This window comes from Mycobacterium sp. IS-1590 (genome assembly GCF_001500025.1).
Classification (GTDB): Bacteria; Actinomycetota; Actinomycetes; order Mycobacteriales; family Mycobacteriaceae; genus Mycobacterium.
In genome coordinates, this window is the sequence record NZ_LQIW01000049.1 from 1 (window position 1) to 57671 (window position 57671).

Consider the following 57671-nt stretch of genomic DNA (forward strand, 5'->3'; position numbering starts at 1 on the left):
CCCGCCCCCGAGCCCGATCCCGTGCCGCAGTACGACGAGGCGCTGCCGCCCCCGCTGCCTCCGGCCGGTGACGTGGGCTCACACGCCCCCGAGCCCTCGATGATGGAGAAGGTGGTCAACAGCCCGGCATTCAAGAGCGCGATGCGCTCGGCGGGCACGGTGATCGGCCGCGAGATCACCCGCAGCATCTTCGGCACCGGCCGCAGGCGCAGCCGTCGCCGCCGTTAGTGACGACGAGTGATCGGCGCGGGCATTCAGCCGCCGCCGAGCTTCTTGTAGACGGCGCCGACGATCGGTGTCACGATCGCCCGCGGCGTGTAGCCCGCCGCAACCGACATCGCCTTCGACGTCACACCGGGGACGACGCGCATCTTGTTGCGCTCCAACGCATCCAACGACTGCCTGGCGGTGTACTGCGTCGAGATCCACAGGAAGTCGGGAATCACCTTCTCCACCAGCGACTGCTCGTCGGGATCCGGCAGTGCCTCACGGACGGGTCCGGGCGCCAACAACGTCACGTGCACCCCGTCCTTCTTGAGTTCGCCGCGCAGCGACTCGCTGAACGTGTTGACGAACGCCTTGCTCGCGGCATAGGTCGCGTTGTTGGGAATCGGTGAATTGCCCGCTGCGGAACCGGAAATGAGGATCCCGCCTGCCTTGCGCTGCACCATGCCCGGTACGACGGCGAGCACGAGATCGTGCACACCCAACACGTTGAGCTGAACCTGCGCCTTCTCGTCCGCAGGATCCAGTGAGGACACCGGGCCGAACGTCGCGGTGCCCGCGTTCGCGCACAGGATCGAGATGTTGCGTGTCGCCAGCTCGTCGCACAGCTTCGTGCGCTCGCTGGGGTCGGCCAGATCGACGGGACGCACCTCCACCGTCACGCCGTACTGCTGGACGAGGCGGTCGGCGAGCGCCCTCAGCACCTCTTCGCGGCGCGCGGTGATGATCAGATGATGTCCGCGGGCGGCGAGTTCGGTGGCCAGCGATTCGCCGATGTTCTGGGACGCGCCGGTGACCACCGCGCGGGCGTCGGCGCTGGGTGCGGGTACTGGCATGCGCCGGACTATATCGTGGGCGGACCATGAGCGACCCACCCGATTCCGGCACCCCAGCGGCGCGTCGCCAGGTCATCTCGTGGGCGTTGTGGGATTTCGGCGCGACCGGTTTGAACGCGGTGGTCGTGACCTTTGTGTTCTCGATCTACCTGACCAACAGCGTCGGCGACGATCTGCCCGGCGGCGTCAGCGCCACCAGTTGGCTGGGCTGGGCGCTGGGCGCGGCCGGCGTGGTCGTCGCACTGCTGGCGCCGGTGACGGGCGTGTGGGTCGACGCCCCGTGGCGGCGGCGCCGCGCGCTGGCCGCGCTCAGCGCGCTGGCGGTCGTTTTGATCGCCTCGATGAGTTCGGTCCGCGACGACTACCGCTACCTGGCGCTGGGTCTGGTGCTTCTGGGCTGCGCGTCGGCGTGCAATGAACTGGCCACCGTGCCCTACAACGCGATGCTGCGCCAACTGTCGACACCGCAGACCTCCGGCCAGATCTCCGGATACGGTCTCGGGTTGGGCTATCTCGGCAGCGTCACCCTGCTGTTGGTGGTGTACTTCGGGTTCATCTCCGGAGACGGCGGACTGCTCGGCTTACCGGTCGAGGACGGTGGAAACGTCAGGGCCGCCATGGTGTTCACGGCCATCTGGTTCGGGCTGTTCGCGCTGCCGGTGCTGATCGCGGTGCCCAGCGCCAAACCCGACCCGTTGGAACAGGGGCAGACCGTCGGATTCATCGGCGGGTACCGCAAGCTGTGGTCGGACATCAGAAGCGAATGGCGGCGTGATCACAACGTGGTGTACTACCTGCTGGCCAGTGCGGTGTTCCGCGACGGCCTGACGGGGATATTCGCGTTCGGGGCGGTATTGGGCGTTCGGGTCTACGGCGTCTCCGAGGCCGACGTGCTGTTGTTCGGGGTGTGCGCCAGCACGGTTGCCGCCGTGGGCGCCGTCGGCGGCGGATTTCTCGACGACCGGTTCGGCGCCAAACCCGTCATCGTCGTCGCGCTGAGCGGGATGATCACCGTCGGCCTCACCTTGATGTCGCTCAACGGGGTGCTGGCCTTCTGGATCTGCGGACTGCTGCTCTGCCTGTTCATCGGGCCGACGCTGTCGGCCGCGCGCACGCTGATGCTGCGCATGTCCGCCGAGGGCAAGGAGGGTGTCGCGTTCGGCCTCTACACCACCACGGGCCGCGCCGTTTCGTACCTTGCGCCCATGCTGTTCTCGGCTTTCATCGCCGTCTTCGGCACCGACCGTGCCGGGATGGGCGGATTGGTCGTGGTCCTCGCCGCCGGTTTGATCGCGATGCTCGCCGTGCGGGTTCCGCGGCGGGCGTCGGTCTAACCGCTGGCCGTGCAGATGGTCAGGCCCGCCCCTGTGCGCTTCTGCACCACCGAACCGTCGACGGAGATCGAACAGTTCACCTCGCGGCCGACGTTGATGATGCTGATACTCGCCGTCGCGGCCGCGGACTCGGACAACTCCACTTCCTTGCTCCAGGGCAGCATCACGTTGAACTCGGTCTGCAGCAGACCGCCGGTGTCGACGTAGGTGATGTTGATCGCGCGCCCGGAACCGCTCACGACGTAGACGACGCTCTGGGTGACGCCGGGGGTGGTCGTCGTGCCGGGCGCGCCGGGCGTGCTGGGGACGGTGGGGACCGCGGGCACGGTCGGCCGCGTCGTGCGGGGAACGGTCGGGCGCGGCACCGTGGTCGGGATCGGGGTGGTGAAGTCGGGCTCCTGCATCGGCGGCGGCGCGACGACCGTCTGCTGTTGCGAGCTGTTCACGACGACCAGCGCGATCACCAGGCCCAGCACCGTCAGCACCGCGACACCCGCGGCGACCCACAGCCAGCGGGGCGATTTCGGCTCCTCGGGCGGCGGGGGCGGATCGCCCGACGGGTAGGGCGCCCCGTACTGGCCGTAGGTCTCGTACCCGTAGGTGCCGTACGTCGGTAGGTGCTGCGTCGGAGCAGTTTGGGGCGGTGCCTGATAGGTGGGGCCGTACGCCTGGCTGGCGTACGCCGGATCGCTGTACCCGGCATGGCCGTAGCCCTGCGGTTGCTCCCCGCGGCCGAAGCCCGACTGCTCGTCGCGGCCGGGCTCTGGTGTACCGGTCATACCCACCTCATGCGTGCGAGGGTACCTGTGCGACCGCCCAACAGGCGCAGGTCGTCACTGGACTTGCCCGGGTAGGCACAATTGGTCCGGTGGGAGAGCAGGTTCGCAGAGTCTACGGCGCATCCATGTCGCCGGATGCCACCGCGTTCGCACATCTGGTCGACGACGGCGGCTTCCCGCGCGCGGTGCAGCGTTTCCTGCGCGGCTGGCGGGCAAGCTCGTCGCGCGACGTCGAGCTGCCGGTCGAAGGCCCGGTGACGCGCGTACTACATTCGGCCGACGGCCACTGGCTCGCATGCGAGGTCGCTCCCGAAGGCAGTACCCGAACCCAGATCTGGGTCGTGACAACCGATCCCGACGACCGCGACGCCCGCCGCATCGACTCGTGGGACCCCGGCGCGCCCGAGGGCACCGCCGAGCTCATCAACTGGGACGGCACCCTGGTCGCGGCCATCCTCACCGGCGAGGACGGCGTCGGTAGTTCGTGCCTCATCGACCCGGCCACCGGCCGCACCACCGTGCTGGACCGCCGCTCGGGCGGCCGTCTGGTCGACGCTTGGGCCGGCGCCGCGCTCGTGCGGGTCGGACCTCGCGGCTACCGGGATCTGATCATGCTGCGCGGACGCACCGAAACCGCGCTGCTGCCATACGATCCAGGGTCGACCACCGACACCGGCGTCATCCTCGACGACCACTACGCGCGTCGGCTGCGCGCGGGGCTGGAAGGCGAGCTCACCAAGCTGTACCAGCCGGCGAGCACCTACGACGAGGACAGCACCGAGGGCTATGTGCGGGCCCTGATCCGCAGCGAGAACGGCACCGAGCATGCGCGACTTCTCGAGGTGACGGTCACCGCCGACGGGGTGGCCTACCAGGTCATCGCCGAACGCCCGGGCTATGAACTCGACGAGTTCACCGTGAGCGACGACCTGTCGACCGTGGCGATCCTCTGGAACATCCACGGCGCCAGCGAGTTACAGATCATCGAACGCACCGACTACACCCTCCAACCGCCGATCCCGCTGCCCGGGATGGTGGCCAGCCAGCTGAGCATCAGCGCCGGCGGCTCGATGCTGGCCATGACCGTCGAAGGCCCGTCCACCCCGCCGACGGTCGAACTCGTCGACCCGCGGACGCGGGAGTGGGAGATCGTCGACCGCGAGCCCAGCTCCGGGCCGGTGGCGCCGGACCCGACGCTCGAGACGGTCACCGCACGCGACGGCCTGCAATTCACCGGGTGGCTCTTCCGTCCGCGCGACGGCGTCCCGGTGATCGGGGCGATGCTGTTCCTGCACGGCGGTCCGGAGGGCCAGGGCAGGCCCGGCTACAACGAGTTCTTCCCGGCCCTGCTCGAAGAGGGCATCAGCGTGTTCCTGCCCAACGTCCGTGGTTCGGGCGGGTTCGGCAGGAGCTTCATGCACGCCGACGACAAGGAGCGACGGTTCGCCGCGATCGACGACGTCGCCGACGCGGTCGCCTATCTGGTCGAGCGTGAGGTCGCGCCGGCCGACCGGGTCGCGTGTTGCGGATGGTCCTACGGTGGCTACCTGACCCAGGCGGCGCTCACCTTCCACCCCGACAAGTTCGCGGCGGGAATCAGCATCTGCGGGATGAGCGATCTGAACACCTGGTACCGCAACACCGAACCGTGGATCGCCGCGGCGGCGTATCCAAAGTACGGCCACCCGATCGGCGACCGCGAACTGCTCGAGCAGCTATCGCCGTTGCAGCGCGTCGACGCGATGACCGCGCCGTTGCTGTTGGTGCACGGCGCCAACGACACCAACGTGCCCCCCACCGAATCTCAGCAAATGTTTGAAGCGCTGCAATCACTTAACCGAAAAGTCGAATTGCTGATGTTCGATGACGACGGACACGAGATCGACCGGCGCGAGAACCGCGCCGTACTGGTCAAAGCCATGCGCGAGTGGCTGATTGCCGCTTTCCACGCGTATCCGGATTCGTAACCGAATCGTTCTCCGTTGCCACGTTTACCGAAATTGTCTGCCGGGTAAACGCTTCCCACGCGTCGATACGGCGCGACAAAGGAGGCGCAGCATGCGAGGTGGCGGATTTCTCGGCGTTTTGGTGCTCGTCTGGTTGCTGATCGGGGCGTTCGCCGCATACCAACGCGGCTATTTCGAAACCAGTGAAACCAATTGCGCGACAGCGGGAAGCATCGCTCTGACAGTGGTGGCCGGTCCGCTGAACTATGCCGGTGTCAACCCCAAGGTTGAGGCTTGCAACATCCCGGAACCCAGCCAGTGACAACTGGCACTTGCCAATTCGAAAGGAATGCTAATGATCATCCTCGGAGCGATTCTCCTCATCCTCGGACTGATCTTCGGAATCAACATCCTGTGGACCATCGGGATCGTACTCATGGTCATCGGAGCGGTGTTCTGGATTCTGGGGTCCATGGGCCGTCCCGTCGGCGGCAGGCGTGCCTGGTACTAACGGGTTGAGCGCCTAAACGTCCCGCGCGGCCGAGGTCAGCGCCGCGACCGTCATCGCTTTCAAGACGGATCGCGGCCTGGCCTCGGCCGTTTTCGTGGCCGTGGGCGGCAGGGCGTGTGGCGTGGAGTTCAGCAGCCCGAACGTCGCGTGGGCCATCAGCCGGGCATCGGCTTCCGCCAGCGAGCCATCCAGCCGCCGAAGCACATCGACCCAGATCTCGACGTACTGCCGCTGCGCCCGGCGCACCTGACGTTTGGCCGTGGGCGGCAGGTTGGCGAGATCGCGATCCTGGATGCGGATCAGGTCGGACTCGCCGAGGGCGAAGTCCAGATGGAAGTCGATCAGGCCGTCGAGCGCCGCGGCCGGATCGTCGGCGCGCGCGACGACCTCGGTGGCGCCGGCCAGTAGGCGGGTGCTGATACCGACCAGCAACTCGACCAGCAACGCCTCCTTGTTCGGGAAGTGCCGGTAGATCGCAGGCCCGCTGACACCTGCGGCGGCGCCGATGTCCTCCAGCCGCACCGCGAGGTAACCCCGCTCGGCAACCAGGCGTTCCGCCGCGGCGATCAACTGGGATCTCCGGTCCGACTTCGCCTTGCTGCGCCGAGTGGTCGCGGTCATTTCGGAGATCGGAGTTGAAGCCACCGCGCCTCCCACCCGCTGTAGACATCTGGAGTTAATCGTGACTAACATACCACCAGTTATTCGTCATTAACTCAAACGAACGGGCTTTTTCGATGGCACCGCGGCCTTCACATCGCGAGGAGCATCTTGCGCTGGTCGACGAATTGCGTTCCAAGCTCGCGGCGGCGGCTCTCGGCGGTCCCGAGCGGGCCCGCGAGCGCCACGTCAGCCGCGGCAAGCTCTTACCGCGCGACCGCGTCGACGGTCTGCTGGACCCGGGCAGCCCCTTCCTCGAGCTGTCGCCCCTTGCCGCCGACGGTATGTACGACGACGAGTGTCCGGGTGCGGGCATGATCACCGGGATCGGTCGCGTGTCGGGTCGGGAATGTGTGATCGTCGCCAACGACGCGACCGTCAAGGGCGGCACCTACTATCCGATCACGGTCAAAAAACACCTGCGGGCCCAGGAAGTCGCGGGCCAGAACCGGCTGCCGTGCATCTATCTCGTCGATTCCGGCGGCGCGTTCCTGCCCCGACAGGACGAGGTGTTCCCCGATCGCGATCATTTCGGCCGCATCTTCTACAACCAAGCCAATCTGAGCGCCCAGGGGATTGCGCAGATCGCCGCGGTGCTCGGATCCTGCACTGCCGGTGGCGCATACGTTCCCGCGATGAGCGACGAGGCCGTGATCGTGCGCAACCAGGGCACGATCTTCCTCGGGGGTCCGCCGCTGGTGAAGGCGGCGACGGGTGAGGTGGTCACCGCCGAGGAACTGGGCGGTGGTGACCTGCACTCGAAGACCTCAGGCGTGACAGACCATTTGGCGCACGACGACCGCGACGCGCTGCGCATCGTGCGGCGCATCGTCGCCACGCTCGGCCCCCGCGAGCCGCTGCCCTGGGACGTCCGGCCGACCGTGGATCCGGTGGCCGATCAGCACGAGCTCTACGACGTGGTGCCCGTCGACTCGCGCGTCCCTTACGACGTGCACGAGGTCGTCACCCGCATCGTCGACGGCGGCGAATTCGCCGAATTCAAGGCCGAATACGGCAGCACCCTGGTCACGGGGTTTGCCCGCATCCACGGCCATCCGGTCGGCATCATCGCCAACAACGGCGTCCTGTTCGGCGAATCGGCGCTCAAGGGAGCCCATTTCATCGAGCTCTGCGACAAGCGCAACACCCCGCTCGTGTTTCTGCAGAACATCTCCGGGTTCATGGTCGGGCGCGATTACGAGGCAGGCGGCATCGCCAAGCACGGCGCGAAGATGGTCACCGCGGTGGCATGCGCGCGGGTGCCGAAACTGACCGTGGTCATCGGCGGTTCGTACGGCGCGGGTAACTACTCCATGTGCGGGCGCGCGTATTCGCCGCGGTTCCTGTGGATGTGGCCCAATGCCCGCATCTCGGTGATGGGTGGCGAGCAGGCCGCGTCGGTGCTGGCGACCGTGCGCGGCGAGATGACCGCCGAGGAGGAGGAGAGTTTCAAGGCGCCGATCCGCGCGCAGTACGAGCACCAGGGCAATCCGTACTATTCGACGGCCCGGCTGTGGGATGACGGGGTGATCGACCCCGCCGACACCAGAACGGTTCTCGGACTGACGCTCTCGGCGGTGGGGCAGGCGCCGCTCGAGTCCATCTCCTACGGCGTTTTCCGGATGTGAGGACATGAACTTCGATACCGTCCTTGTCGCCAATCGAGGCGAGATCGCAGTCCGGGTCATCCGCACGCTGCGCGCCATCGGTATCCGATCGGTCGCGGTGTTCAGCGACGCCGACGCGGGCGCCCGTCATGTCGCGGAGGCCGACGTTGCGGTCCACATCGGACCGTCGGCGGCCAGGCAGAGCTACCTTGACATCGACGCCGTGGTCTCTGCGGCCCGGCGCACCGGCGCCCAGGCCGTGCATCCGGGTTACGGATTCCTCTCGGAGAACGCGCAATTCGCCGCGGCGCTTCAGGACGCGGGAATAGTGTTCATCGGCCCGCCGGTCGGCGCGATCCAGACCATGGGCGACAAGATCGCCGCGAAGGCGGCGGTGTCGGCGTTCGGGGTCCCCGTCGTGCCGGGTGTTTCGCGGCCCGGCCTGTCCGACGACGATCTGGTCGCCGGGGCCGACGAGGTCGGTTTCCCCGTGCTGGTGAAACCTTCGGCGGGCGGCGGCGGCAAGGGTATGCGCGTCGTGCACGAGCCGCGCGAGCTGCCGGCCGCGCTGGCCAGCGCGCGCAGGGAAGCGGCCGCCGCGTTCGGTGACGACACGCTGTTCTTGGAACGGTTCGTGTTGAATCCGCGTCACATCGAGGTGCAGGTGCTCGCCGACGGCTACGGCAATGTGGTGCATCTCGGCGAACGCGAATGCTCCCTGCAGCGCCGACACCAGAAGGTTGTCGAGGAGGCGCCGTCGCCGCTGCTGGACGAGGCGACGCGGACGAGAATCGGTGCGGCGGCGTGCGACACCGCGCGCAGCGTCGACTACACCGGTGCCGGGACGGTCGAGTTCATCGTGTCCGCCGACCGGCCCGACGAGTTCTTCTTCATGGAGATGAACACCCGTCTTCAGGTCGAGCATCCGGTCACCGAGATGGTCACCGGAATCGACCTGGTCGAGCAGCAGGTCAGAATCGCCGCGGGGGAGAAGCTGGCGATCACGCAGGACGACATCTCGATGACCGGGCACGCGATCGAGGCGAGGGTCTACGCCGAGGATCCCGGACGCGGGTTCCTGCCCACCGGTGGCCGCGTTCTGGGTCTCGCCGAGCCGGCGGGGCCGGGCATCCGGGTCGATTCGGGGTTGGCGCCGGGTTCGGTGATCGGCAGCGACTACGACCCCATGCTGTCGAAGGTCATCGCGCACGCCGCCGACCGCACGGCCGCCCTGCGGGCACTGGACCGGGCGCTCGCGCACACCGCGATCCTGGGACTCACCACCAACGTCGAGTTCCTGCGGTTCCTGCTCGCCGACCCCGACGTCGCGGCGGGCCGCCTCGACACCGGTCTCCTGGATCGTCGCAGCCCGGATTTCCGCCCCGCGACCGCCGAGGACGTCGACCTGGTCGCCGCCGCGACGTACTTGTGGCTGCGCTCGTGGCCGCAACCGGTCGGCGACCTGTGGGCGGTCCCGTCCGGTTGGCGGATCGGCCGCGATGCACCGACGACGTACCGGCTGCAGTCCGGGGAGCGCGTCGACCACGTTTACCTCACCGGCACACCGTCGGCGGGCAGTGCGGCGATCGAGGACGGCCCGCGGCGTCCGCTGTCGGTATCGCTGGTCGACGACCGGTTGGCGGTCACCTTCGACGGGATCGTCACGGACTACGTGGTCGTCGCCGACGACCACCGGATCTGGCTGGCGGGCGCAGGCCGTACTGTCGCGGTCGACGAGGTCCGCGAAGCGCCGGTGCGGCCCGACGACGCGCACAGCGGTGACGCGGAACTGACCAGCCCGATGCCGGGTTCCGTGGTGGCCGTGGGGGTGGCCGACGGTGAGCGGGTGACGACGGGCACCGTTGTGGTGACCGTCGAGGCCATGAAGATGGAACACGCCCTGAGCGCGCCGGTCGACGGCGTGGTGGAACTCCTTGTCGCCGAGGGCGATCAGGTCAAGGTAGGGCAGCCGCTGGCGAAGGTCATCGCGGACCCGACCGTCGAGAAGGAAGAATCATGACCCCAGCGAGAAGCGGAGCGGATCGCGCATGAATAACGTTCTAGCCACCGGGACACTTCCCGACCACTACGAGCAGTTGGCCAAGACGGTCCGCGACTTCGCCCAGAGCGTGGTCGCGCCCGTCGCCGCCAAACACGACGAGGAACACTCGTTCCCGTACGAGGTCGTCGCGGGAATGGCCGACATGGGCCTGTTCGGCCTGCCGTTCCCCGAGGAGTACGGCGGCATGGGCGGCGACTACTTCGCGCTGTGCCTGGCGCTGGAGGAACTCGGCAAGGTCGACCAGAGTGTGGCGATCACGCTCGAAGCCGGGGTTTCTCTGGGTGCGATGCCGGTGTACCGGTTCGGCAGCGAGAAGCAGAGGCAGGAGTGGCTGCCGCTGTTGGCGAGCGGAAAGGCGCTCGGCGCGTTCGGCCTGACCGAGGCCGGCGGCGGCAGCGATGCCGGCGCCACCAAGACCACCGCCCGTCTCGACGACGGCCACTGGGTGATCAACGGCTCCAAGCAGTTCATCACCAATTCGGGCACCGACATCACCAAGCTGGTGACGGTGACGGCGGTGACCGGCGAGAAACCCGATGGGAAGAAGGAGATCTCGTCGATCCTGGTTCCGGTGCCGATCGATGGCTTCACCGCCGAACCGGCGTACAGCAAGGTCGGCTGGAACGCCTCGGACACCCACCCGTTGAGCTTCGACGACGTGCGCGTGCCGGAGGAGAACCTGCTCGGTGAGCGCGGCCGGGGATATGCGAACTTCCTTCGCATCCTCGACGAGGGCCGCATCGCGATCGCCGCGCTGTCGGTGGGCGCCGCGCAGGGGTGTGTCGACGAATCGGTCAAGTACGCCAGGGAACGCGAAGCCTTCGGCGCGGCCATCGGCAGCTATCAGGCGATCGCCTTCAAAATCGCGCGCATGGAGGCCCGAGCGCACGTCGCCCGCACGGCCTACTACGACGCCGCGGCGCTGATGCTGGCCGGAAAGCCGTTCAAGAAGGCCGCGTCCATCGCCAAGATGGTGGCCTCCGAGGCCGCGATGGACAACGCCCGCGACGCCACCCAGATCTTCGGCGGCTACGGCTTCATGAACGAGTACTCCGTCGCGCGGCACTACCGCGACAGCAAGATCCTCGAAATCGGCGAGGGCACAACGGAAGTGCAGTTGATGCTGATCGGGCGGGAGCTGGGCCTGTAATGAGTGAGAAGAAGATAGTCGTCCAGCGCGGGCTGTGGTACGAGGAGTTCGAGCCCGGCGTGCTCTACCAGCACCGCCCGGGGCGCACCATCACCGAGGCCGACAACGTCTTGTTCACGACGTTGACGATGAACACCCAGGCACTGCATTTGGATGCCGCGTTCTCGGATGCCTTGCCGCCGTTCAACCAGCGGCTGGTCAACTCGATGTTCACGCTGTCCACCCTGGTGGGGCTATCGGTCGCGCAACTGACGCAGGGCACCATCGTCGGCAACCTCGGTTTTGGCGAAATCGCCTTCCCGAAGCCGCTTTTCCACGGCGACACGTTGTACGCGGAGTCCGAGGTGCTCGAGAAGCGAGAGTCGAAGAGCCGGCCGGGTGAGGGCATCGTGACGTTCTCCCACGTCGGCCGCAACCAGCACGGTGACGTGGTGGCGACCGCGTCGCGCAAGACCATGGTGCGCAAGCGCCCGGAGGGAGACGCATAGTGGCGCTCGCGACGGGACCCGCATGGCTGTTCTGCCCGGCCGACCGCCCGGAACGGTTCGAGAAGGCCGCCGCGGCAGCCGATGTCGTCATCCTCGACCTCGAGGACGGCGTCGTCGCCAAGGATCGGGAAGCCGCACGCGCGGCACTGATCGAGACGCGGCTGGACCCGGACCGGACGGTGGTGCGTGTCAATCCCACCGCTACCGCCGATCATCCGCTCGACCTCGAGGCGCTCGAAAAGACCGACTACACCACGGTCATGCTCGCCAAGACCGAGGATCCCCAGCAGGTGCGCGACCTGGCGCCGCTGGGCGTCGTGGTGTTGATCGAAACCCCGCTCGGGGCGCTCGCCGTGACGGATCTGGCGCGCGTCGAGAACACGGTCGCCCTGATGTGGGGCGCCGAGGACCTGTTCGCGGTGACCGGCGGCACCTCCAACCGCTACCCCGACGGCAGCTACCGCGAGGTGGCGCGCCACGTGCGATCGCAGACGCTGCTAGCGGCCAAGGCCTACGGTCGGCTCGCGCTGGACTCGGTGTACCTCGACATCAAGGACCTCGACGGTCTGCGCGGCGAGGTCGACGATGCGGTGGCGGTGGGCTTCGACGTGAAGGTCGCGATCCATCCGTCCCAGGTCGCGGTGATCCGCGAGGGCTACACGCCGACGCCCGATCAGGTGCAGTGGGCGAAAGCCGTTCTGGCCAGGGCGGCCAACGAGCGCGGTGTGTTCGCCCACGACGGGGTGATGGTCGACATGCCGGTGCTTCGGCGCGCCGAACGCATCGTCGGCCTGGCCCCGCGCGACTGACACGTCGTCGCCGCGACACGTCTTCTCGGAGAATCGGCGATCGCCGAGGCGCAGGCATAATGGTGGAAGCCCCAGCACTGCGGCGAGCAGAGCGCATCGTCCAGCCAGCGCCCCACCCCGGCGGTGGCTGACAGCCTCTACACCAGAGGTCTTGCTCGACCCGCCCCGTGCTGAGCACCTCAGTCGCCTGACGGCGCGATCCGCCGTCAGTGACCCTAGGAGGCGGTATGGCAGGGACCGTTTCGGCACCCCTCGAGTCGCGCGACGTCGACCTGGAGCCGGTTCAACTGATCGCCCCGGACGGGACGCCGACCTCCGAGACGCGATACCGCAGAGACCTTCCTCCGGAGACGCTCGCCTGGCTGTTGGAGACGATGGTCGTCACCCGCGACCTCGACGGCGAATTCGTCAACCTGCAGCGTCAAGGTGAACTGGCGCTGTTCGCATCCTGTCAGGGCCAGGAGGCCGCACAGATCGGCGCCGCGGCCTGCCTGCGCAAGACCGACTGGCTGTTCCCGCAGTACCGCGAGATCGGCGCCTTCCTGGTGCGCGGCATCACGCCGGCCCAGATTGCCGCCGTGTGGCGGGGTAAGTGGCACGGCGGACTGGGCTTCACCGACAAATGCGTCGCCCCGATCGCGATCCCGATCGGCACTCACGGCCTGCACGCGGTCGGCGCGGCGATGGCGGCCCAACGCCTGGGCGAGGACTCGGTGACACTCGCGTTCATCGGCGACGGGGCCACCAGCACGGGCGACGTCCACGAAGCGCTCAACCTCGCCGCCGTGTACCGGGCGCCATGCGTGTTCTTCGTCCAGAACAACCAGTGGGCGATCTCGGTGCCGGTTTCGGAACAGATGGCGGGGCCGTCCATCGCCCATCGCGCCATCGGCTACGGAATGCCGGGGATCCGCGTCGACGGCAACGACGTGCTCGCGTGTTTCGCCGTCACCGCCGAGGCCGCGCAGCGGACCCGCGACGGCGGCGGTCCGACGCTCATCGAAGCCGTGACCTATCGGATGGGCCCGCACACCACCTCCGACGACCCGGACCGGTACCGCAGCCCCGCAGAGGTACAGCAGTGGGCGGCCCGCGACCCGATCGCGCGTTATCGGACGTATCTGCAGTCGGTCGGCGTGTGGACCGAACGGCTCGAGGAGAGGGTCAGGGCCAGATCCCAACGGCTACGCACCGACTTGCGTGACGCCGTCGTCGGCGCCGACGACTTCGACGTCACCGAGGTGTTCGACGCGGTCTACCACGACATCACGCCGGAGCTCGCCGCCCAACGCGGGCAACTCGCCGCAGAACTGGCGAAGGAGGCGTGACATGACGCAGATCATCGAGCGGCCGCCGATGTTCGGCGAGGACGAACCGCGCGACCCGCTGATGAAACCGGTGCCCACGGTCACCGACGCGCCCACATTGACCATGGCGCAGGCCATCAACCGGGCACTGCACGACGCGATGGCCTCCGATGACCGGGTGCTGGTGTTCGGTGAGGACGTCGCGACCCTCGGCGGCGTCTTCCGTGTCACCGAGGGCCTGGCCGAAACTTTCGGCGATCAAAGGTGTTTCGACACACCGCTGGCCGAGTCGGCGATCGTCGGAATCGCAATCGGAATGGCCGTCCGCGGCCTGATCCCCGTGCCCGAGATCCAGTTCGACGGGTTCGCCGCACCGGCTTTCGACCAGATCGTCAGCCACTTGGCGAAATACCGGACCCGCACCCGCGGGGACGTCGACATGCCGGTGACGATCCGCATCCCGTCCTTCGGGGGAATCGGCGCGGTCGAGCACCATTCCGAGTCCACCGAAACCTATTGGTTGCACACCGCGGGTCTGAAGGTTGTGGTGCCCTCGACGCCGTCGGATGCGTATTGGCTGCTGCGGCATTCGATCACCAGCCGCGACCCCGTCATTTATCTCGAGCCCAAGCGCCGCTACTGGGCCCGCGAGCCCGTCGACACCTCGACGCCTGGTCTGCCGCTGGGTCGGGCGGCGATACGGCGCCCCGGAACCGACGTCACGGTGCTGACGTACGGCCCGCTGGTCGCCACGGCGCTGAGCGCGGTGGACATCGCCGCCGAGCAGCACGGCGCCAGTGTCGAGGTGCTCGACCTGCGCACACTCAATCCGCTGGATTTCGAAGCTATTTCGGAATCCGTGCGGCGCACCGGCCGCGTTGTCGTGATGCACGAGGGCCCCCGCACATTGGGTTTCGGTGCCGAACTGGCGGCACGCATATCCGAGGAGCTGTTCTACGACTTGGAGGCCCCGGTGTTGCGGGCGACCGGATTCGACACACCCTATCCGCCTGCGCGGCTGGAGAAGCTGTGGCTGCCAGGGGTGGACCGACTGCTCGACTGCGTCGAACGAACGTTGGTGCAGCCATGACGGTGATGGACTTCCTGGTGCCCGACCTCGGCGAGGGCCTCGAGGACGCGACGATCACCGCATGGAGCGTGGCGGTCGGCGACGACGTCGAACTCAACCAGACGTTGTGCACAGTCGAGACCAACAAGGCCGAGGTCGAGATCCCCAGCCCCTACGCGGGCCGAGTGGTCGAACTGGGCGGCCGCGAAGGCGAGACACTACCCGTCGGCGCGACGCTGGCGCGCATCGCCACCGGCGCCGAAAAGCCCGCCCAGAAGCGCAAACCCGTGCTGGTCGGGTACGGCGCCGATGACGCGATGGACCACAGCAGGCGAACGACCACACCGCCGCCGCACCGCGCCCGGGCCAAGCCGCCGGTGCGCAAGCTGGCCGCGGAGTTGAACGTGAACCTGGCGGCGTTGACGGGTTCGGGCCCCGACGGTGTCATCACCCGCGAAGACGTGCTCGCCGCCGCGGGCAGGTCCGCGCCCAGCCCCGACATGGTGACGGTCAGCGGTGTGCAGGCCGAGATGGCGCGGCGCATGACGATGTCGCGCACACGGATCCCCGACGCACACACCGCCGTGCAGGTGGACGGGACCAACCTGCTGCGGCTGCGTGACCGGTTGCGCGACCGTGCCGACGAGGATGCCCCGATCACACCGTTCGTGCTGACGCTGCGGCTGCTGACCATCGCCCTGAGACATCACCCCAACCTCAACGCCACCTGGGTGGACACCACCGACGGTGCGCAGATCCACCTGCATTCGGCGGTTCACCTCGGGTTCGGCGTCGCGGCGCCACGTGGCCTGTTGGTGCCCGTCGTCAGCGATGCCCACCTCAAGACCACCCGCGACCTCGCGGACGAGGTGGCCCGGTTGATCCGTGACGCGCGCGCGGGCACGCTGAAACCGACCGAACTGCAGGGCTCGACGTTCACCGTGTCGAACTTCGGCGCGCTCGGCCTCGACGACGGAGTGCCCGTCATCAACTATCCCGAGGCCGCCATTCTCGGGGTCGGCTCGCTCAAGCCGCGGCCGGTCGTGGTCGATGACGCGGTCGTCGCGCGGCCGACGATGAACCTCACCTGCGCGTTCGACCACCGGATCGCCGACGGTGCGCAGGTGGCGGCGTTTCTCTGCGAGCTGCGCGATTTGATCGAAGCGCCGGAGACGGCATTGCTTGATCTGTAGCGGGCATGATTCGGCCATGGCGCAAAGTGACAACTGTCCGTGCGGCAGCGGTGGGGTGTATTCCGCATGCTGCGAACCGCTGCACGACGGTGCACGCGTCGCGGCGACGGCCGCGGAGTTGATGCGTTCGCGGTACAGCGCGTTCGTCAAAGGTGTTGAGGACTACCTCTTTTCGACCTGGCACCCACGGACGCGGCCACCCGATGTCACGGTCGATCGCGAGATGACGTGGACCGGGCTCGAGATCAACGACGTGGTCTGCGGCAGCGAAACCGACGACCACGGTGAGGTCGAGTTCACGGCCCGCTACATCCACCGGGGTCAGCCGGGAACGATGCACGAACGCAGCCGGTTCGAGCGCCGTGCGGGCCGCTGGTTCTACGTCGAGGCTGTCTAGCTCACTTGCGTTGTGCTGCCGCCAGGCGCTGCTGGAACTCCGGAGACAGGATCGAGGTGGCCTGCGGGCCGAGTTCGGTGTCGACCGCGATGCGGTGCTGGTCGACGTCGACGACGCCGGGGTTGGCCGTCGCCCGCATCGACGCCTTGGTCGCGAGCACCACCTCGCGCGGCGCGCCCGCCGGTCCCTGGGCCAGCTCTTTCGCCGCCGCCACGGCGTCGTCGGCGACCTGCAGTGCCAAGCCGTACCGGACCGCGGCTTCGGCGTCGAATCGCATGCCGAACAGCAGGGACGCGCGGGCGGCCTGCGGGCCGATCGCTCGCTGCAGCATCCAGGTCGCCCCTCCGCCGGGATGGATGCCCAACTTCTGGAAGCGGGGGTCGAACAGGGCCGCCGGCCCGGCGATGCGCACGTCGGCGGCCAGAGCCAGGTTCAACCCGGCACCGACGGCAGCGCCGTTCACCGCCGCGATGGTGGGCAGTGCGCAGTTGGCGACGGCGAGGAAACCGTCGTAGATCTTGCGCAGCCCGTCTTCGGTCGCCGAACCCAGCGCACTCAGATCCGCGCCCGCGCAGAACGCCTTGCCCGCCCCGGTGACGATGACGGCGTGCACGTCCGGGTTGGCCTCGGCCGCGTCCACGGCTTCGCGCAGCGCGGCGGACATCTCGAACGTGACCGCGTTGCGGCGCTCCGGGTCGTTGACGGTGAGGACGGCGACGCGGTCCTCGACATGGATCAGTACCGGATCAGTCACCGGCTCAGCCTAGTGACCCGTGCGCGGACGTCAGTGAGCGACGGTGAGCGTGACGTTGTGCAGCGCCACCGCGACATCGCTGGGCAGGATGTCGACGAACGTGGGTACGTCGCGGATCGCGCCACCCGAGGCGATCAGATTGCCGGGGTAGCTGGGGCTGCACGGGAAGTTGTGGCAGCGATACCAGAAGCCCGGTGCGCTCTGATACGGAAACATGCTCGGCGCCTGGTCCACTCGGTACCGCCCGGGCTCGATCGACGCGGTGGTCCAGCCCGGCCGCGGATTCGTGGTCACGTTGAAGACGCCGTTGCTGCCGTAGCTCGGCGGGCCGGCGTGTGCGGGTGATGCGAGCGCGAGGGCCATCACGCCGACGGACACGACGGCGGGCATGCCGCGCCTTGGGTTCACGTCGCCGAGTCTATCGACCCGTCGCCCCGGCCAGGGAGATATCGCCTGACGGGTGACGGTCAAGCGGCGGCGTCGGCCCCCGTACCCCCGCCCTCGCCGGGCGCACCCGTGCCGCCGCCGGTGGGGTCGTTTTCGGCATCGCTTGCCGAACCGGGTTGCGTCGTGTCGACCCTGACGACGGAATCGTTTTGGCGCTGATCGCGTTTCGGGCCGAAGCTGTCGCGAAGCCGGCCCGGCAGGGCTCTCACGCTGTCGCGTAGCACGTTGAGCTGCGGGCGGCGCTTCTGCGCGGTCTCCGGATCGCCTGCGCCGGGCCGTCGAGGCGGCTCTGCCGTGGCCAGCCGTGTGGTCTCGGTCTGCCGCTGCGTCATCTCCGGTGCGACGGCCGGCCCCGCGTCCACCGTTGCGTCCTGCTCCGCCGTCATCTCCGGTTGCACCGTCGGCCGGGGCGAGGCGGCCGCCGACAGACCCTGCAGGATCGCACCGGGAACCTTCACCGCGGTGGCCAACACCTCGTCGGGCGGGGGAGCCAGCCGGGCCGGGCGGTAAGCGCTCGGATCCCGGGGGATCGGATTGCCGCCGTAGTAGGCCGAGTCGACGGCCAGCTTCAGCACCGGCCCGGTGAGCTCGGCCAATTGATCGCCGAAGACGTCGCGGATCAGCCGGGTCAGCGGAAGCTCTTCGGCGGTGTACGTGACGTAGGTGGTGTTGTCCCGAGTGGTGACGTAGGCCGTGATCCTGTCTTCGGGGGGAGCACTGCACTGCGCGTCGGGGCAGTCGAGGACGGCGCCGCTCACGAGGATCGCGCAGGTGTTGGCGTCGCACTCGACGGTCGGGTTGCCCTCGGCGTCGACGGGGAGCACGCGCTCGGATTGGTTCAGCCGCGTGTAGAGGTAGCCGACCAGCGAGTTGACCGCGGCCACCGGGTTCAGCACGTCGGCGGGGGCGTTGGAGTTGTAGTCGTACTCATAGCCGGTGTTGACGACGCGCAGGGCTGGGACGTCACTCGGGGTGGGGATCGGGTTCACCCCGATCAACGCGAACCACGGATACCGGGTGCCGAAGCCGCCGTCCGGGCGTGCGACGTCGTTGTCGAGGATGAAGACGGTGTCCTTCAGATCCGACCGGTTGCGCAGTAGCAGCAAACTGGCGTTCGCCGCGCCCCAGCCGGAAGCCAGCACCGCGTTCTGTTCGCCGGCATTGTCGCGCAGGGCCTGTTCGATACCGGCGGGACCGGTGCGGAAGTCGACGTAGACGATGTCTTTCCCGTCGACCCCCGTGTAGACCGGATCGGTGAACTTCCCCTCGAAGAAATCGGCGACGCCCGCGCCGGTCGGATTGGTCGAGCTGCCGACAACGATGAGCGCAGTCAGATCCACGAGAGACGCCGAAATGGACGCCGGCTGGGTGGCTGCCAGCCCGACGACACTGCTCGCGACGCCTACGGCCGCCACCCCCGTCGCTAGTCGTGTCCATCTTTTGCCCGAATTGACCATCCGAGGTCCTCCCACCCGATGCGCAGCAAACACGAGCGCTGTGTGGGCCGATAGTACGCGAAGGGCTACAGCTTGGCGATCAGAGCGGCCGCGCGAACGTCGTCGTCGACGGTCAGCGCGATCTGGACGGCGTCGCCCCGACGCGCCCAGCGGATGGTCACGCCCTCGCCGTAGCGGATCGGCCTGCGATATTCGACCACCGCGCGGTAGGGGGCGCGGCAGACGTCGGGGACGTGCGCCATCACCTCGTGGATGGCGTGCCAGTAGGCGGTGTTGGTGACGTGCTCGAAGATGTCGATGTCGGTGCGACGTAGCGGGAACGCGAGGTCCTCGTCGGCGTCCTCGAGATTGGTCAACCAGGGCCGCCATTTGAGCCGGAGTTCGTTGGTGGTGGTTGCGAACCGGGCGATCAGGGAGTCCGAGGCGCGCTGCGGCGTAAGGGTCTTGCTGTTGATGGCGATCCAGAAACCCTCGGTCTCGATGCGGCCGCCGTCGCTGCCGACCAGGTCGACGCGCATCGTGCACCACCGGGTCGACAACGCGGAGCACCAGCGGCTGAACGAGATCTCGTTGGGGAACTCGATCGGCTCGATGACGTCGATGACCGTGCGTTGGACGAGCCAATGGGGGTGGTCGTCGGCCTCGCCGGCGTCGACGAGGTTCTCGGCCCCGACCTCCTGGATGTAGCGCGCAACGCCGTCGAGGCGCAGGTGCAGGTCGCCGTCGATGTCACCCGTGGCGACCCGCCAGGCTGTGCGATATACGTATCCGGTGTCCGGCAGCGGGCTGAGCCGGTGCTCGACATCGTTGGTTGGCATCGGGTCAAGTATCGGCCGAGACAAAAATCCGCGATGAGCGCCCCCGGCAGGAATCGAACCTGCGACCTAGAGATTAGAAGGCTCTTGCTCTATCCAACTGAGCTACGGAGGCAACGTCACGAGAGTCTATCGCCTGGGCGTGCGAGCTCACGGATTAAAGCCGCCTCGCACCCTCGTACCGCCGACTAGCGTGGTGGCCACACGATCACGAGCAGGAGGACGCGACGGCCCATGAGCGACGTGCCGGAACTCGATGCGGCGGGACTCCCTGAGGAACTCAGCCCACTCGACCAGATCCTGCACCGGGGCGAGGCCAATCCGCGGACCCGCTCGGGCATCATGACCGTCGAACTCCTGGACTGCGCACCGGACTGGGATACGTTCCGCGCCAAGTTCGACGCCGCCTCGCGCAAGGTGTTGCGGCTGCGGCAGAAGGTCGTGATGCCGACGCTGCCGACCGTGGCGCCCCGGTGGGTGGTGGACCCCGACTTCAACCTCGACTTTCACCTCCGGCGGGTGCGTGCCCCGCAACCCGGCACGTTCCGTCAGGTGCTCGACCTCGCCGAGGTCGCCGCGCAATCGCCGCTCGACATCTCCCGGCCGCTGTGGACGGCAACGCTCGTGGAGGGACTGGCCGACGACCGCGCCGCGATGGTCGTGCACCTGAGTCATGCGGTCACCGACGGCGTCGGTGGGGTCGAGATGTTCGCCAATCTCTATGACCTCGAGCGCGACCCGGCACCCCAACCCCTCCCGCCGCTTCCCATCCCGCAGGACCTGTCGCCCAACGACCTGATGCGGCAGGGGCTCGTCCGGCTGCCCGGCACCATCGCGGGCCGGGTGCGCGGCGCACTGTTCGGCGCCGCGCACGTCGCCGGCGAGGTGATCCGCGACCCGGTCTCGCGCCTCGGCAGCGCTGTCGGGTACGCGGTGTCGGGTGCGCGGGTGATCGGTCCGGTCGCCGATCCGTCGCCCGTGCTTCGTCGGCGCAGCCTGTCGTCGCGCAGCGAAGCCATCGACATCGAGTTCGGCGCCCTGCACCGGGCCGCCAAGGCGGCGGGCGGGTCGATCAACGACGCGTATCTGGCCGGTTTGTGCGGCGCGCTGCGGCTCTACCACGAAGCCAAGGGCGTACCGGTCGACACGTTGCCGATGGCGGTTCCGGTCAACCTTCGTTCCGATGCGGACCCCGCAGGCGGAAACCGGTTCGCGGGTGTCAATTTGGCCGCGCCGATCGGCCTGACGGACCCCGAGATCCGTATCCGCAACATCCGCTCGCAGATGACCACCAAGCGTGAGGAACGCGCGATCGACATGGTCAGCGCCATCGCACCGCTGGTCGGACTGCTCCCCGACACGGCCCTGGAGTCGATGGCCGGCTCGATCGTGAACTCCGACGTCCAGGCCAGCAATGTCCCGGTGTACGCGGGCGACACCTACATCGCGGGCGCAAAAGTCCTGCGCCAGTACGGACTTGGCCCACTTCCAGGTGTGGCGATGATGGTGGTGCTGATCTCGCGCTCGGGGTACTGCACGATCACCACCCGCTACGACCGTGCGGCGATCACCGATCAGGAGTTGTGGGCCCGCTGCCTGCTGTCGGGTTTCGACGAGGTCCTCGCCCTCGGCGGCGACGGTCGGGCCGAACCCGCCTCGTTCACCGTCGACAGCGCCCCATCCACTGTCTCGTCGTCGAATGGGAGTGCAGCGCAATGACTTCGCCTAACGGGCAGACCTCGCAGCGCACGATGCGCCTGCCGGGCTCGGTCGCCGAGATTCTGGCCAGCCCGGAGGGGCCCGAAGTCGGTGCGTTCTTCGATCTCGACGGCACCCTGGTCGCCGGCTTCACCGGTGTCGTGATGACACAGGACCGATTCCGTCGTCGTCAGATGTCGATGGGTGAGTTCATCGGTATGGTGCAGGCCGGCCTCAACCACCAACTCGGTCGGTCGGAGTTCGAGGATCTGATCGGCAAGGGTGCGCGCATGCTGCGCGGCAATTCGCTCGAAGACGTCGACGAACTCGCCGAGCGGTTGTTCGTCCAGAAGATCGTCGGCCGGATCTATCCCGAGATGCGCGAGTTGGTCCGCGCGCACATGGCCCGCGGTCACACCGTCGTCCTCAGCTCATCGGCGCTGACGGTGCAGGTCGAACCCGTCGCGCGATTCCTCGGCATCTCGAACGTGTTGAGCAACAAGTTCGAGATCGACGAGCACGGATTGCTCACCGGAGAGGTGACGCGCCCGATCATCTGGGGGCCGGGCAAGGCCAGGGCTGTGCAGAAGTTCTCCGCAGAACACGGGGTCGACCTGTCGAAGAGCTACTTTTACGCCGACGGCGACGAGGACGTCGCGCTGATGTATCTGGTGGGCAATCCCCGCCCGACAAATCCGGGAGGCAAGCTCGCCGCAGTGGCCGCGAAGCGGGGCTGGCCGGTGCTGCGTTTTTCCAGTCGCAGTGGCGCGAGCCCGGTTTCGCAACTGCGCACGGCGGCGGGGATCGCCACCATGGGACCCATCGCCGCCGGCGCGCTGGGCCTGGGGCTGTTGACCCGCAGCAAGCGCAACGGTGTCAACTTCTTCACCGCGGCCTTCGGCCGGGCGTTGATGAGCACCCTCGGCATCAACATCAACGTGTTGGGCAGGGAGAACCTGACCAAGAAGCGTCCCGCGGTGTTTCTGTTCAACCACCGCAACCAGGCCGACCCGTTGATCGCCGGCCACTTGGTGGACACCAACTTCACATCGGTGGGCAAGAAGGAGTTGGAGAAGGATCCGATCGTCGGCACCCTCGGCAAGATCATGGACGCCGCGTTCATCGATCGCGAGGATCCGCAGAAAGCGGTCGAGGGTCTGAAGAAGGTCGAGGAACTCGCGCGCAAGGGGCTGTCGATCCTGATCGCGCCGGAGGGCACCCGGTTGGACACGACCGAGGTCGGACCCTTCAAGAAGGGGCCGTTCCGGATCGCGATGTCAGCTGGTATTCCGTTGGTGCCCATCGTGATTCGCAATGCCGAGGTGATTGCGGCGCGCGACTCGAGCACCTTCAATCCGGGCACGGTCGACGTTGTGGTCTATCCGCCGATTCCGGTCGACGACTGGACGCACGACAATCTCGGCGAGCGCATCGCCGAGGTGCGCCAGCTCTACCTCGACACCTTGGCGGACTGGCCGCACGACGAGTCGTCTCTTCCCGAGCTCTACGACCGCAACATCGGTTCGACGGGCGAGCCCGCGAAGAAATCGGCGGCGAAGAAGGCGACCAAGAAAGCGACCAAATCCGCAGCCAAATCCGCGACGAAGTCGGTGGGCAAGGCGCCCGCCACCAAGAAGTCGGCGCCGAAATCCGCGGGGAAGGGTCGTCCGTGAAGCCGTCCGTCGACCTATACACCCCGTTCACGCCCGCCGGCGACGCGCTGGTGTTGGCGTCGGCTTCCTCTGCGGCCGAACGTGATCTGCTCGACGACTGGCTCGAGCGGCAACGGCGCGAGCACCCCGACGCCAAGATCGACGTGCTCCTATTGCCGTACGACGACCCGCCCGCCGGTGTGCTGGCTTCGCTCGTGTCCGAACTCGAAGCCGGAGAAGACCGCTCCGTGGTGCCGGTGCGGGTCTTCTGGGTGCCCGGCGGGCTGCCCACCCGGTCCAAGGTGGTGGCCCTGATCTCTGGCCGCGACACCTACCGTCCCCCAGAGATTTTGCAGCGCCGGATCCTGCGCCGCGACCCTTCGCGGGCCCGTGTCGTCGCCGGTGAACCCGCGAAGGTCTCCGAACTGCGCCAGCAGTGGGCCGATACCACCGTCGCCGAAAACCCGCGGGAGTTCGCGCGTTTCGTGATCCGCCGCGCGATCCTGGCGATCGAACGGGTCGAGCTGCGCCTGCTTGGCCCGGAGTACAAGTCGCCGCGGTTGATCAAACCGGAGTTGATGGCGTCGGCGCGGTTTCGCGAAGGGCTGGAGAAGATTCCGGGCGCGGACCTGGAGACCGCGGGGGAGATGCTCGACGAGCTGTCCACCGGGTGGAGTCGGTTCTCGGTCGATCTGATCCCGTCGTTGGGGCGGGCGATCTTCAGCCGGGGCTTCGATCCCAACATCGACTACGACCGCGTCGAAGTCGAGTTGATGCGCCGCAACCTGGAGAACCATCCGGCCGTGCTGTTGTTCTCGCACCGGTCGTACCTCGACGGCGTCATCGTGCCGGTGGCCATGCAGGAGAATCGGTTACCGCCGGTGCACACCTTCGCGGGCATCAACCTCTCGTTCGGCTTCATGGGGCCGTTGATGCGGCATTCGGGCGTGATCTTCTTGCGTCGCAAGCTCGACGATCCGCTCTACAAGTATGTGCTGCGTCAGTTCGTCGGCTACATCGTGGAGAAGCGATTCAACCTCAGCTGGTCGATCGAGGGCACCCGGTCGCGGACCGGAAAGATGTTGCCGCCCAAGCTCGGCCTGCTCGCCTACGTCGCCGATGCCTACCTGGACGGCCGCAGCGAGGACATCCTGCTGCAGCCCGTGTCGATCAGCTTCGACCAGTTGCACGAGACCTCCGAATACGCGGCCTACGCGCGCGGCGGCGAAAAGACGCCCGAAAGCCTGTCGTGGATGTACAACTTCATCAAGGCCCAAGGTGAACGCAACTACGGCAAGATCTACGTCCGCTTTCCCGAGGCCGTCTCCATGCGTGAGTACCTCGGCGCGCCGCACGGGCCGATGACCACCGATGAGAACGCCAAACGGCTGGCCCTGCAGAAGATGGCCTTCGAAGTGTCGTGGCGGATCCTGCGGGCCACACCGGTCAACGCCACGGCGCTGGTATCGGCCCTTTTGCTCACCACGCGTGGAATCGCGTTGACACTGAGCCAGATTCATCACACGCTGCAGCCCTCGCTGGACTACCTCGAGCGCAAGCAGACCCCGATGACCAACAGCGCGTTGCGGTTGCGCACCACCGAAGGTGTGCGGGCCGCTCTCGACGCGCTGTCCAACCGGCACCCGGTCACCTGCGTCGAGGGTGGGCGCGAACCCGTCTGGCGGATCGCTCCCGAGGACGAACACGAAGCGGCCTTCTATCGCAACACGCTGATCGACGCGTTCCTCGAGACCTCGTTGGTCGAGTTGGCGCTGGTACACGCCGGCCGCGCCGAGTCCGACCGGCTCGAGGCGTTCTGGTCGCAGGTGATGCGGCTGCGCGATCTGCTGAAGTTCGACTTCTACTTCGCCGATTCGGCGGCGTTCCGTGAGCATGTCGCCGAGGAACTGTCCTGGCAGAGCGGCTGGGAAGAACAGGTCACGGCCGGCGAGCAGCGGGTCGAGGAACTACTGCGGACCAAGTCGCCGCTGTTGGCCGGCGCCATGCTGCGACCGTTCTTCGAGGCGTACGAGATCGTCGCCGATGCGCTGCTCGACGCCCCGGCCGAGATCGACGAGAAGGAGCTGACGAAAAAGGCACTCGGGCTGGGCAACCAGTACGTCGCGCAGAGCCGGGTGCGCAGCAACGAAGCGGTTTCGGCGCTGCTGTTCTCGACGGCGCGCCAGGTGGCGGCCGACCAGGATCTGCTGGAACCGGCGCCCGATCTGGTCGAGCGACGTATCGCGTTCCGCGACGAGCTGCGGGCCATCCTGCGTGACATGGACAAGGTCGAGCAGATCGCCCGGGAACGGTTCATCGCGCGCGAGATCGCGCGGCGTGCGGCGCGCCAAGCCTCCTGAGTTCGCCAATTTTCTGCGAGGCCCAGCCCCGCCATACGCTGGTGGGATGACGACGACGGCATCGGGCGTGCGCACCAGCGCGGTGTGGCCGGTGCTCATCGGGGTGGCGGTGCTGGCGGGGACGGTGGCCGCGGGCATCGGAGCGCTGTCGCTGGCCGACGCGCTGAGCGCGACGGGGCTGCCGGATCCCGGCCCGATAACGACCTACGGCCTGCCGTTCGTGCGGGCCGCCGGCGAGATCGCCGCGGTGATCGCCGTCGGGTCCTTCCTGTTCGCCGCGTTCCTGACCCCGCCCCAATCCAACGGCGTACTCGACGCCGGCGGCTACCGCGCGCTGCGCCTGGGCACGGGCGCGTCGGCGGCGTGGACGGTGTGCGCGGCGCTGATGGTTCCGCTGACGGTGTCCGACGTCTCCGGTCAGCCGTTGAGCCAGACCCTCGACCCGGTGACCGTCTGGTCGGCGGCCGACCTCGTCGACATGGCGAGCGCGTGGCGGTGGACGGCGTTCCTGGCCGCGGCCGTCACGGTGGCCAGTCTTCCGGTGCTGCGCTGGTCCTGGACGCCGATACTGCTCGCCGGGGCCCTGACGACGCTTATCCCACTCGGGCTGGCGGGGCATTCGTCGACCGGCGGCGCCCACGACATGGCCACCAACAGCCTGCTGTTCCACCTCGTCGCCGGAGCGCTGTGGGCCGGTGGGCTGCTGGCCTTACTTGTGCACGCGTTGCGGCGCGGCAAGCACGCCGATCTGGCCGCGCGGCGGTTCTCGGCGCTGGCGTTGTGGTGCTTCGTCGTCATGGCCGTCAGCGGGGTGATCAACGCGCTCGTGCGCGTCGAACCGGCCGACCTGGTGCGCACCGAGTACGGCTGGTTGATCGTCGCCAAGGTCTGCGCGTTAGTCCTGCTTGCGGTGATCGGTTGGTGGCAGCGCCGCTCCGCGGTGACCGCATTGCAGGACGACCCTTCGGCGCGGCGCCCGTTGATCCGGCTGGCGCTGCTCGAGGCGCTGCTGTTCGGGGCGACATTCGGCATCGCGGTCGGGCTCGGGCGCACACCTCCACCGCCGCTGACCGAACAGCCCAGCCCCGTCGAGGTGGCGATCGGATACGACCTCGCCGGCCCGCCCACCGTCGAACGGATCCTGCTCGACTGGCGCTTCGACCTGATCTTCGGCACCGCTGCGATCGTCTTCGCGGTGGTTTACCTGCTCGGTGTGCGCCGGCTTCGCCGTCGGGGCGACGCGTGGCCGGTGGGCCGGACGCTGGGGTGGCTGTGCGGCTGCGCGGCCCTGCTGATCGCGACGTCGTCGGGGCTGGGCCGCTACATGCCGGCGATGTTCTCGATGCACATGCTCGCGCACATGATGCTGTCGATGCTGGTGCCGATCCTGCTGGTGCTCGGCGCGCCGATGACGCTGGCCCTGCGGGCGCTGCCGACCGCGGGCCGCGGCGATCCGCCGGGACCGAGGGAGTGGCTGCTGGCCGCGTTGCACTCGCGGGTGTCGCGGTTCCTGACACAGCCGATCATCGCGACGGTCATCTTCGTCGCCGGTTTCTACGGTTTGTACTTCGGCGGGCTGTTCGACGCGGCGGTCGACAAGCACGGCGCACACGTGCTGATGAACGTGCACTTCCTGCTGAGCGGATACCTCTTCTACTGGGTGACGATCGGTATCGACCCGGCGCCGCGCCAGATCCCACACCTGGGCAAGGTCGCGATGGTGTTCGCATCGCTGCCCCTACACGCGTTCTTCGGAGTGGTGCTGATGGGCACCAAAACCGTGCTTGGCGAACCCTTCTACCGGTCGCTGCAGTTGAGCTGGCACACCGATCTGCTCGCCGATCAGCGCACCGGCGGCGGGATCGCCTGGGCGGCCGGCGAAGTCCCGCTCGTCGTGGTGATGCTCGCGCTGCTGATCCAGTGGACGCGCAGCGACCAGCGCACGGCCAAACGGATCGACCGGGCCGCCGACCGCGACCACGACGCGGAGCTTGCCGCTTACAACGCGATGCTCGCCGAACTCGCCCGCCGCGACGCTCGCGCCGAGTAAACGTCGGGTTCCGCACGACTTCCGGGCCGCCGAGGCCGACGCTTTGGCTGGTTCCCGGCCGGCGGATCGACCATTGCGTCGGTTTCGGGGATTGCGGAGCGAGACCGGTGGCCGCGGGCGTCCAATCTGTGTGGAGATCCCGTTCGTCGGTCGTGACGCCGTGGCCGAGGGCCACCTCACCCGAGCCCGCCTGCGCAGTCAGTATCGGCCGCTGTACCGGGGCATCTACGTCCCGCGCGGCCACCAGGCCTCGCTGCGCGAAAGGATCGCCGGAATATCCCTCGCGTCGCCGTCTGCAGTGATCGCCGGGGTGGCCGCATCCTCGATGTACGGGGCGAAGTGGATCGATGATGACGTTCCCATCGAAGTGATCGCAGCGATCCGACGCCAGCACGGATTGGTCGTCCGCGACGAGACACTGGAGGATGGGCGAGGTCACCACGGTGGCAGGCATCCGCGTCACCACCTCGGCCCGGACCGCGTTCGACCTTGCCCGCCACCGCCCGCGCGACGAGGCGGTCGCACGCCTGGACGCGTTGATGAATGCGCGCCCGTTCGCGCTTCAGGACGTCGTGCTATTAGCGAAGTGCCATCGCGGTGTGCGTGGTCTGCGGCGACTGCTGTTCGTCGATGCCGGGCTACCTCGGCCGACCACGACGCAATTCGTCGTGAAAGACGAGTGGGGCCGCTATGTCCGGCGTATCGACATGTGCTGGGAGGACTTCAAAGTCGGCGCGGAATACGACGGCGAACAACACCTCACCAACCGTCGACAATATGTCCTCGACGTTCGGGTCAACCGCGAGCTGCAGCGGCTCGACTGGCACGTCATCCACGTCATCAAGGAAGACCGGGCGGAGGACATCGTCGAGCAGGCGCGAACCGCCCTGCTGTCGCGGGGCTGGCGGCCGTAGGTTCCGCGGGCGCTCGCTCGAGACCGACGCAATGGTCGATCGCAGGCGGGCAGACCAGCCAAAACGTCGGGCTCGACGAACAACCGAGGGCGCCATCCACAAGGCCCGATTCGTGCACAGGGCCGCGCGGCGACCGACCATCCTGCGTCCCGGTGTCGGCACCGCGGCGCTCAATAGCGGTGTCACCGACACGCCATGGGGCGCTCGGCAAGAAACGCACAGAAACAAGTTGGAGGAATCGCCATGTTCGAGACACCGTTCACCATCGTCGGCAACATCGTCACCGACCCGATCCATCGACGGGTCGGCGATCAGGAGATGGTCCGGTTCCGGGTCGCGAGCAACTCGCGCCGCCGAACGGCCGAAGGAACATGGGAGCCGGGAAACTCGTTGTTCGTCACGGTGAACTGCTGGGGGAGGGTGGTCGCCGGGGCCAGCGCGGCGCTGGTCAAGGGCGACCCCGTCATCGTCGTCGGACACGTCTACACCAGTGAGTACGACGATCGTGACGGCAACCGACGCTCGTCGGTCGAAGTGCGCGCCACCTCGGTCGGACCGGATCTGGCCCGGTGCTCGGCGCGCATCGACCGCGGACGTCAGCAGACCGAGCAGCGGTTCACCGACCCGGAAAACCCACCCGAAGACTCCGGTGATGACGACGACACGGAGCAGCCCGAGACGGCGCTGCCCCTGACCGCGTAGCGCGAGCACGCCGCCGGCGCAGGACCTCGAGTAGCTCACTCGGCTGCGCCGGCGAGGCCACGCCTACGATGGTTCGCGAGCATCACCCGAGAGACTCGCAACTTTTGAAAGGCATCCCACGGCATGGCCGAATTCATCTATTCGATGCGGAAGGTCCGCAAGGCGCACGGCGACAAGGTCATCCTCGACGACGTCAGCCTGAACTTCCTTCCGGGCGCGAAGATCGGCGTCGTCGGCCCCAACGGGGCCGGCAAGTCGAGCGTCTTGCGGATCATGGCCGGGCTGGACCAGCCCAACAACGGCGACGCGTTCCTGCAGCCCGGGGCGACCGTGGGCATCCTGCAGCAGGAACCCCCGCTCAACGAGGAGAAGACGGTCCGCGAGAACGTCGAAGAGGGCGTGGCGATCAAGGAGAAGCTGAACCGCTACAACGAGGTCGCCGAGCTGATGGCCACCGACTACTCCGATGAGCTGATGGAGGAGATGGGTCGGCTGCAGGAAGAGCTCGACGCCGCCGACGCGTGGGACATCGACTCCCAGCTCGAGCAGGCGATGGACGCGCTGCGCTGCCCGCCACCCGACGAGCCGGTCACCCATCTGTCCGGTGGCGAGCGTCGCCGGGTCGCGTTGTGCAAGCTGCTGCTGTCCAAGCCCGACCTGCTGCTCCTCGACGAGCCCACCAACCACCTGGACGCCGAGAGTGTCCAATGGCTCGAACAACACCTCGCCGAGTACAAGGGCGCGATCCTGGCGGTCACCCACGACCGGTACTTCCTGGACAACGTCGCTGAGTGGATACTCGAGCTCGACCGCGGACGCGCGTATCCGTACGAGGGTAACTACTCGACGTATCTGGAGAAGAAGGCCGAGCGCGTCGCTGTGCAGGGCCGCAAGGACGCCAAACTGCAGAAGCGTCTGCAGGACGAGCTCGCCTGGGTCCGCTCGGGCGCCAAGGCGCGGCAAGCCAAGAGCAAGGCCCGTCTGCAGCGCTACGAGGAGATGGCCGCCGAGGCGGAGAAGACGCGCAAGCTCGACTTCGAGGAGATCCAGATCCCGACGCCGCCGCGGCTGGGCAACGTCGTCGTGGAGGTCGAGCACCTCGACAAGGGCTTCGGCGGGCGCACCCTGATCAAGGATCTGTCGTTCACGCTGCCGCGCAACGGCATCGTCGGGGTCATCGGCCCCAACGGCGTCGGTAAGACCACGCTGTTCAAGACCATCGTGGGCCTCGAGCAGCCCGACAGCGGCACGGTGAAGGTCGGCGAAACGGTCAAGCTGAGCTACGTCGACCAGTCCCGCGCGGGCATCGATCCGAAAAAGACGGTGTGGGAGGTCGTCTCCGACGGGTTGGACTACATCGAGGTCGGCCAGAACGAGATCCCGTCGCGGGCCTACGTCTCCGCGTTCGGCTTCAAGGGCCCGGATCAACAGAAGCCGGCCGGTGTGTTGTCCGGCGGTGAACGCAACCGGCTCAACCTGGCGTTGACGCTCAAGGAGGGCGGCAACCTGATCCTGCTCGACGAGCCGACCAACGACCTGGACGTCGAGACGCTGTCGTCGCTGGAGAACGCGCTCGAGAGCTTCCCCGGCTGCGCGGTCGTGATCTCCCACGATCGCTGGTTCCTCGATCGCACCTGTACCCACATCCTGGCGTGGGAGGGCGACGAGGACAACGAGGCCAAGTGGTTCTGGTTCGAGGGCAACTTCGGCGCCTACGAGGAGAACAAGGTCGAACGGCTCGGCGCCGAGGCCGCCCGCCCGCACCGCGTGACGCACCGCAAGCTCACGCGCGACTGATCCGGCGGGGTAGCCGCAAACCCCGCTGCCGGGCTACTAGGGTCGTCTTCTGCGGACCGCGGAGCCGCTTTGCTCATCGGGGCTGGTGGTGACATCCAACGACGGAGGTCCGCGCCTACAGTTCAGGAGCGTCGCATGTCGGTGAATCCGGGAGACGTCGGGAGATCAGCGGGCGCCGGGGTCGGCGTCACCGGAACCAACGGCTCTCCTGGACTCGACGACCAGACCGTGGCGCGTCTGGCACGCGCCTATCTGGAGACCTATCGAGGTCCGCACGCCGACGCCCCCACCGCTGACGCCACGGTCACCATGCCGGTGACGGCGACGGCGAATCAGATCGTCACGCCCGAACTCATCACCGCGCATCACCGGCTCGGCCGCTTCCGCCCCTACGGCGATACGCGCGTCGAGGTGTACCGCGCCGACGACCCCGCCGGGTTCGGTCCTGCGCTGCAGATAGTCACCGACAACACCGCGATGGTCATGGACTCGGTCACGGTGCTGCTGCACCGATTCGGCGTCGCCTACACCGCGATCATGAACCCCGTCTTTCACGTGCACCGTGCGCGCGCGGGCGAACTGCTGGGAGTTGCGCCCGCCGCCGAAGCCGGCGGGTCCCGTGACGGGGTGTTCGAGGCCTGGATTCACGTCCAGCTCGCGGCGACCGTCGATCCCAAGGCACTGGCCCAGGTGGCGCAGATGCTGCCGAGCGTGCTCGCCGATGCGCGTCACGTCGCCCTCGATGCCGACGAGCTCTCGTCGACGATGCGCAGGTTGGCCCACGACTTGGCCACCGACACCGCAGGCAGGTTCCGCGGACCCGACCGCGAGGACGTCGCCGCGCTGTTGCGGTGGCTGGCCGACGGACATTTCGTGCTGCTGGGCTACCAGCGATGTTCGATACAGGACGGCGGCTCGTCGGTCGATCCCGCCAGCCGGCTGGGGGCGCTTCGCCTGCGTCATGACGTGCTGCCGCCGCTGACCGATGACGACGACCTTCTCGTGCTGGCGCAGGCCACCATTCCGAGCTACCTGCGTTACGGTGCTTACCCCCACATCGTGGTGGTCCGCGAACAGCACGGACCGACCGCCATCGAACACCGCTTCGTCGGCTTGTTCACGGTGGCGGCCATGAACGCCAATGTGCTTGAGATCCCGCTGATCTCACGCAGGGTGAACGAGGCGCTGTCGCTGTCCCGTAACGACCCGAGTCACCCGGGGCAACTGCTGCTCGACATCATCCAGACCATCCCGCGCCCCGAACTGTTCGCGCTGTCGGCGCAGGACGTGCTCGACATGGTGAAGGCCGTCGTCGACCTCGGGTCTCGCAGGCGCACGCTGCTGTTCATGCGCGCCGATTCACTGGCGCACTTCGTCTCGTGCCTGGTGTATCTGCCGCGCGACCGTTACACCACCGATGTCCGGTTGGAGATGCAGGACATCCTCGTGCGCGAGCTCGGCGGGGTCAGCATCGAGTACACCGCCCGGGTGAGTGAGTCACCCTGGGCTGTGGTTCATTTCGCGGTGCGCATGCCCGGCGGTACCCACGCACGTGACATCGACACGTCCCCGGCCAACGAGTCGCGCATCCAGGATCTGCTGACCGAAGCGGCGCGCACCTGGGGCGACCGGTTGATCGGCGCGGTGAAGACGGGTTCGATCGATCAGCGTACGGCCCAGCACTATTCGGCCGCCTTCCCCGAGGCCTACAAGCAGGCGGTCGAACCGCTCGACGCCATCGGCGACATCGCGGTCATCGAAGAACTGCAGGATGATTCGATCCAACCGGTGCTCACCGACCTCGAGGAAGGCACCGCGCAGCTCACCTTGTACCTGGGCGGGCACTCGGCGTCGCTGAGCGACCTGCTCCCGATGCTGCAATCGATGGGTGTCGTGGTTCTCGAAGAGCGACCGTTCACCGTCGAACGGCCCGACGGGCTCGCGGTGTGGATCTACCAGTTCAAAATCTCACCGCACGAGTCGATTCCACGCATCGAGTCCGAATCCGAACGAACCGAGACCGCCACACGGTTCGCCGATGCGCTGACCGCGATCTGGCAGGGCCGCGCCGAGACCGACCGATTCAACGAGCTGGTGATGCGGGCCGGGCTGAACTGGCAGCAGGTCTCGGTCCTGCGCAGTTATGCGAAATATCTACGGCAGGCGGGTTTTCCGTACAGCCAGTCGCACATCGAGACCGTCGTCAACGACCACGCCAAGACCGCGCGCTCGCTGGTCGAACTGTTCGAGGCGTTGTTCTGTCCGTTCGAGGGCGAGCAGGACGACGCGCCGAAACGACGGGACGCCCAGTCGGCGGCGGCCGCGGTGACCGCCGACATCGACGCGCTGGTCAGCCTGGACACCGACCGCGTGCTGCGGGCCTTCGCGTCGATGATCCAGGCCACCCTGCGCACCAACTACTTCGTCCGGCGGCAGGAGTCGGCTCGCCGGCAGGACGTGCTGTCGTTCAAGCTCGATCCCGGTCTGATCGACGAATTGCCGCTGCCGCGACCGAAGTTCGAGATCTTCGTGTATTCGCCGCGCGTCGAGGGTGTGCACCTGCGGTTCGGATATGTGGCGCGCGGAGGCCTGCGCTGGTCGGATCGTCGCGAGGACTTCCGTACCGAGATCCTCGGGTTGGTCAAGGCGCAGGCCGTCAAGAACGCGGTGATCGTGCCCGTGGGCGCCAAGGGCGGTTTCGTCGTCAAGCAGCCGCCGACACCGACCGGAGACGCTGCCGACGACCGCGAAGCCCAGCGCGCCGAGGGCGTGGCGTGCTACAGGCTGTTCATCGCCGGCCTGCTCGATGTGACCGACAACGTCGACAAGGGTTCCGGCAAGGTCACCGCGCCCCCGGACGTGGTGCGTCGCGACGGGGACGACGCCTATCTCGTCGTCGCCGCCGACAAGGGCACCGCGACGTTCTCCGACATCGCCAACGAGGTCGCCAAGTCCTACGGCTTCTGGCTCGGCGACGCGTTCGCCTCGGGCGGTTCGGTGGGATACGACCACAAGGCCATGGGCATCACCGCCAAAGGGGCGTGGGAGTCGGTCAAGCGGCACTTCCGCGAGATGGGTGTCGACACGCAGTCCGAGGACTTCACCGTCGTCGGCGTCGGCGACATGAGCGGTGACGTGTTCGGCAACGGCATGTTGCTGTCCAAGCACATTCGCCTGTTGGCCGCCTTCGACCACCGGCACATCTTCATCGATCCCGATCCCGACGCGGCGTCCTCATGGGAGGAGCGCAAGCGCCTGTTCGAGCTGCCCCGGTCGAGTTGGGAGGACTACGACTCCTCGTTGATCAGCGAGGGCGGCGGCGTCTACAGCAGGGAGCACAAGTCGATTCAGATCAGCCCGCAGGCCCGCGCCGCGCTGGGCATCGACGACCAGGTCGACGAGTTGACCCCGCCCAACCTGATCAAGGCGATCCTGAAGGCGCCCGCCGACTTGCTGTTCAACGGTGGCATCGGCACGTACATCAAAGCCGAATCAGAATCCGACGCCGACGTCGGCGACCGCGCGAACGACCCGGTGCGGGTGAACGGAAACCAGTTGCGCGTCAAGGTGGTCGGGGAGGGCGGTAACCTCGGTGTGACCGCACTGGGACGTATCGAGTTCGATCTTGCGGGCGGCCGCATCAACACCGACGCGCTGGACAACTCGGCCGGCGTCGATTGCTCCGACCACGAGGTCAACATCAAGATCTTGATCGACTCGCTGGTCACCGCGGGCAAGGTCAGCCCCGAAGACCGCACCGAACTGCTGCTGTCGATGACCGACGAGGTCGGCCGGTTGGTGCTGCGGGACAACGAGGACCAGAACGATCTGATGGGGACCAGCCGCGCCAACGCGGCGAGCCTGCTGCCGGTGCACGCGCGCATGATCAAGGCCTTCGTCGCCGACCGCGGGCTCAACCGCGAGCTCGAGGCGTTGCCCTCGGAGAAGGAGATCCACCGCCGCACCGACGCTGGAATCGGTTTGACTTCACCGGAACTGGCGACGCTGATGGCTCACGTCAAACTCGCGCTGAAATCGGACGTGCTGGCCAGCGACCTGCCCGATCAGGAGGCGTTCGCCTCCCGGCTGCCGTCGTACTTCCCCGAGAAGCTGCGTGAGCCGTTCGCCGCGGAGATCCGGTCGCACGAGCTGCGCCGTGAGATCGTCACCACCATGCTGGTCAACGATCTCGTCGACACCAGCGGGATCACCTACGCGTACCGCATCAGCGAGGATGCCGGGGTGGGCCCGGTCGACGCCGTGCGCAGTTACGCCGCGGCCAACGCGATCTTCCGGATCAACGACATCTGGCGGCAGATCCGGGCGGCGGGGGACAACGGCGTCTCGGTTGCGGTGACCGACCGGATGACGCTGGATCTGCGACGGCTGGTCGACCGGGCCGGACGCTGGCTGCTCAACTACCGCCCCCAGCCGCTGGCCGTGGGCGCCGAGACCAACCGGTTCGCGGCCAAGGTGGCGGCGCTGACACCACGGATGTCCGAGTGGCTGCGCGGCGACGACGAAGCGATCGTGGCCAAGGAGGCCGACGAGCTGGCGTCGCGCGGGATACCCAAGGACCTGGCGTACGAGGTAGCCACGGGGCTCTACCAGTTCAGCCTTCTCGACATCATCGACATCGGCGACATCGTCGAGCGCGAACCCGACGAGGTGGCCGACACGTACTTCGCCCTGATGAACTACCTCAACACCGACACCCTGCTCACCGCGGTGTCGCGGCTCGAGCGCGACGACCGCTGGCATTCGTTGGCGCGACTGGCGATTCGCGACGACATCTACGGGTCGCTGCGGGCTCTGTGCCTGGACGTGCTGGCGGTGGGCGAGCCCGACGAGACGGGCGAGGAGAAGATCGCCGAATGGGAGACCACCAACGGTTCGAGGGTGGACCGCGCCCGTCGCACGCTCGACGAGATTCATGAAAGCGGTCAGCACGACCTCGCGACGCTGTCGGTGGCGGCGCGTCAAATTCGCAGCATGACACGGACCAGTGGAACGGGGACTTCTCGATGACGAGCGCTGATCGCGCGGGCAACACGAACGGGCCAGGGTTCGTCGCGCCGGTTCATGTGCGGTGGTCGGACATCGACATGTACCAGCACATCAACCACGCCACCATGGTGACGATCCTCGAAGAAGCCCGGATTCCGTTCCTGCGTGAACCGTTCGGCCCGGAGATCGAGACCATCGGGCTGCTCATCGCCGAGGTCAACATCTCGTACAAGGCGCAGCTGCGGCTGATCGACTCGCCGCTGCAGGTGACCATGTGGTCCAAGCGCGTGCGTTCGGTGGATTTCACCGTCGGCTACGAGGTGCGATCGGTGGCGGCGCCGCCGGACTCGAAGCCGGCGGTGATCGCGGACACCCAGTTGGCCGCCGTGCACATCAAAGAGCAGCGGTTGCACCGGCTTTCGCCGCAGCAAAAAGAGTACCTGCAGCGCTGGACACGATGACGGGATCCGAGCGCGGCCTCTGGCTGGCCGACCTACCGCATCGCGGAGACCTCGCGACGTTCGTCGAGCGGGCTTTGCGTCTCGACGAAGCCGCCGTCATCAGATTGCGTCAACGGTCTGAGGGCGTGCTGGCCGCCTGGGTCGCAACAGGATTCGATGTCTTGGCCAGCCGGGTGGTCGAGGGCCGGGTCAATCCACCGGATCTCTCCGCGGGCGCCGACACACTGGCCGCGGGTCTGGAGACCGTGGACTCGACCGGCTTCGTCGAGCCCGGCTTCGCGCTCGATTCGGCCTGGCGCGGAGCGCTTCCGCCGGACTCCGGGTTCGTCCACCTCGACGACGTGCCGGCCCGCGTCGTGCTCGACCTGGCCCAGCGCGGCGGGGAGCTGGCCAAGGAGCACTCCAGCAGTCACGGTCCACCGGTGTCGCTGCTGGATCAAGAGGTCGTCGCGGTCAGTTCGGGTGACGACAGCGTCGGCATCCCGATGCGGTGTGTATTCGCGCTGACGGCAATGGGTTTCCTGCCTCAATCGGGGTCGGCGGTGGGCGCCGACGAGATCGTGCGGGTGCGGGTGACGCCGACGTGGCTGCGTATCGACGCGCGGTTCGGTTCGGTGTATCGCCGCCGCGGCGACCCAGCCGTCGTCCTGCGCTGACTTTCTTCCCGCGTGGGCCCACGTGAAGCTGCGCGAGTGACCGTGTCTGTGCGCAACACGCCGCAGAATTTTGTACAAACTCGGTCGCTCACGGCAGGGCTGCAGGGCTACACCAGCCAGGCGGCGCTGTCGGGAGGCAGGGCGCCGTCGGACACCGAGGCGCTGGCCAGCAGGACCTGACCCTCCGGCAGCGGTATCGGCAGCGGGCCCGCGTTCAGCACGCACACCAACCCGCCGGTGCGGTGAAACACGAGACTGTCGGCGGGAGAGTCCAGCCACTCGACCGTCGCCCCGCTGAATTCGGCACGCTGTGAACGCAATCCGAACGCCCGACGAAAGAATGCCAGCGTCGAGTCCGGATCTGCCATCTGCTTCTCAACGGTCAGCTCCGCCCATTCCGGCGGGATCGGCAACCACGTCTGCCTGTTGTCGGAAAACCCGAACGGAGGAGCATCGCCCGCCCACGGCATCGGAATCCGGCTGCCGTCGCGCCCGCGCCGGGTGTGCCCGGAGCGCTCCCACACCGGGTCGCGCAGTGCCTCGTCGGGGAGATCGACGTTCGGCAGGCCCAGTTCCTCGCCGTTGTAGACGAACACCGGTCCCGGAAGTGCCAGCATGACCAGAGCCATCGCCTTGGCGCGGGCCAAGCCCACGGCACCGCCACCGTAGCGGGTGGGTACGCGGTCGACGTCGTGGTTGGCCAGCGTCCACGTCGGGACGGCGCCCACCAATTCGGCTGCGGCCATCGAGTTCTCGATCGCATGACGGATGTCGGCGGCGTCGAACGTCGCACGCAGAAGCCGGAAGTTGAAGCCCAGGTGCAGTTCGTCGGGGCGCACATAGCGGGCGAACTGTTCGTTGTCGTAGACCCAGACCTCGCCGATCGCAACAGATTCGGGATAGTCGTCGAACACCCGGCGGATCCTGCGGTGAATCTCGTGCACGCCGTCGTTGTTGAACCGGGGATCGTCGTCCATCTCCGCCAGCAGCATCTCCCGTCGCACGACCCTCATGTCGGGAAGCCCGGGCGGCTTGGCCATCCCGTGCGCGACATCGATGCGGAAGCCGTCGACGCCGCGGTCGAGCCAGAATCGCAGCGTCTGTTCGAGGTCGTCGAACACCTCGGCGTTCTCCCAGTTGAGGTCGGGCTGCTCGGCGTCGAACAGGTGCAGGTACCACTGGCCGGGGCTGCCGTCGGCTTCGGTCACCCGAGTCCACGCCGGCCCACCGAAGATCGACACCCAGTTGTTCGGGGGCTTCGACCCGTCGGGCCCGCTGCCGTCGCGGAAAATGTAGCGCCCGCGCTCCCGGCTGCCCGGGCTTGCCGCCAGGGCCGCGTGAAACCACGGATGCGCGGAGCTGGTGTGGTTGGGCACCAAATCCATCGTCACCTTCAGGCCCCGGTCGTGCGCGGCGGCGACGAGCCGGTCCAACGCCGCCATTCCGCCGAACAGCGGGTCGACGTCGCGCGGATCGGCCACGTCGTAGCCGTTGTCGGCCATCGGCGAGACCATCACCGGGTTGAGCCAGATCGCGTCGACGCCGAGCGCCTCGAGGTAGTCCAATCCCGCGGTCACCCCGTCGAGGTCGCCGACACCGTCCCCGTCGCTGTCGCGGAACGAGCGCGGGTAGACCTGGTAGAACAGCGCGTCAGACCACCACGGACTCGTCATCAGAACGGCGCGTTCACCATGGAATGCGCGGCCATCTCCAGGTAGGCCAGCAGCTCTTTGCGGTGCTCGTCGTCGAGGGTGTCCGAGTCGATCTCCGCGACCGCGGTGTGCATGCACCGCAGCCACGCGTCGCGCTCGATGTAGCCGATCCGAAACGGGACGTGGCGCATCCTCAACCGCGGATGCCCACGCTGGTCGGAGTACGTGCGTGGCCCGCCCCAGTACTGCTCGAGGAACATCCGCAGCCGCACCTCGGCCGGTCCGAGGTCCTCCTCGGGGTAGAGCGGACGCAGGATCTCGTCCTCGCGGACCAACTCGTAGAACCGCGCCACGATCGCGCGGAACGTCTCGTGGCCACCGACTTCGTCGTAGAACGACCTCTGTGGCTGTGTCACGCCACCATTGTTCCTTGTTGCTGGATTGGCCAGGTCAGGCGGGCGCGCCACCCGATGTTCACCGGACTGACCTGCGAACACGTCGAGAATTGTCGTGCGATTCACAGGAATCCGTGGTGAACTGTCGGACGGAGGACGTATGGCGCATCGCAAGAAAGGCCCGTCCAAAAGGGCCGGCCAGCGGAGTCACGGTGGCGCGACGGCCCTGACCGGGTCGGTGGTACCGGGCGCGCAGACACGCGTGCTGCACAGCGTCGACATCCATCCACCAAGTCCCACCGAGGGCTCGATCTGGGGACGTCGCCGGGTACTGCTGCTGAACTCCACCTACGAACCGTTGACCGCTCTGCCCATGCGGCGGGCGGTCATCATGTTGATGTGCGGTAAGGCCGACGTCGTGCATGACGATCCCGGCGGCCCGGTGATTCATTCGGCGACGCGGTCGATCGTGGTGCCCTCGGTGATCCGGCTGCGCGCCTACGTGCGGGTGCCGTACCGGGCGCGCATCCCGATGACGCGTGCGGCGCTGATGCACCGCGACCGGTTCCGCTGCGCCTACTGCGGGACCAAGGCCGACACCGTCGACCACGTGGTTCCGCGTAGCCGCGGGGGAGCGCACTCCTGGGAAAACTGCGTGGCGGCCTGTTCGACGTGCAATCACCGCAAGGCGGACCGGCTGCTCACGGAGCTGGGGTGGTCGCTGCGCACAGTGCCCGTTCCGCCGAAGGGACAGCACTGGCGGCTGCTGTCGAGCGTCAAGGAACTCGACCCGTCGTGGGCGCGATATCTGGGCGAGGGCGCGGCGTAAACGCGGCTGGTATACGGTTTGCGACGTGAGCACCACGACGACAATCGCGCTACTGACCTTGGTGCCGCTCGGGTTGACTGCCGTGCTTGCCGTACTGATTTGGCGCAAGAAGGGCCCGCACCCGGCGAGCTACAAGATGTCTGATCCCTGGAAGCACGCCCCGATCCTGTGGGCGTCCGACGAGCCGTCAGGTGACGTGCACGCCACCGGGCGCAGTTATGCGGCCGACTCCGCGGCTCATGGCGGAAACGTGGGTGACCACCAAACCCACGCGACGACGATTGGAGGCGGCGCCAGTGGCAAGTGGTGACGTTGCGGTAAGCGGCCATCGCGCCGCGGTCGAGCGCACGGACCTCCCGATGGGCTGGGTGGTCACGTCCAGCGGCCGGATCTCCGGTGTCACGCAGCCGGGTGAGCTGTCGCTGGACTACCCCTTCCCGACCAAGGACCTGGTGTTCCTCGACGACGCGCTCAAGTACGGCTCGCGGGCTGCCAAGGCCCGGTTCGCCGTGTACATCGGCGATCTCGGCGCCGACACGGCGGCCACCGCGCGCGAGATCCTCACCCAGGTGCCCACCCCGAACAACGCCGTGCTGCTGGCGGTCTCGCCGGATCAGCGCGCCATCGAGGTGGTCTACGGTGCTGCCGTCAAGGGCCGCGGCATCGAGGAGGCCGCACCCCTGGGCGTCTCCGCGGCCGCCGCTTCGTTCAAAGAGGGCAACCTGATGGACGGGTTGATCAGCGCGGTGCGGGTGATGAGCGCCGGCGTCACCCCGGCCTGACCGTCACGCTTTCTGTTTGCGCGATGGTGCGCGTTCCCCTCGCAAGCGGTGGGCCCAGCACACGACACGCCGCGGTGAAACAGCGTTATGCGCACGCTCGTGGGCGCGTCACGGTGCATCGAGTGCGAGCGCAGCACGAATTTCGACGTACCGCTCGAGGAAGCGTCGCTCATCGAGACGTTTGCGCCGCAGCCACGCGGTGACCTCGTCGTTGCACTTGCTGGTGTTGCACGAGGCGCATGCCGGTACGACGTTGTCGATCGTGTACCGCCCGCCGCGTGAGATCGCCATGACGCAGTCGCGCTGCAGCGCTCGATTGGTCGCGCCGCAGTAGGCGCAGCCCTGCCACGCGTCCTTGAGGGCCTGCCACTGTGCGGGCGTGAGGTCGTTGTCGACGGCAGCGATTCGACGCTTGCGCTTGCGGGCCGCCCTGGCTCGGCGAGTTCTGCTGACCGCCACGCGCTCAGCATGCACCGCGAGCGACCGCTGTTGTACGCCCGGAGGCGGCGTGTCGCGGCGCAGACACGGTCGCTCGCGCGAGGAAGGTGCGCTAGCCGGCGTCGAAGGCGCGGGCGCGCAGGGACCGCTCGACGCCGGCGCGACCCTCGATGACCAGTCGGCGCAGCGGGGGCGGCACATCGGGGTCGGCCAGGAACCGGTCGGCGGCGGCCAGCCCGTCCTCGCTGATGTCCCATGACGGGTACAGCCCGACGACGACGGTCTGGGCGACCTCGCTGGACCGCCGCTGCCACACGCCTGCGATCGCGCCGAAGTACCTGGCGCGGAACGGCGACAGCAGCTCCTGCTGACCGGCCTGCACGAATCCGCCGATGATCGCGCGCGCGGTGATGTTGGCCAGCGTGTCGTCCTCGATCACCTGCTCCCACGCGGCTTCCTTGACCGCCAACTCCGGACGGGCCGCCGAGGCCGCGGCGGCGTGCCGGCGTCCCGCGGCGGTCGGATCGCGTTGCGCCTCGGCGTCGATGAACGGCGTCTCCATCCCCTCGGCGTCGACGGCGCCCGCAGCGGCGAGCGCGGTCACGATGCGCCACCGCAAGTCGGTGTCGACGACGAGACCGGGCAGACCCTTGAGCGCGGGGTCATCATCGAGAAGCGCGGAAAGCACCTCGATGTGCCGCGGGCTCAGCACCGATCCGCAGAGCGCGTTGACGTAGGCCAGTTGATGATCGGACCCGCCCTCGGCGCTGCGGGCCAATTCGAGTAGCCGGTCGGCGAACTCGGGCCACCCTGACGAGCGCGCCCAGTCCGGGTCGGCGTAAGAGTTCAACGCCGTCTGGGCCTGCAGCAGAAGTCGTTGCAGCACACCGACTTCAGTCTCGGCGTGCACGCCGTCGCATACCAGCGACACGAAGTCGCGGGCCTTGAGCTCGGCCTCTCGAGTCATCTCCCACGCCGCCGACCACGCCAGGGTGCGCGGCAGCGGCTCAGCGATGTCGGCGATGCGCGTCAGCACCGTCTGCAGCGACTCCTGATCCAACCGCAGCGAGCAGTACGTCAGGTCGTCGTCGTTGACCAGGACCAACCTGCCGCGCGGAACTCCTTGCAGCGCCGGCACATCCGTGCTCGAACCTTCGATGTCGAGTTCCTCGCGATGCACCCGCACCAGCTTGCCGGAGCCATCGTCGTCGTAGATCCCGACCGCGAGGCGATGCACCCGTGCCTCACCCGCTCCGGGCGCGGCCCCGCTCTGGTCGACGGCGAACCGGGTGAACCGGCCGTCGGCGTCGAGATCGAAATCGGGCCGCAGCGTGTTGAGGCCGGTCGTCTTGAGCCATTGCCGCCCCCACCCCGACAGGTCACGGCCCGAGGCCTTTTCCAGCGCGCCCAGCAGGTCACCGAACGTGGCGTTACCGAAGGCGTGGTCGCGGAAGTAGTCGCGCAGGCCGGAGAGGAACTCCTCCTCGCCGACGTAGGCGACCAGTTGCTTGAGGACGCTGGCGCCCTTGGCGTAGGTGATCCCATCGAAGTTCACCTCGACGGCCGCCAGATCGGGGATGTCGGCGGCCACGGGATGTGTGGAGGGCAGTTGGTCCTGCCGGTACGCCCACGACTTCTCCACGTTCGCGAACGTCGTCCACGCCTCGGTGTACTCGGTGGCCTCGGCCTGGCACAGCACCGAGGCGAACGTGGCGAAAGACTCGTTGAGCCACAGGTCATCCCACCACTGCATGGTGACCAGGTCGCCGAACCACATGTGCGCCATCTCGTGCAGGACGGTCTCGGCGCGCCGTTCGTAGGAGGCGCGGGTCACCTTGCTGCGGAAGACGTAGTCCTCGAGGAACGTCACCGCGCCCGCATTCTCCATCGCGCCGGCGTTGAACTCCGGTACGAACAGCTGGTCGTACTTGCCGAATGCGTACGGGATGCCGAAGTTGTTGTGGTAAAAGCCAAATCCCTGCTTGGTCTCGGTGAACAACCGTTCGGCGTCCATGAACTCGGCCAACGTCTTGCGGCAGAACAATCCCAGCGGAATGTCGCCGTGGTCGTCGCTGTACACGTCGTCCCAGCGCGCGTACGGACCGGCGATGAGCGCCACCAGATACGTGCTCATACGTGGTGTCGCGGCGAAGGTGTGCCGCTTGGCTGCGCCGGCGTCCTCGACGTTGACGGTGGCGCCGTTGGACACGACCTCCCAGTGCGAGGGCGCTGTCACCGCGACGTCGAAGGCCGCTTTGAGATCAGGTTGGTCGAAACACGCGAACATCCGCTTGGCATCGGCGGTTTCGAACTGCGAGTACAGGTACACCTCGTCGTCGACGGGGTCGACGAAGCGGTGCAACCCTTCGCCGGTGTTGGAATAGCGGCAATCGGCCTCGACGACGACGACGTTGTGCGCGGCCAGTCCCGCCAGCGGGATACCGGTCGATTCGTCATAACCCGACACGTCGATGTCGCGGCCGTTGAGGGTGGCGCGGTGGATGGTGTCGGCCGCGATGTCGATGTAGGTGTCGGCGCCGGCAAGCGCGTCGAACTCGACGGTCGTCGTGGACCGGAAGGTGCGTTCGCCGGGCTTGCCGGTGCCGTCGGTCAGGTCGAGTTCGATGCGATAGCTGTCGACGGTGACCAGGGCGGCGCGTTCGACGGCTTGGTCGCGGGTCAGGTTGGGAAGTGCCACCCGACCAACCTATAGCGCCCGTCGCTCGACGGCGCGTCGCACGTCGCGCGTCAGAAACCCGGGATCGCCCGCGCGGCGGGCAGCCAGTCCATCACGGTGCCGTTGCCCACCGATGCCAGCATCTGCGGGCAGTACATCGAGATCGCGATGCCGGTGAAGAACGCCGCGATGTCGGGTGGGATGCCGTTGTCGGACACCTGCGTGTACACCTTCGCGAGGTTCTTGCCCGGTTCGACGAGCATCGGGCACACGGATTCCCCGAGCGCCACCATGTTCGCGGGGTTGTCGACGGACATCCCTGCGCCGCGAAGTGCGGCCAGGAAGGCCTCGTCGGTCGTGTCGGCTCGGGCCGGTGCGGCGAACGTCGTTGCGACAGCCGCCAGACCGACCCCCAACGCCAGAGCGCGAACTCGAAGATCAACGGGTCTATTCACTTCGGTAACGATTCTTCACATTGGTCACATCAGGAACACGGTTCGATCACCGTTTGCACTCTTAGGCGTTTCTCATATCGCGACCCGCGAAGTGGACGGTTAAAGGCGCCGCCGCGGGAACACTCCGTGCAGGACCGCAGTTGTCAGACTTGGACCCGACAAAAGCACCCTGCCCTCAACCGCCCGGAAGGATTCGCCATGGCCGAGAAATCCGTCGCAGAACTCTGGTTCGACCCGCTGTGCCCGTGGTGCTGGATCACCTCGCGCTGGATCCTCGAGGTCGAGAAGGTCCGCGACATCGACGTGACCTTCCGGGTGATGAGCCTCGCGGTGCTCAACGAGGGACGCGACCTGCCCGAGGAATACCAGGAGGCGATGAAGAAGGCCTGGGGGCCGGTGCGCGTCGCCATCGCCGCCGAACAGGCCAAGGGGCGTGAGATCCTCGGCGCGCTGTACACGGCCATGGGCACCCGCATCCACAACCAGGGCAACCAGGATTTCAGCGCTGTGATCAAGGAGTCGCTCGCCGAGGTGGGCCTACCCGCCGAACTGGCCGAGGCCGCGACCACCGACAAGTACGACGAGGCGCTGCGCAAGAGCCACCACGAGGGCATGGACCCGGTCGGTGAGGACGTGGGCACCCCGACGATCGACGTCAACGGGGTCGCCTTCTTCGGACCGGTGCTGTCGCGGATCCCGCGCGGCGAGGAGGCCGGCAAGCTGTGGGACGCCTCGGTGACCTTCGCGTCCTATCCGCACTTCTGGGAGCTCAAGCGCACCCGCACGGAGTCGCCGGAATTCGACTGATCGCCGTCGCCGTCGGCGTCGCGAGACGTACACCAGGGTCGTTCGCTCGCCGAGATCACGACCCTCATGTTGATTTCGCGAGCGCCGAAGTAGGGTGACCGCCATGCGCGTCTACTTGGGAGCCGATCACGCCGGCTTCGACCTCAAGCAGGCCATCATCGAGCACCTGCGCGGTTCCGGGCACGAGCCGGTCGACTGCGGAGCCTTCGTCAACGACCCCGACGACGACTATCCCGCCTTCTGCATCGCCGCCGCGCAGAAGACGGTCGCCGACCCGGGCAGCCTGGGCATTGTGCTCGGCGGCTCGGGCAACGGCGAGCAGATCGCGGCCAACAAGGTGCCCGGCGCCCGCTGTGCGCTGGCGTGGAGCGTGGAGACCGCCAAACTGGCACGCGAGCACAACAACGCCCAGCTGATCGGCATCGGCGGGCGCATGCACAGTGTCGAGGAGGCGCTCGCGATCGTCGACGCGTTCGTCAGCACCCCGTGGTCGGAAGCCGCACGGCACCAACGGCGTATCGACATCCTCACCGAATACGAACGCACCCACGTCGCGCCCGCGGTGCCCGGCGCCTAGGGATGCCCGAGGGCCACACGCTGCACCGGCTCGCCCGGCTGCATCAGCGGCGCTTTGGCCGTGCCCCGGTGATGGTGTCCAGCCCACAGGGCAGGTTCGCCGACGGTGCCGCCGCGGTCGACGGGCGGGTGCTCAAAAAGGCGACCGCGTACGGCAAGCACCTGTTCCACCACTACGAGGGCGCCCGGGTGGTGCATGTGCATCTCGGGTTGTACGGCACGTTCACCGAGTGGCCGCTGCCGGCGGGGGCGATACCGCCGCCGGTCGGGCAGGTCCGGATGCGGATGATCGGCGCCGAGTACGGCACCGACCTGCGGGGGCCGACGGTGTGCGAGGTCCTCGCCGAGCCGGAGATCGCCGACGTCATCGACCGGCTCGGCCCCGACCCGCTGCGCCGCGACGCCGACGGCTCGCTGGCGTGGGCGCGAATCCGTAAATCGCGCAGGCCGATCGGAGCGCTGCTGATGGACCAGACCGTGATCGCCGGGGTGGGCAACGTGTACCGCAACGAGCTGCTCTTTCGGCACGGCGTCGACCCGCACCGGCCGGGCATCCGCATCGAAGAGGACGAGTTCGACGCGATGTGGACCGACCTGGTCGAGTTGATGCGAATCGGGTTGCGGCGCGGCAAGATCCACACCATCCGCCCGGAGGACGACCACGGGCTGCCGTCGTATGGGCCGGGACGCCCCCGCACCTACGTCTATCGGCGGGCCGGCGAGCCGTGCCGGCTGTGCGGCACCGAGATCCGCACCGAGGTGATGGAGGGCCGCAACCTGTTCTGGTGTCCGACCGACCAGACGTAGCCGCCGCGGCTGAGTCAACGTGACGGCCGCGCCTCAGCGACAATCTGCTCGTGGAGTTGATTCTCGTCGTCGTCGGAGCCATCGTCGTCACCGCTGTCGCACACCGGCGCGGCCTGGAACCGGCCCTGGTCATCGTCGTGATCGGCGCCGCCGTGTCGTTTCTTCCCGATTTCGAGCCACCAGAACTCGATTCGCACATCCTGCTGACGGTGGTGCTGCCGCCGCTGCTGTACTCGGCCGCCCTCAACTTCTCGTTCCCGACGTTCCTGCGCAACATCCGGCCGATCCTGGGACTCGGCGTCGGGCTGGTCGTGGTGACCGCATTCGCGGTGGCGGCCTCGGCGTGGCTGGTGGTCGTGCCCCTGACATTCGCCACGGCGCTGGTGTTGGGCGCGATCGTCGCGCCGCCGGACGCGGTGACCGCGGTCGCCGTCGGACGCAAGCTGGGCCTGCCGAAGCGGGTGATGGCGATCCTGACGGGGGAGAGCCTGATCAACGACGCCGCCGCGCTGACGCTGTTCTCGATCGCGGTGGTTCAGGTCACCGGCGGACACATCTTCATCCACAACCCGTTTCTGCTGTTCGGCTACAGCGCCGTCGTCGGCCCGATCATCGGCGCGCTGCTCGGTTACGTGACGTTGTGGATCCGCAGGCGGCTGGCCAATCCGGGGCTGGAGACGGTGCAGGGCCTCGTCGTACCGTTCGCGGCGTTCATCGTCGCCGAGGAGGTACACGCATCGGGGGTGTTGGCGGTCGTCGTCGCCGGCTTCGTGGTGGCCAACGGCACGCTGTCGGCCGGGTACCAGACCCGGCTGCAGGAACGCTATGTGTGGAACTCCGTCGACGTGTTGCTCGAGGCGTTCGTGTTCGCCTACATCGGGTTGCACCTGCGTTTCGTGCTCGAGGACCTGCAGGAGGCACACGAGTCGCTCGCCGAGGTCGCCGTGGCTTCGCTGGTCGTCCTGGTCATCGTCTTGGTGATCCGGCCGCTGTCGGTGTTCGCGATCTTCGGGCGCAACAAACTGTCCCAGCACGTCGAGACGCGGTTGAGCGTTCCCGTGCCCGCGAGCGGGGGCCGTGGCGCGCTGGGAACCCGGCGACGCAACAACGCGCCGGGTAAGTGGCGTTCACGCGTCGACCGGCGATCGTTGTCCTGGAGGGAGAACGTGGTTGTGTCGTGGACCGGTATGCGCGGGGTGGTGACTTTGGCTGCGGCTGCGGCCATTCCGGCGACGACGGTCACGGGCGAGCCGTTCCCCGAGCGGGCCACCATCCAGGCCATCGCGTTCGTGGTCAGCGTGGGCACACTGTTGCTTCAGGGCTCGACGCTGCCGATTTTGATTCGACGGCTGCACATCTCGCGGTTCTCCGATGATCACGCGGTCGATCGCGAGGAAGAACTCAAGGCCGAACGCGTCGTGCACGACGCCGCCGATCGGGTACTGGCCGACTTCCGGGCCCACCCGCCCGCGGACCTGAGCCCCCGCGTGGCCGCCGAGATCGAAGCGACCATCGCCCGGCACTCGCAGGACGCCGACGAGATGCCCGACCCGGACGCGCACACGAAGCGCTCGGAGGTGTTCGCCGCGCTGTACCGCGACGTGCTGGCCCACCAACGGGCCGCCTTGATCGCCGAACGCGACGAGGGCCGCATCGAGGACGAGGCGGTGCGCGCGATGCTCGAAAGGCTCGACCTACAAGAGGCCGGGGTGTCGGCGCGTCTGGAGAGCCGGTTGTAAGGCCGCCGTCTCAGAAGCCGCCGAAATCGCCGAAGCCGCCGCCGATGTCGCCGCCGCCCCAATCTCCGCCGCCGTCACCGCCCCAGTCGCCGCCCGGATCCTGGCCCTGGTCGAACCCCTGGTCGTATCCCTGGGCGAAGCCTTGTTCGTAGCCGCTGCCATGCATGCCGGAGAACAACGCGTCGAACAGCAGCACCGAGCCCAGGCCCCAGGCGCCGGCGACAAGCGCGGGCTTCCACCATGGTTCGGAATACCAGCCGGCCGGCACCGGCCGGCCACCGACCCGGCCGCCGGGGTAGTAGTTCGGGGTGCGCTCGGACGGCGTCGGCGAGGCCTCGATCTCGCGGCCCTCGAAGTCGACCTTGCGGTCCTCGGTCACCGTGCCTGCCGAGCGCTGGCCGGCGAGCGTTTCGAGTTCGGGGCCGGGATCCATGCCCATCGCGACGCGTGCGGCGCGCACGTAATAGAGGCCTTCGAGCGCGCTCTCCTTGGCCAGCAACGCCTGCTTGGCGGTGTTGGCCTGCTCGATCTGCGACCCGGCCGCGGTGTAGCGCTCGGATGCGTCGGCCAAGGCCTGCTTCGACGCCTCGTCGGTTCCGGTCAGGATGATCACCTGTCCGCCGAGACGTTCGATGACGCGGCGGGCGTCGGCCTTGGCGTCGTCCAGGGAGGCGACCTTGCGCCGGTCGGAGGCCCTCATCGCGGCGTAGGCGACGACGCCGAGAGCGACGATGACCAGGACGACGAGAACGAGCAGAACACCGTTCATAGCGCCCAGCGTACCTAGGTCCTCAGCCGGGATTCGACGACGAACGGTTGTGCGTGCGCGACGAACGGTGCGCGTGCTGCGGGCGGATCAACGGCGGCTCGGGCAAACCCGTTCGCCGGGCTGCTCGATTTCTGTTCGAGCGTCAATTTGCGTACCGTGAACCGGGTGACGGAGTGGGTACGCAAATTCGACGCCTTCCTTAACCGCCTGCTCGAAGAGCATGCGCGCGAGGCGGGGGAGAGCGTCGACACCTACGTCGCCCGTGCGGTCGCCAAGCAAATGGCCGTCGATTTGAGACGTGCCGGAGATCCGGCCGTCGACGACCTGCAAACTCATCTGGTGGCTTCAGGCGTCTTCGACGAGACCGCGATGCCGGACGTTTCGGCGGTCATCACCGACCCGGATCGACTTGCCGCCCTCCGTCGGACCGGCTTGCTCGACTCTGCGCCGGAGGCGATCTACGACCGGATCACCCGCGCGGCCGCCGACGCGCTCGACGCCCCCTACGCCCTGGTGTCCCTTGTCGACGCCGATCGGCAGTTCTTCAAGAGCACCGCCGGTCAACAGAGCCCTTCGCTTGGGGACAGGCAAACACCGCTCGAGCGCTCGGTCTGTCAGTACACGGTGGCCAACGGCGCGCCGCTGATCCTGGAGGACGCGCGGATCGATCCGACCTTCAAGCAGCATCCCGCGGTTCAGGACGGCACGGTGGTCGCCTATCTCGGCATACCGCTGATGGACGATGCCGGCAATGCCGTTGGGACGCTGTGTGTATACGACACCAAGCCACGGCTGTGGAGTACGGGGCATCTCCAGATCCTCAGTGATCTCGCCGCACTGGCCGCAGAGCGGATGTTCCGCTAGGCCCCGAGCAGAAATGGGGCCGGCCGTTCGGCCACCGCAAATTGGTTGGAACCCTGGCGTGATGGCTTAGACTGGCGACGTTTGCGGACGCAGACACTTCTGCAAACGTCGGGTTCTCACATCGGGGGGAGAATGCAGGCTGACGCGAATGCGCCCACCCGTGATTCGCAGCCTCGGCTCAGGACGACGGTGCCGCAGCTCACGGCCATGCCGTCACCCTCTTCTCGTGGTGAGAAGTCCCGCTGGATCGAGACTCTTCGCGCCGAGTCGGGTTATGTGGCGCTCACCGTGGGCTTGGACGTCTGGGCCGCGGTGTGGTCAGTCGCCATAGCGCAGTGGTTGACGCCCGGCCCCATCGGCGAACGGAACGTCGCCGCAGTTTCGTGGCTTTTCGTGCCGATTCTGCTCGTGATCATGCACACCCGGTCGATGTACAAGCGCAAGCTCAGCCACAGCTTCCTGGACGACTTCGAACCCGTCGAAACCTCGGTAGCGGTGTCGGCGCTGGCGACACTGACGATCTTGCTCGTGCTCGTACCTCCATTGCCGACCGGTTCGATCGTCGAGGAACACGTTCGCCCAAGTGAATTGGTCATCCGGATCTGGGTCTGTGCGGCCATCCTGTTGCCGGTGAACCGCCTCGCCAGATCGCTGGCCCAGCGCTACCTTCGGCGACGGCACCGTTTCGGGTCCTCGGCGTTGATCATCGGTTCCGGTCCGTTCGCTCGTCAGCTCATCACCCGGATGCGCCAGATACCCGACTACGGTCTGCATCCCGTGGGCGTGCTCGACGACGTTCGGCCGCCGGCGGCTGAGCTGGACGACGTGCCGTACTTCGGATCAACGGCAAACCTCGAGGTCGTCGCTCAGGCCACCGGCGCCAAGGAGCTCATCGTGGCACCCTCGTCGACTCCCGACGACGAGCTGGCCCTCGCCGCTCAGTTGGCACACAACATGGGACTGCGCGTGCGCGTGGTGCCCCGGCTGATGGATGTCATCGGCGGCGCAACTCATGTCGAGCACCTGGGCGGCATCCCTCTGCTGGTGCTCTGCCACACCGACCCGAAGGGGTGGCAGTTCGCCGTCAAGCACGCCTTGGGCCGGCTGATCGCGGCGGTCCTGCTGCTCGTGATCTCACCTCTGTATCTCGCTCTCGCGATATTGGTGAAGCTGAGCTCGCCGGGCCCGGTCTATTTCCGCCAGCAGCGCGTCGGACGCGACGGCAGGGTCTTCGACTGCTTGAAGTTCCGCAGCATGCGACCGGTGGGCCCGGCCGAGAATGCGTTCACGTTGAAGGAAGGTTCGGCGCCCGGCGGAGTGGAGGGCGACGACCGTCGCACCGCGATCGGCAAGTTCATGCGCAGGGCATCGCTCGACGAACTACCTCAGCTGGTCAACGTGCTGCGCGGGGACATGACGCTGGTCGGGCCGCGTCCTGAGCGCCCCGAGTTCGTGGAGCTGTTCGAGATGCAGGTGCGTCGCTACGGTGACCGCCACCGCGTCAAGGCGGGCATCACCGGTTGGGCGCAGGTGCACGGACTTCGGGGCCAGACCTCGATCGCCGACCGGGCGGAGTTCGACAACTACTACATCGAGAACTGGTCGCTGCTTCTCGATTTCAAGATCTTGGTCCTGACCGTTCTCGCGGTGCTGAAACCCGCAGAGTAGGAACCCGATCCGCAAGGCCACAACGCCGGCTGGGCCGGGTTAGACCTTCAGCAACCCGGACTCGTGGTAGCGGCGTTCCTTGTTGACCTGCCACGGGTCGACGCTTTCACCGAAATACCGCTTGACGCTGTGCATCGCACTGAGCATCGCGTGGTCCTGATTGTCGTAGCGGTGCATGCCGTTGCGGCCGATCGGATGCAGAGACGGGTAGCGCTTGTGGAGGTAGTCCCGGATCCGGGCGACACTTGTCTCCATCGCCGGATTGCATATCGGATAGGCGAACTGCGAGCGGACGACCATGACGCGCTCGATCGTGGACGTGTCGAAACCCAGTGTGCGCAGATCTTTTTCGAGTATGCGCCGCATGTGGTCGTCGTCGGCGGTCCACAGAGCTGAACCCGCGCCGATGAAGTACTCGAAGCCCAGGTATGTCCCATCCCAGTCCGGCGGAGTGAGGTCATCCGACCATTGGCGGTAGTTCTGGATTCGGCCCACCCGCAAGTCCATGCCGGGCGTGTACACCCAGTTGAAGGGGAGCTCGCGCCGCTGTTGGAGGGCGACCGCGACGGTGATCAGACCCCGGTATTTGAGTTGCGCGGCCGCATCCCAAACCTGCTGCGGTGGTGCAGGTTCGAGGGCATTGACCAGCATCTGCAGGGGCATGCTGGAGAAGACGGCATCTCCCGTGGCGGTTTCCCCGCTGCGCAGTTCGACGGTCCACCTTCTGCCGTCGAACCTCAGCTTGACCACCGGTGAGTTCAGCGACGGTTCGACGCCGAAACCCGCCAACTCCGATGCTGCCGCGTCCCAGAGCTGACCGGGCCCGCGGCGGGGATAGAGAAACGCGTCGGCGGACATCGCCTCTCGACCGCCCCACACGATCGGCTTGATGCGCTGTTCGGCCCAATCGCTGGTGAGTTGAGCGGGCTCGGCGAGCCACGTCTTGCGGACGTACCCGTCGAAGAACATGCGATACCAATAGTCGCCGAACTGATACCGGCCCCAATCGAGGAAGGTCGCAGAGTCGTCGAGCGAACGAATTCCATGCCTGAGCCTGGACCACAGGAGGCTGCCCAGGCCACGCGCTCCGCGCCTATAACCCAACTGAGTCAGCAGGTTTCGGCCGAGAAGCGGGTAGGGCACGTAATGGCCGTCAACGAGCATGGCCGAGCGCCTCGACACCGAGTGCCATTCGCCGGGCGGGAGCAGTGACTTCCAGAGTGCAAGGATCTGCTCGTTCTTGGTGAAAAAGCGGTGACCGCCCGGGTCGATCCGAAAGCCGTGTTCACCGGGGGTGCGCGCCAGACCCCCGACGTTCGAGGATGCCTCGAACATCTGGGCCGCGACGCCGTTCTTCGCCAGTTCGAGGGCCGCGGTGAGCCCGGCAGGGCCTGCGCCGATGATCAAGGGACGCCGGTCGGAGTGCATCTGTGTCTACCGTCCCCGGAGCTGTGGCGTGCGCCGGTAGTCGTCGATGAACTCCTCGATGTGGCGCTCATCGAGTTCGTTGAGCGGCGTCGTCAGGAACCGCAGTTGTGCGTACTGGGTCTGCAGCGGAAGGAATCCGCTCAGCAGGGGTTCGGGGGAAGTGCGGATGACCAGGTCGACGTCTTCGATGTCGAAGGCGCCGCGGATCTCGCCGCCCTGTCGCTGCGCTTCGAGAACAGCTGTGCGTAGCTCGTCGTTCGCGTCGTAGGCGGCAAGGATGTTGATCCGGAATTCGTCGCCGCGCATGACGGATTCGGCGTGCTCGGCTGCCGCGACGTACTCCTCCGGCAGCAGTGTGCGGTCACCGTGCAGCCGCACGCTGCAGGCGTCGGGCTCGAAGCGGGCGGGGATCAGGTGGGTCAGGAAGTGGATCGACGCGTTGAACACCGGTTCGAGCTCGGCCTGACTGCGGGCGAGGTTGGCCCGGCTCAGGTTGTACACCGAGACGGTCCGCACGTTGTGCCGGCGCAGCACCTGAAGAATGTCGGCTACCTTTTCCGCGCCCTGTAGATAGGCCTCCGCCAACGAGATGCCGCGACTTCTCGCCCATCGACGCATACCGTCTGGGATCAAACCGACATGGGCCGGCTCGCAGCCCGTCAATACGTGCAACCTATCCCCCCGTAAGCACACTTATACTCTGGATAAGAGTAGTTATCCGGTACCCATAAGGCCACTTATTCAAACATTCCCGCGGGGATCGTGCCCCGATTTCTCTTGGGGGAGTCTGGCGGACAGCGCAAGAGGGGAGAGGCCGAATAGCCTGAACTGCGACCGTAACGGGCGACCCCGCGCCAGACGCCATCCCGCCCGAGTCGGGCCGCCGTCGGCGCGCGACGACTCCCTTCCGCGAGATGTCGTTCGGGCCCATTCAAACCCCTTTTAATTGTTCCTCCTTAGATAGGTATGCCACCGTCGATCGCGCGTCAAGTTATTGACAAAAAAGGATCGCTTTTCGCGGTGCCGAGATAAGGCTGAGATATGGCATTCGGTGTCAATTGGTGTATTTCGGATGACAAAACGTGTCGTTAACTCGCAAACACAGCAAATTGTCAAGCCGACGAACCAGGCATCTTCAGATAGGTTGCTTGCCGAGGAAACGAGTGCTAGAGGGCGGTGTGCTCCAGCCGGGCGGTGCCGCTCTTGTTCCCGAGCCGTCAATATCAGCGAAGATGTGGGGTTCGGCGCGCACACTTCGGCGAGGAGAGCGATCCCCGACGAGTCGCGAGATCGGGACCGATCCAACGCTTTTCCTCAGCGCAACCCCGAACGGGCTGACACCATCGACAAGCCGGTGGACAGCGGCAGGAGAGGTGGGTCGGCGGTGGCCGTGGCGCAGAGCCGTTATCGGGTACTGCTGGGATTCGGCGCCTTCTATTTCATGGGCGCGCAGCTGGGCAGCGTCCTCGCGGTCCTGCCGTTCCTTCTGGTGGCCGAGGACATGGACGTGGCGGCCGGGTTCGTCGTCCCGTGCTTCAGCATCGGTTTCGTGCTCGGGAATGCGATGTCGTCGTTGGTGCTCAAACGGTCACGGCACCGCCCGAACGTCGTCATCGCCGTCGCTGCGGGGGTCATCGCCGTCTTGACCGCGCTCGTCGCCACGGCCGCGCTCTACAACAGCCTGGTGGTCATCACGTTCCTGTCGTCATCGGTGCTCATCGGTGGCGCGATGGGAGTGGCGAACAACGCCTACGCCGAGATCATCTCGCGCATGGTCAGCGGGGCGCGGCGCCACGATCTGGTGCTCAACCAGCAGGCGCTCGGGGCCGTCCTGACCGTCACGGCCACGCTGCTGCTGATCCCGCTACTGCCCAACCGCGACACCGCTGACCGACATCTCGACGTGCTCTGGTTGGGGGCCGCGGCGATGGGCATCGCGTTCGTGGCCGCGATCATCGTCGGACCGTCGAGGCCGGGGGCGGTGGCCCCACCCCGCCGTATCGTCGACGATTTCCGCGAAGGGCTGGCCGTGCTCCGTACCACCGGTTGGTACCGGGTGTTCCTGACGACGCAGATCGTCCTCGTCCCGATCGTGGTGAACGAGACGTTCTTTGCGCTGCGCACGTCGCTGGCCCATGTCGACACGGCCGGCAGCCTGCACATGATCGTGATCGGTTCGGCGGCGGGGCTCGTCGCGGGTTCGTTCCTGTGGCGCAACGTGTTCGGCAGGGCCGGGGTGCGGGGGATGCTCGTGTCGAGCGCATCCGTCAGCTGCGTCGCGACCGTGATCTGCCTTGCCAACGAGCTGATCTTCGCCGAGCCGCGTCTGTGGGCGTACGGCGTCGTCTTCTTTCTCGTCGTCTTGTCGAATGCCGCGGTCGCGGCCGCGACCGTGTCGTGGATCAGTGCGTTCGCCGCCGATGAACAACGCGCCGTGTTGATCAGCTTCGCCGCTACGCTCACCGCTGTGGTCACCGGGATTCTCGGCGCGGGCTTCGGCCTGCTGGCTCAGATCGCCGCGATCTGGCCGGTGGTCGTCGTCCTGATGCTCTGCGCGTTGGCCGTGGCGGTGGCGACGCGCGCACCCGACAACCGCACAGCGGTGACGGGGTGAGCTCGATGGGGCGGTCGTTCACCGAACTCGTCGCCGAGGCGGCCGCCCTACCCGTCGACGGCTGGGACTTCTCCTGGCTCGACGGCCGCGCCACCGAAGACCGGCCGTCGTGGGGTTTCCAGCGCCTACTCAGCCGACGGCTGGGCGAGGTGTCGGCGGCGCTGGACCTCTACACCGGCGGGGGAGAGGTGCTCGCCGGGGTGGACAAGTTCCCGCCGACGATGGCGGCCACCGAATCGTGGCCACCCAACGCGGCCAAGGCGACCCGTCTGCTTCATCCCCGCGGCGTCGTGGTGCTGCAGACCAATGGCGAGCCCCCCTTGCCGTTCGCCGACAATGCATTCGATCTGGTGAGCAGTCGCCACCCCATCGCCGTCTGGTGGACCGAGATCGCCCGGGTACTGCGGCCCGGCGGAACGTATCTCGCCCAGCATCCGGGCCCGGCAACCGCTCTCGAACTCATCGAAGCCGTCATGGGGCCGATGCCGGATTTGGGCGCGCACATGGAGCCCTCGGTTCAGGCCGCGCACGCGCAGGCGGCCGGTCTGCAGGTCGTCGACCTACGCCTGGAAAAGCTCACTGCGGAGTATTACGACATCGGCGCGGTCGTCTACTTTTTGCGCAAGCTGATCTGGACGGTGCCTGACTTCACGGTGGAGCCGTACCTGACACGCCTTCGCGCAGTCCACGAACACATTGAAGCGCACGGCCGGTTCGTCACCCATCCCACCCGGGTCCTCGTCGAGGCCCGAAAACCGGTGTAGTCCCCGAGAATTCAGCGGGCCGGGAGGGCTGCTGTTTCGCCCACTCGATGTAGCGATCGATCCCCTCCCAGATCTTCACCTCCGGAGCGAAGCCGATCCGCCGCGCGAATTCGATGGATGCCGGGAAGCGCGTCACCTCCCCGGGGCGTGGGGGCCCGTTGACCACCCTTGTTCCGAACCTTTCGGCGATGTAGTCGGCGATGTCGCGTACACGCGTGTTCACACCGCTCGCGACGTTGATGGCACGGCCCGCCAAGTCGTGCGTGTTCAACACCAGCCGGTATGCGTTCACCACATCGCTGACGTGGAGATAATCCCTGGTGGCACTTCCGTCTCCGAAGATCACGAGGTCTTCGCCCGTCAACGCCTTGCGCACGAGAATGGGGATGAGTGCCCCGTACGCGCCGCTCTTCTGGCGTTCGCCGAAGATGTTGAACGGCCGGACGATGGTGATGTCCATGCCGAAGGACCGGTAGTAGGAGTACGCGAGACGATCGGCGGCGGCCTTCGAGGCCGCATACGGGCTGTTCGGCTTCAGTTCGGCGGTTTCGTCCAGCAAGCTGCCCGGGCTCAGGCGATGTCCGTCGCCGTACACCTCGCATGTCGACGCGAGTATGAGCCGTGCCCCGTATTGGCGGGCGGCCTCCAAAACGTTCTGCGTCCCCACCACATTGGTGTCGACGAAGCTCCGCGGATCGCTGAGCGACTTGTCGACGTTGACGTTGGCCGCCAGGTGAAAGATCACCTGGTGATCGCGCGCCGTCTTGCTGACCAGCTCCCAGTCGGTGACCGAGCCGAACACGATGTCGGCTCGGTCATCGTTCGCGATCGCGCCCAGATTTTGCTTCCCGGTCACCGAGAAAGTGTTGAGAACGGTCACGCGGTGCCCGGCTGCGAGGAGGGCTTCGCTGAGGTGGCTCCCTTGGAAGCCGGCGCCGCCGGTAACGAGGATCCTCACCGTAAAGTGCTCCCGTCTCACAACATATGCCGCATTATGATTACCACCCTGTGCCCCTGGCGGTATGCGAAAAGGATGCATCGAATGTGCGACGTCGCCGCGGAGTTTCGGGCACAGATCGAGGCGTGGTGCACCCACCCCGCCCTGACCGAACTGGTCGACATGTTCGGCGGGAGCATCCCGCGAGGCCTCACGCTGAGCGCACGGCTCGCATTCCTCGACGAGTTCAGCGCGGTGTGGGACTACCGGGCCAAAGCGCGGCAGCAGAACGGCGCCCGGCTCCACAACCAGGATGCGGGCGGGGCG

52 protein-coding genes, 1 tRNA gene and 1 pseudogene (1 of these 54 running past the window's edge) are annotated in these 57671 nt (G+C 67.2%); 36 read left to right on the forward strand and 18 right to left on the reverse strand.

Features of this window, described 5'->3' with window-relative positions:
* Positions 1-228 (forward strand): annotated as a pseudogene (locus AU197_RS22405) (helicase HerA-like domain-containing protein); the annotation flags it as partial.
* Between the two features lie 26 nt (positions 229-254).
* Here the strand turns inward: AU197_RS22405 and cmrA are convergent.
* Entirely contained in the window at positions 255-1061 is an 807-nt protein-coding gene (gene cmrA, locus AU197_RS22410) for a mycolate reductase (protein ID WP_064405620.1), read from the reverse strand.
* A 26-nt stretch (positions 1062-1087) separates the two neighbouring features.
* Between cmrA and AU197_RS22415 the strand changes: the two genes are divergently transcribed.
* Positions 1088-2395: an MFS transporter gene (locus AU197_RS22415; RefSeq protein WP_064405623.1), complete on the forward strand. Its 1308-nt coding sequence runs from the start codon at positions 1088-1090 to the stop codon at positions 2393-2395.
* Here AU197_RS22415 and AU197_RS22420 read toward each other — a convergent pair.
* Positions 2392-3174, reverse strand: coding sequence for an MmpS family transport accessory protein (locus AU197_RS22420; RefSeq protein WP_064405625.1), 783 nt, complete (start codon positions 3172-3174; stop codon positions 2392-2394). The genes AU197_RS22415 and AU197_RS22420 overlap by 4 nt on opposite strands.
* A gap of 125 nt (positions 3175-3299) precedes the next feature.
* On the opposite strand from AU197_RS22420, the gene AU197_RS22425 reads away from it, so the two are divergent.
* The 3 genes from AU197_RS22425 to AU197_RS26530 all read left to right on the forward strand — a co-directional run bounded on the left by AU197_RS22425 (position 3300) and on the right by AU197_RS26530 (position 5631).
* The gene (locus AU197_RS22425; protein ID WP_064405627.1) at positions 3300-5141 is read left to right on the forward strand and encodes an alpha/beta hydrolase family protein; all 1842 of its coding nucleotides are present in this window, start codon (positions 3300-3302) and stop codon (positions 5139-5141) included.
* Between the two features lie 91 nt (positions 5142-5232).
* A complete protein-coding gene (locus tag AU197_RS22430) occupies positions 5233-5442 on the forward strand; it encodes a hypothetical protein (RefSeq protein WP_064405629.1) in 210 nt (69 codons plus the stop codon).
* 33 nt (positions 5443-5475) lie between these two features.
* A complete protein-coding gene (locus tag AU197_RS26530) occupies positions 5476-5631 on the forward strand; it encodes a DUF6131 family protein (protein ID WP_165595612.1) in 156 nt (51 codons plus the stop codon).
* Between the two features lie 12 nt (positions 5632-5643).
* Here AU197_RS26530 and AU197_RS22435 read toward each other — a convergent pair whose 3' ends face one another.
* Positions 5644-6252: an SACE_7040 family transcriptional regulator gene (locus AU197_RS22435; RefSeq protein WP_156434525.1), complete on the reverse strand. Its 609-nt coding sequence runs from the start codon at positions 6250-6252 to the stop codon at positions 5644-5646.
* Positions 6253-6368: 116 nt separating this feature from the next.
* Here AU197_RS22435 and AU197_RS22440 point away from each other — a divergent pair, with 116 nt between their 5' ends.
* The 9 genes from AU197_RS22440 (at position 6369) to AU197_RS22480 (ending at position 16373) form a co-directional block, all read left to right on the forward strand.
* Positions 6369-7919 carry a carboxyl transferase domain-containing protein gene (locus AU197_RS22440; RefSeq protein WP_064405632.1) on the forward strand — a complete coding sequence of 517 codons (1551 nt, stop codon included), beginning with the start codon at positions 6369-6371 and terminating at the stop codon, positions 7917-7919.
* Positions 7920-7923: 4 nt separating this feature from the next.
* Complete coding sequence (locus tag AU197_RS22445) at positions 7924-9918, forward strand: acetyl/propionyl/methylcrotonyl-CoA carboxylase subunit alpha (RefSeq protein WP_064405633.1); 1995 nt, start codon at positions 7924-7926, stop codon at positions 9916-9918.
* A 28-nt stretch (positions 9919-9946) separates the two neighbouring features.
* Positions 9947-11110 (forward strand): acyl-CoA dehydrogenase family protein, encoded by a 1164-nt coding sequence (locus tag AU197_RS22450; protein WP_064405635.1) that lies wholly within the window; start codon positions 9947-9949, stop codon positions 11108-11110.
* On the forward strand, positions 11110-11598 hold the full coding sequence (locus AU197_RS22455; RefSeq protein ID WP_064405638.1) for a MaoC family dehydratase: 489 nt from the start codon (positions 11110-11112) through the stop codon (positions 11596-11598). The genes AU197_RS22450 and AU197_RS22455 overlap by 1 nt, the downstream gene beginning before the upstream one ends.
* The gene (locus AU197_RS22460) at positions 11598-12407 is read left to right on the forward strand and encodes an HpcH/HpaI aldolase/citrate lyase family protein (RefSeq protein ID WP_064405641.1); all 810 of its coding nucleotides are present in this window, start codon (positions 11598-11600) and stop codon (positions 12405-12407) included. Before AU197_RS22455 ends, AU197_RS22460 begins: the two co-directional genes overlap by 1 nt.
* Before the next feature lie 227 nt (positions 12408-12634).
* Positions 12635-13735, forward strand: coding sequence for a pyruvate dehydrogenase (acetyl-transferring) E1 component subunit alpha (pdhA, locus tag AU197_RS22465; protein ID WP_064405643.1), 1101 nt, complete (start codon positions 12635-12637; stop codon positions 13733-13735).
* A gap of 61 nt (positions 13736-13796) precedes the next feature.
* Complete coding sequence (locus AU197_RS22470) at positions 13797-14804, forward strand: alpha-ketoacid dehydrogenase subunit beta (protein ID WP_231745175.1); 1008 nt, start codon at positions 13797-13799, stop codon at positions 14802-14804.
* The gene (locus tag AU197_RS22475) at positions 14801-15976 is read left to right on the forward strand and encodes a dihydrolipoamide acetyltransferase family protein (RefSeq protein ID WP_064405648.1); all 1176 of its coding nucleotides are present in this window, start codon (positions 14801-14803) and stop codon (positions 15974-15976) included. The genes AU197_RS22470 and AU197_RS22475 overlap by 4 nt, the downstream gene beginning before the upstream one ends.
* A gap of 16 nt (positions 15977-15992) precedes the next feature.
* A complete protein-coding gene (locus AU197_RS22480) occupies positions 15993-16373 on the forward strand; it encodes a YchJ family protein (RefSeq protein WP_064405649.1) in 381 nt (126 codons plus the stop codon).
* Between the two features lies 1 nt (position 16374).
* Here AU197_RS22480 and AU197_RS22485 read toward each other — a convergent pair whose 3' ends face one another.
* The 5 genes from AU197_RS22485 to AU197_RS22505 form a co-directional block, all read right to left on the reverse strand.
* Positions 16375-17127, reverse strand: coding sequence for an enoyl-CoA hydratase (locus AU197_RS22485; RefSeq protein WP_064405651.1), 753 nt, complete (start codon positions 17125-17127; stop codon positions 16375-16377).
* Between the two features lie 30 nt (positions 17128-17157).
* On the reverse strand, positions 17158-17490 hold the full coding sequence (locus AU197_RS22490; RefSeq protein ID WP_064405947.1) for a hypothetical protein: 333 nt from the start codon (positions 17488-17490) through the stop codon (positions 17158-17160).
* Positions 17491-17594: 104 nt separating this feature from the next.
* Positions 17595-18914: a PE-PPE domain-containing protein gene (locus AU197_RS22495; protein ID WP_231745164.1), complete on the reverse strand. Its 1320-nt coding sequence runs from the start codon at positions 18912-18914 to the stop codon at positions 17595-17597.
* Between the two features lie 182 nt (positions 18915-19096).
* Entirely contained in the window at positions 19097-19849 is a 753-nt protein-coding gene (locus tag AU197_RS22500) for an acyl-[acyl-carrier-protein] thioesterase (protein ID WP_064405654.1), read from the reverse strand.
* A 38-nt stretch (positions 19850-19887) separates the two neighbouring features.
* Positions 19888-19961 (reverse strand) — tRNA-Arg (locus AU197_RS22505).
* Positions 19962-20080: 119 nt separating this feature from the next.
* Here AU197_RS22505 and AU197_RS22510 point away from each other — a divergent pair.
* From AU197_RS22510 to AU197_RS22525, 4 genes are read left to right on the forward strand one after another with little or no spacing between them, the layout of a single operon-like run.
* Positions 20081-21565: a wax ester/triacylglycerol synthase family O-acyltransferase gene (locus tag AU197_RS22510; protein ID WP_064405656.1), complete on the forward strand. Its 1485-nt coding sequence runs from the start codon at positions 20081-20083 to the stop codon at positions 21563-21565.
* A complete protein-coding gene (locus AU197_RS22515; protein WP_064405658.1) occupies positions 21562-23217 on the forward strand; it encodes an HAD-IB family hydrolase/lysophospholipid acyltransferase family protein in 1656 nt (551 codons plus the stop codon). Before AU197_RS22510 ends, AU197_RS22515 begins: the two co-directional genes overlap by 4 nt.
* Positions 23214-25556, forward strand: coding sequence for a glycerol-3-phosphate 1-O-acyltransferase (locus AU197_RS22520; protein ID WP_064405660.1), 2343 nt, complete (start codon positions 23214-23216; stop codon positions 25554-25556). The genes AU197_RS22515 and AU197_RS22520 overlap by 4 nt, the downstream gene beginning before the upstream one ends.
* 46 nt (positions 25557-25602) lie before the next feature.
* Positions 25603-27606 (forward strand): bifunctional copper resistance protein CopD/cytochrome c oxidase assembly protein, encoded by a 2004-nt coding sequence (locus AU197_RS22525; RefSeq protein ID WP_064405661.1) that lies wholly within the window; start codon positions 25603-25605, stop codon positions 27604-27606.
* 225 nt (positions 27607-27831) lie between these two features.
* On the opposite strand, the gene AU197_RS26910 is transcribed toward AU197_RS22525, so the two are convergent.
* On the reverse strand, positions 27832-27969 hold the full coding sequence (locus AU197_RS26910) for a hypothetical protein (RefSeq protein ID WP_502687901.1): 138 nt from the start codon (positions 27967-27969) through the stop codon (positions 27832-27834).
* A 62-nt stretch (positions 27970-28031) separates the two neighbouring features.
* Here AU197_RS26910 and AU197_RS26915 point away from each other — a divergent pair, with 62 nt between their 5' ends.
* From AU197_RS26915 to AU197_RS22555, 6 genes are all read left to right on the forward strand, one after another.
* Positions 28032-28520, forward strand: coding sequence for a putative endonuclease domain-containing protein (locus AU197_RS26915; protein ID WP_502687902.1), 489 nt, complete (start codon positions 28032-28034; stop codon positions 28518-28520).
* 243 nt (positions 28521-28763) lie between these two features.
* Positions 28764-29222: a single-stranded DNA-binding protein gene (gene ssb, locus AU197_RS22535; RefSeq protein WP_064405663.1), complete on the forward strand. Its 459-nt coding sequence runs from the start codon at positions 28764-28766 to the stop codon at positions 29220-29222.
* Between the two features lie 123 nt (positions 29223-29345).
* Positions 29346-31019, forward strand: coding sequence for an energy-dependent translational throttle protein EttA (gene ettA, locus AU197_RS22540; RefSeq protein WP_064405665.1), 1674 nt, complete (start codon positions 29346-29348; stop codon positions 31017-31019).
* A 135-nt stretch (positions 31020-31154) separates the two neighbouring features.
* Positions 31155-36047, forward strand: a complete 4893-nt coding sequence (locus tag AU197_RS22545; protein ID WP_064405667.1) for an NAD-glutamate dehydrogenase — start codon at positions 31155-31157, stop codon at positions 36045-36047.
* Positions 36044-36487, forward strand: a complete 444-nt coding sequence (locus AU197_RS22550) for an acyl-CoA thioesterase (protein ID WP_064405669.1) — start codon at positions 36044-36046, stop codon at positions 36485-36487. Before AU197_RS22545 ends, AU197_RS22550 begins: the two co-directional genes overlap by 4 nt.
* The gene (locus tag AU197_RS22555) at positions 36484-37143 is read left to right on the forward strand and encodes a DUF8185 domain-containing protein (RefSeq protein WP_502687903.1); all 660 of its coding nucleotides are present in this window, start codon (positions 36484-36486) and stop codon (positions 37141-37143) included. The genes AU197_RS22550 and AU197_RS22555 overlap by 4 nt, the downstream gene beginning before the upstream one ends.
* 107 nt (positions 37144-37250) lie before the next feature.
* Here the strand turns inward: AU197_RS22555 and AU197_RS22560 are convergent, their stop codons facing one another.
* Together AU197_RS22560 and AU197_RS22565 are read right to left on the reverse strand one after the other, a co-directional pair.
* On the reverse strand, positions 37251-38816 hold the full coding sequence (locus AU197_RS22560) for a glycoside hydrolase family 13 protein (protein ID WP_064405671.1): 1566 nt from the start codon (positions 38814-38816) through the stop codon (positions 37251-37253).
* Positions 38816-39211, reverse strand: coding sequence for a globin (locus tag AU197_RS22565; RefSeq protein WP_064405672.1), 396 nt, complete (start codon positions 39209-39211; stop codon positions 38816-38818). Before AU197_RS22565 ends, AU197_RS22560 begins: the two co-directional genes overlap by 1 nt.
* 139 nt (positions 39212-39350) lie before the next feature.
* Between AU197_RS22565 and AU197_RS22570 the strand changes: the two genes are divergently transcribed.
* Genes AU197_RS22570 through AU197_RS22580 form a run of 3 tightly spaced genes read left to right on the forward strand, consistent with a single transcriptional unit; the run spans position 39351 to position 40801 of the window.
* Entirely contained in the window at positions 39351-40019 is a 669-nt protein-coding gene (locus tag AU197_RS22570) for an HNH endonuclease (RefSeq protein ID WP_064405674.1), read from the forward strand.
* 25 nt (positions 40020-40044) lie between these two features.
* Positions 40045-40329, forward strand: coding sequence for an aa3-type cytochrome oxidase subunit CtaJ (gene ctaJ, locus AU197_RS22575; RefSeq protein ID WP_156434526.1), 285 nt, complete (start codon positions 40045-40047; stop codon positions 40327-40329).
* Complete coding sequence (locus AU197_RS22580; RefSeq protein ID WP_064405676.1) at positions 40316-40801, forward strand: DUF5130 domain-containing protein; 486 nt, start codon at positions 40316-40318, stop codon at positions 40799-40801. Before ctaJ ends, AU197_RS22580 begins: the two co-directional genes overlap by 14 nt.
* 108 nt (positions 40802-40909) lie before the next feature.
* Here the strand turns inward: AU197_RS22580 and AU197_RS22585 are convergent, their stop codons facing one another.
* The 3 genes from AU197_RS22585 to AU197_RS22595 form a co-directional block, all read right to left on the reverse strand.
* The gene (locus AU197_RS22585) at positions 40910-41260 is read right to left on the reverse strand and encodes an HNH endonuclease (protein ID WP_156434528.1); all 351 of its coding nucleotides are present in this window, start codon (positions 41258-41260) and stop codon (positions 40910-40912) included.
* Positions 41261-41351: 91 nt separating this feature from the next.
* Positions 41352-43937: an aminopeptidase N gene (gene pepN, locus AU197_RS22590; protein ID WP_064405677.1), complete on the reverse strand. Its 2586-nt coding sequence runs from the start codon at positions 43935-43937 to the stop codon at positions 41352-41354.
* Between the two features lie 50 nt (positions 43938-43987).
* Complete coding sequence (locus tag AU197_RS22595; RefSeq protein WP_082696807.1) at positions 43988-44371, reverse strand: DUF732 domain-containing protein; 384 nt, start codon at positions 44369-44371, stop codon at positions 43988-43990.
* 198 nt (positions 44372-44569) lie between these two features.
* On the opposite strand from AU197_RS22595, the gene AU197_RS22600 reads away from it, so the two are divergent.
* The 4 genes from AU197_RS22600 (at position 44570) to AU197_RS22615 (ending at position 48300) form a co-directional block, all read left to right on the forward strand.
* Positions 44570-45178 (forward strand): DsbA family oxidoreductase, encoded by a 609-nt coding sequence (locus tag AU197_RS22600; protein WP_064405679.1) that lies wholly within the window; start codon positions 44570-44572, stop codon positions 45176-45178.
* 103 nt (positions 45179-45281) lie between these two features.
* Positions 45282-45755: a ribose-5-phosphate isomerase gene (locus AU197_RS22605; protein WP_064405959.1), complete on the forward strand. Its 474-nt coding sequence runs from the start codon at positions 45282-45284 to the stop codon at positions 45753-45755.
* Between the two features lie 2 nt (positions 45756-45757).
* Entirely contained in the window at positions 45758-46561 is an 804-nt protein-coding gene (locus tag AU197_RS22610; RefSeq protein WP_064405680.1) for an Fpg/Nei family DNA glycosylase, read from the forward strand.
* Between the two features lie 50 nt (positions 46562-46611).
* Positions 46612-48300: a cation:proton antiporter gene (locus AU197_RS22615; RefSeq protein ID WP_064405682.1), complete on the forward strand. Its 1689-nt coding sequence runs from the start codon at positions 46612-46614 to the stop codon at positions 48298-48300.
* Between the two features lie 10 nt (positions 48301-48310).
* On the opposite strand, the gene AU197_RS22620 is transcribed toward AU197_RS22615, so the two are convergent.
* On the reverse strand, positions 48311-49069 hold the full coding sequence (locus AU197_RS22620) for a hypothetical protein (protein WP_064405684.1): 759 nt from the start codon (positions 49067-49069) through the stop codon (positions 48311-48313).
* Between the two features lie 165 nt (positions 49070-49234).
* Between AU197_RS22620 and AU197_RS22625 the strand changes: the two genes are divergently transcribed.
* Both AU197_RS22625 and AU197_RS22630 read left to right on the forward strand, forming a co-directional pair.
* Positions 49235-49933 (forward strand): GAF domain-containing protein, encoded by a 699-nt coding sequence (locus tag AU197_RS22625; RefSeq protein WP_064405960.1) that lies wholly within the window; start codon positions 49235-49237, stop codon positions 49931-49933.
* A 207-nt stretch (positions 49934-50140) separates the two neighbouring features.
* Positions 50141-51601, forward strand: coding sequence for a sugar transferase (locus tag AU197_RS22630; protein WP_064405962.1), 1461 nt, complete (start codon positions 50141-50143; stop codon positions 51599-51601).
* Between the two features lie 39 nt (positions 51602-51640).
* Here the strand turns inward: AU197_RS22630 and AU197_RS22635 are convergent, their stop codons facing one another.
* Positions 51641-53029: an FAD-dependent oxidoreductase gene (locus tag AU197_RS22635; protein ID WP_064405685.1), complete on the reverse strand. Its 1389-nt coding sequence runs from the start codon at positions 53027-53029 to the stop codon at positions 51641-51643.
* A 6-nt stretch (positions 53030-53035) separates the two neighbouring features.
* On the reverse strand, positions 53036-53647 hold the full coding sequence (locus AU197_RS22640) for an undecaprenyl diphosphate synthase family protein (protein WP_064405686.1): 612 nt from the start codon (positions 53645-53647) through the stop codon (positions 53036-53038).
* Between the two features lie 766 nt (positions 53648-54413).
* On the opposite strand from AU197_RS22640, the gene AU197_RS22645 reads away from it, so the two are divergent.
* Together AU197_RS22645 and AU197_RS22650 are read left to right on the forward strand one after the other, a co-directional pair.
* Positions 54414-55643, forward strand: a complete 1230-nt coding sequence (locus AU197_RS22645) for a hypothetical protein (protein ID WP_064405688.1) — start codon at positions 54414-54416, stop codon at positions 55641-55643.
* Positions 55644-55648: 5 nt separating this feature from the next.
* Positions 55649-56407, forward strand: a complete 759-nt coding sequence (locus tag AU197_RS22650; protein ID WP_064405964.1) for a class I SAM-dependent methyltransferase — start codon at positions 55649-55651, stop codon at positions 56405-56407.
* Here AU197_RS22650 and AU197_RS22655 read toward each other — a convergent pair.
* Positions 56361-57365, reverse strand: a complete 1005-nt coding sequence (locus AU197_RS22655) for a dTDP-glucose 4,6-dehydratase (RefSeq protein WP_064405690.1) — start codon at positions 57363-57365, stop codon at positions 56361-56363. The genes AU197_RS22650 and AU197_RS22655 overlap by 47 nt on opposite strands.
* 84 nt (positions 57366-57449) lie before the next feature.
* Between AU197_RS22655 and AU197_RS22660 the strand changes: the two genes are divergently transcribed.
* Positions 57450-57671 carry the 5' portion of a hypothetical protein gene (locus tag AU197_RS22660; RefSeq protein WP_231745165.1) on the forward strand. 765 nt of this gene lie beyond the right edge of the window, so 222 of the gene's 987 nt are visible here — the first part of the coding sequence; its start codon is at positions 57450-57452; the stop codon falls past the right edge of the window.

Excerpts from the sequence above, each read along its gene's own strand:
- cmrA (WP_064405620.1), bottom strand. The coding sequence starts at position 1,061 with ATGCCAGTACCCGCACCCAGCGCCGACGCCCGCGCGGTGGTCACCGGC.
- AU197_RS22415 (WP_064405623.1), top strand. The coding sequence starts at position 1,088 with ATGAGCGACCCACCCGATTCCGGCACCCCAGCGGCGCGTCGCCAGGTC.
- AU197_RS22420 (WP_064405625.1), bottom strand. The coding sequence starts at position 3,174 with ATGACCGGTACACCAGAGCCCGGCCGCGACGAGCAGTCGGGCTTCGGC.
- AU197_RS22425 (WP_064405627.1), top strand. The coding sequence starts at position 3,300 with ATGTCGCCGGATGCCACCGCGTTCGCACATCTGGTCGACGACGGCGGC.
- AU197_RS22430 (WP_064405629.1), top strand. The coding sequence starts at position 5,233 with ATGCGAGGTGGCGGATTTCTCGGCGTTTTGGTGCTCGTCTGGTTGCTG.
- AU197_RS26530 (WP_165595612.1), top strand. The coding sequence starts at position 5,476 with ATGATCATCCTCGGAGCGATTCTCCTCATCCTCGGACTGATCTTCGGA.
- AU197_RS22435 (WP_156434525.1), bottom strand. The coding sequence starts at position 6,252 with ATGACCGCGACCACTCGGCGCAGCAAGGCGAAGTCGGACCGGAGATCC.
- AU197_RS22440 (WP_064405632.1), top strand. The coding sequence starts at position 6,369 with ATGGCACCGCGGCCTTCACATCGCGAGGAGCATCTTGCGCTGGTCGAC.
- AU197_RS22445 (WP_064405633.1), top strand. The coding sequence starts at position 7,924 with ATGAACTTCGATACCGTCCTTGTCGCCAATCGAGGCGAGATCGCAGTC.
- AU197_RS22450 (WP_064405635.1), top strand. The coding sequence starts at position 9,947 with ATGAATAACGTTCTAGCCACCGGGACACTTCCCGACCACTACGAGCAG.
- AU197_RS22455 (WP_064405638.1), top strand. The coding sequence starts at position 11,110 with ATGAGTGAGAAGAAGATAGTCGTCCAGCGCGGGCTGTGGTACGAGGAG.
- pdhA (WP_064405643.1), top strand. The coding sequence starts at position 12,635 with ATGGCAGGGACCGTTTCGGCACCCCTCGAGTCGCGCGACGTCGACCTG.
- AU197_RS22470 (WP_231745175.1), top strand. The coding sequence starts at position 13,797 with ATGAAACCGGTGCCCACGGTCACCGACGCGCCCACATTGACCATGGCG.
- AU197_RS22475 (WP_064405648.1), top strand. The coding sequence starts at position 14,801 with ATGACGGTGATGGACTTCCTGGTGCCCGACCTCGGCGAGGGCCTCGAG.
- AU197_RS22480 (WP_064405649.1), top strand. The coding sequence starts at position 15,993 with ATGGCGCAAAGTGACAACTGTCCGTGCGGCAGCGGTGGGGTGTATTCC.
- AU197_RS22490 (WP_064405947.1), bottom strand. The coding sequence starts at position 17,490 with ATGGCCCTCGCGCTCGCATCACCCGCACACGCCGGCCCGCCGAGCTAC.
- AU197_RS22500 (WP_064405654.1), bottom strand. The coding sequence starts at position 19,849 with ATGCCAACCAACGATGTCGAGCACCGGCTCAGCCCGCTGCCGGACACC.
- AU197_RS22510 (WP_064405656.1), top strand. The coding sequence starts at position 20,081 with ATGAGCGACGTGCCGGAACTCGATGCGGCGGGACTCCCTGAGGAACTC.
- AU197_RS22515 (WP_064405658.1), top strand. The coding sequence starts at position 21,562 with ATGACTTCGCCTAACGGGCAGACCTCGCAGCGCACGATGCGCCTGCCG.
- AU197_RS22525 (WP_064405661.1), top strand. The coding sequence starts at position 25,603 with ATGACGACGACGGCATCGGGCGTGCGCACCAGCGCGGTGTGGCCGGTG.
- AU197_RS26910 (WP_502687901.1), bottom strand. The coding sequence starts at position 27,969 with ATGGGAACGTCATCATCGATCCACTTCGCCCCGTACATCGAGGATGCG.
- AU197_RS26915 (WP_502687902.1), top strand. The coding sequence starts at position 28,032 with ATGGGCGAGGTCACCACGGTGGCAGGCATCCGCGTCACCACCTCGGCC.
- ssb (WP_064405663.1), top strand. The coding sequence starts at position 28,764 with ATGTTCGAGACACCGTTCACCATCGTCGGCAACATCGTCACCGACCCG.
- ettA (WP_064405665.1), top strand. The coding sequence starts at position 29,346 with ATGGCCGAATTCATCTATTCGATGCGGAAGGTCCGCAAGGCGCACGGC.
- AU197_RS22545 (WP_064405667.1), top strand. The coding sequence starts at position 31,155 with ATGTCGGTGAATCCGGGAGACGTCGGGAGATCAGCGGGCGCCGGGGTC.
- AU197_RS22550 (WP_064405669.1), top strand. The coding sequence starts at position 36,044 with ATGACGAGCGCTGATCGCGCGGGCAACACGAACGGGCCAGGGTTCGTC.
- AU197_RS22555 (WP_502687903.1), top strand. The coding sequence starts at position 36,484 with ATGACGGGATCCGAGCGCGGCCTCTGGCTGGCCGACCTACCGCATCGC.
- AU197_RS22560 (WP_064405671.1), bottom strand. The coding sequence starts at position 38,816 with ATGACGAGTCCGTGGTGGTCTGACGCGCTGTTCTACCAGGTCTACCCG.
- AU197_RS22570 (WP_064405674.1), top strand. The coding sequence starts at position 39,351 with ATGGCGCATCGCAAGAAAGGCCCGTCCAAAAGGGCCGGCCAGCGGAGT.
- AU197_RS22600 (WP_064405679.1), top strand. The coding sequence starts at position 44,570 with ATGGCCGAGAAATCCGTCGCAGAACTCTGGTTCGACCCGCTGTGCCCG.
- AU197_RS22605 (WP_064405959.1), top strand. The coding sequence starts at position 45,282 with ATGCGCGTCTACTTGGGAGCCGATCACGCCGGCTTCGACCTCAAGCAG.
- AU197_RS22610 (WP_064405680.1), top strand. The coding sequence starts at position 45,758 with ATGCCCGAGGGCCACACGCTGCACCGGCTCGCCCGGCTGCATCAGCGG.
- AU197_RS22620 (WP_064405684.1), bottom strand. The coding sequence starts at position 49,069 with ATGAACGGTGTTCTGCTCGTTCTCGTCGTCCTGGTCATCGTCGCTCTC.
- AU197_RS22630 (WP_064405962.1), top strand. The coding sequence starts at position 50,141 with ATGCCGTCACCCTCTTCTCGTGGTGAGAAGTCCCGCTGGATCGAGACT.
- AU197_RS22635 (WP_064405685.1), bottom strand. The coding sequence starts at position 53,029 with ATGCACTCCGACCGGCGTCCCTTGATCATCGGCGCAGGCCCTGCCGGG.
- AU197_RS22640 (WP_064405686.1), bottom strand. The coding sequence starts at position 53,647 with ATGCGTCGATGGGCGAGAAGTCGCGGCATCTCGTTGGCGGAGGCCTAT.
- AU197_RS22650 (WP_064405964.1), top strand. The coding sequence starts at position 55,649 with ATGGGGCGGTCGTTCACCGAACTCGTCGCCGAGGCGGCCGCCCTACCC.